The sequence below is a fragment of the Enterococcus sp. BWR-S5 genome, assembly GCF_016745255.1.
GTDB lineage: Bacteria > Bacillota > Bacilli > Lactobacillales > Enterococcaceae > Enterococcus_L.
Map to the genome: position 1 here is coordinate 1 of NZ_JADOEQ010000015.1, position 57671 is coordinate 57671.

General features: G+C 41.5%; 52 protein-coding genes (1 of these 52 running past the window's edge). 40 read left to right on the plus strand and 12 right to left on the minus strand.

Annotation, left to right across the window (positions count from 1 at the left end; genetic code table 11):
- Positions 1–46: 46 nt before the first annotated feature.
- From IW510_RS15980 to IW510_RS16020, 9 genes are all read left to right on the plus strand, one after another.
- Positions 47–823 (plus strand): WxL domain-containing protein, encoded by a 777-nt coding sequence (locus IW510_RS15980; RefSeq protein WP_202061359.1) that lies wholly within the window; start codon positions 47–49, stop codon positions 821–823.
- 105 nt (positions 824–928) lie between these two features.
- Positions 929–2026 carry a DUF916 and DUF3324 domain-containing protein gene (locus IW510_RS15985; protein ID WP_330932666.1) on the plus strand — a complete coding sequence of 366 codons (1098 nt, stop codon included), beginning with the start codon at positions 929–931 and terminating at the stop codon, positions 2024–2026.
- Positions 2027–2065: 39 nt separating this feature from the next.
- A complete protein-coding gene (locus IW510_RS15990) occupies positions 2066–2731 on the plus strand; it encodes a hypothetical protein (RefSeq protein ID WP_202061361.1) in 666 nt (221 codons plus the stop codon).
- An 11-nt stretch (positions 2732–2742) separates the two neighbouring features.
- On the plus strand, positions 2743–3504 hold the full coding sequence (gene lepB, locus IW510_RS15995) for a signal peptidase I (protein WP_202061363.1): 762 nt from the start codon (positions 2743–2745) through the stop codon (positions 3502–3504).
- A 17-nt stretch (positions 3505–3521) separates the two neighbouring features.
- Positions 3522–4172 carry a signal peptidase I gene (gene lepB / locus IW510_RS16000; RefSeq protein ID WP_202061365.1) on the plus strand — a complete coding sequence of 217 codons (651 nt, stop codon included), beginning with the start codon at positions 3522–3524 and terminating at the stop codon, positions 4170–4172.
- 34 nt (positions 4173–4206) lie between these two features.
- Positions 4207–7188 (plus strand): YfhO family protein, encoded by a 2982-nt coding sequence (locus tag IW510_RS16005; protein ID WP_202061367.1) that lies wholly within the window; start codon positions 4207–4209, stop codon positions 7186–7188.
- A 266-nt stretch (positions 7189–7454) separates the two neighbouring features.
- Positions 7455–7874: a MarR family winged helix-turn-helix transcriptional regulator gene (locus tag IW510_RS16010; RefSeq protein WP_202061370.1), complete on the plus strand. Its 420-nt coding sequence runs from the start codon at positions 7455–7457 to the stop codon at positions 7872–7874.
- 79 nt (positions 7875–7953) lie between these two features.
- Positions 7954–8592 (plus strand): SDR family oxidoreductase, encoded by a 639-nt coding sequence (locus IW510_RS16015; RefSeq protein ID WP_202061372.1) that lies wholly within the window; start codon positions 7954–7956, stop codon positions 8590–8592.
- 18 nt (positions 8593–8610) lie between these two features.
- On the plus strand, positions 8611–9714 hold the full coding sequence (locus IW510_RS16020) for an NADH-dependent flavin oxidoreductase (protein WP_202061374.1): 1104 nt from the start codon (positions 8611–8613) through the stop codon (positions 9712–9714).
- A 102-nt stretch (positions 9715–9816) separates the two neighbouring features.
- Here IW510_RS16020 and IW510_RS16025 read toward each other — a convergent pair whose 3' ends face one another.
- Both IW510_RS16025 and IW510_RS16030 read right to left on the minus strand, forming a co-directional pair.
- Positions 9817–11286 carry an alanine/glycine:cation symporter family protein gene (locus tag IW510_RS16025; protein ID WP_202061376.1) on the minus strand — a complete coding sequence of 490 codons (1470 nt, stop codon included), beginning with the start codon at positions 11284–11286 and terminating at the stop codon, positions 9817–9819.
- Positions 11287–11478: 192 nt separating this feature from the next.
- Positions 11479–11793, minus strand: coding sequence for a hypothetical protein (locus IW510_RS16030; RefSeq protein ID WP_202061378.1), 315 nt, complete (start codon positions 11791–11793; stop codon positions 11479–11481).
- A gap of 250 nt (positions 11794–12043) precedes the next feature.
- Here IW510_RS16030 and IW510_RS16035 point away from each other — a divergent pair, with 250 nt between their 5' ends.
- Positions 12044–12679 (plus strand): endonuclease III domain-containing protein, encoded by a 636-nt coding sequence (locus IW510_RS16035; protein ID WP_202061379.1) that lies wholly within the window; start codon positions 12044–12046, stop codon positions 12677–12679.
- A 50-nt stretch (positions 12680–12729) separates the two neighbouring features.
- Here IW510_RS16035 and IW510_RS16040 read toward each other — a convergent pair whose 3' ends face one another.
- The 4 genes from IW510_RS16040 to IW510_RS16055 form a co-directional block, all read right to left on the minus strand.
- Positions 12730–15381, minus strand: a complete 2652-nt coding sequence (locus tag IW510_RS16040; protein ID WP_202061382.1) for a calcium-translocating P-type ATPase, PMCA-type — start codon at positions 15379–15381, stop codon at positions 12730–12732.
- Positions 15382–15649: 268 nt separating this feature from the next.
- On the minus strand, positions 15650–16231 hold the full coding sequence (locus tag IW510_RS16045; protein ID WP_202061383.1) for a TerD family protein: 582 nt from the start codon (positions 16229–16231) through the stop codon (positions 15650–15652).
- Between the two features lie 129 nt (positions 16232–16360).
- Positions 16361–16942 carry a TerD family protein gene (locus IW510_RS16050; protein WP_202061384.1) on the minus strand — a complete coding sequence of 194 codons (582 nt, stop codon included), beginning with the start codon at positions 16940–16942 and terminating at the stop codon, positions 16361–16363.
- Positions 16943–16970: 28 nt separating this feature from the next.
- Positions 16971–17570, minus strand: a complete 600-nt coding sequence (locus IW510_RS16055; RefSeq protein WP_202061385.1) for a TerD family protein — start codon at positions 17568–17570, stop codon at positions 16971–16973.
- A gap of 344 nt (positions 17571–17914) precedes the next feature.
- Between IW510_RS16055 and IW510_RS16060 the strand changes: the two genes are divergently transcribed.
- The 6 genes from IW510_RS16060 (at position 17915) to IW510_RS16085 (ending at position 25576) form a co-directional block, all read left to right on the plus strand.
- Positions 17915–19543 (plus strand): YceG family protein, encoded by a 1629-nt coding sequence (locus tag IW510_RS16060; protein ID WP_202061387.1) that lies wholly within the window; start codon positions 17915–17917, stop codon positions 19541–19543.
- Between the two features lie 109 nt (positions 19544–19652).
- A complete protein-coding gene (locus IW510_RS16065) occupies positions 19653–20843 on the plus strand; it encodes a toxic anion resistance protein (protein ID WP_236674779.1) in 1191 nt (396 codons plus the stop codon).
- A 203-nt stretch (positions 20844–21046) separates the two neighbouring features.
- Positions 21047–22279 carry an HpcH/HpaI aldolase/citrate lyase family protein gene (locus IW510_RS16070; protein ID WP_202061390.1) on the plus strand — a complete coding sequence of 411 codons (1233 nt, stop codon included), beginning with the start codon at positions 21047–21049 and terminating at the stop codon, positions 22277–22279.
- Positions 22276–23655 (plus strand): phosphoribosyltransferase family protein, encoded by a 1380-nt coding sequence (locus tag IW510_RS16075; protein ID WP_202061392.1) that lies wholly within the window; start codon positions 22276–22278, stop codon positions 23653–23655. The genes IW510_RS16070 and IW510_RS16075 overlap by 4 nt, the downstream gene beginning before the upstream one ends.
- On the plus strand, positions 23655–24812 hold the full coding sequence (locus IW510_RS16080) for a cysteine protease StiP family protein (protein WP_202061394.1): 1158 nt from the start codon (positions 23655–23657) through the stop codon (positions 24810–24812). The genes IW510_RS16075 and IW510_RS16080 overlap by 1 nt, the downstream gene beginning before the upstream one ends.
- A complete protein-coding gene (locus IW510_RS16085; RefSeq protein ID WP_202061395.1) occupies positions 24809–25576 on the plus strand; it encodes a hypothetical protein in 768 nt (255 codons plus the stop codon). The genes IW510_RS16080 and IW510_RS16085 overlap by 4 nt, the downstream gene beginning before the upstream one ends.
- A gap of 80 nt (positions 25577–25656) precedes the next feature.
- Here IW510_RS16085 and IW510_RS16090 read toward each other — a convergent pair whose 3' ends face one another.
- On the minus strand, positions 25657–26412 hold the full coding sequence (locus IW510_RS16090; protein ID WP_202061396.1) for a YusW family protein: 756 nt from the start codon (positions 26410–26412) through the stop codon (positions 25657–25659).
- 319 nt (positions 26413–26731) lie between these two features.
- On the opposite strand from IW510_RS16090, the gene IW510_RS16095 reads away from it, so the two are divergent.
- The 3 genes from IW510_RS16095 (at position 26732) to IW510_RS16105 (ending at position 28984) form a co-directional block, all read left to right on the plus strand.
- On the plus strand, positions 26732–27598 hold the full coding sequence (locus IW510_RS16095) for a helix-turn-helix transcriptional regulator (RefSeq protein WP_202061397.1): 867 nt from the start codon (positions 26732–26734) through the stop codon (positions 27596–27598).
- A 26-nt stretch (positions 27599–27624) separates the two neighbouring features.
- Positions 27625–28212 (plus strand): hypothetical protein, encoded by a 588-nt coding sequence (locus IW510_RS16100; protein WP_202061398.1) that lies wholly within the window; start codon positions 27625–27627, stop codon positions 28210–28212.
- 148 nt (positions 28213–28360) lie between these two features.
- On the plus strand, positions 28361–28984 hold the full coding sequence (locus IW510_RS16105; RefSeq protein WP_202061399.1) for a hypothetical protein: 624 nt from the start codon (positions 28361–28363) through the stop codon (positions 28982–28984).
- A gap of 54 nt (positions 28985–29038) precedes the next feature.
- On the opposite strand, the gene IW510_RS16110 is transcribed toward IW510_RS16105, so the two are convergent.
- Positions 29039–30199 (minus strand): ROK family transcriptional regulator, encoded by a 1161-nt coding sequence (locus IW510_RS16110; RefSeq protein WP_202061400.1) that lies wholly within the window; start codon positions 30197–30199, stop codon positions 29039–29041.
- A 137-nt stretch (positions 30200–30336) separates the two neighbouring features.
- On the opposite strand from IW510_RS16110, the gene xylA reads away from it, so the two are divergent.
- The 9 genes from xylA (at position 30337) to IW510_RS16155 (ending at position 41661) form a co-directional block, all read left to right on the plus strand.
- Complete coding sequence (gene xylA / locus IW510_RS16115; protein ID WP_202061401.1) at positions 30337–31644, plus strand: xylose isomerase; 1308 nt, start codon at positions 30337–30339, stop codon at positions 31642–31644.
- An 18-nt stretch (positions 31645–31662) separates the two neighbouring features.
- The gene (locus tag IW510_RS16120) at positions 31663–32943 is read left to right on the plus strand and encodes an ABC transporter substrate-binding protein (RefSeq protein ID WP_236674780.1); all 1281 of its coding nucleotides are present in this window, start codon (positions 31663–31665) and stop codon (positions 32941–32943) included.
- Between the two features lie 171 nt (positions 32944–33114).
- On the plus strand, positions 33115–33978 hold the full coding sequence (locus IW510_RS16125) for a carbohydrate ABC transporter permease (protein WP_202061403.1): 864 nt from the start codon (positions 33115–33117) through the stop codon (positions 33976–33978).
- Positions 33975–34799 carry a carbohydrate ABC transporter permease gene (locus tag IW510_RS16130; protein WP_202061404.1) on the plus strand — a complete coding sequence of 275 codons (825 nt, stop codon included), beginning with the start codon at positions 33975–33977 and terminating at the stop codon, positions 34797–34799. The genes IW510_RS16125 and IW510_RS16130 overlap by 4 nt, the downstream gene beginning before the upstream one ends.
- 9 nt (positions 34800–34808) lie before the next feature.
- Positions 34809–37094, plus strand: coding sequence for an alpha-xylosidase (gene yicI / locus IW510_RS16135; RefSeq protein WP_202061413.1), 2286 nt, complete (start codon positions 34809–34811; stop codon positions 37092–37094).
- Positions 37095–37110: 16 nt separating this feature from the next.
- Positions 37111–38547: a glycoside hydrolase family 1 protein gene (locus tag IW510_RS16140; protein ID WP_202061415.1), complete on the plus strand. Its 1437-nt coding sequence runs from the start codon at positions 37111–37113 to the stop codon at positions 38545–38547.
- A gap of 246 nt (positions 38548–38793) precedes the next feature.
- Positions 38794–40296 carry a xylulokinase gene (gene xylB, locus IW510_RS16145; protein WP_202061417.1) on the plus strand — a complete coding sequence of 501 codons (1503 nt, stop codon included), beginning with the start codon at positions 38794–38796 and terminating at the stop codon, positions 40294–40296.
- A gap of 10 nt (positions 40297–40306) precedes the next feature.
- Positions 40307–41179 carry an ROK family protein gene (locus IW510_RS16150; protein ID WP_202061419.1) on the plus strand — a complete coding sequence of 291 codons (873 nt, stop codon included), beginning with the start codon at positions 40307–40309 and terminating at the stop codon, positions 41177–41179.
- Between the two features lie 71 nt (positions 41180–41250).
- On the plus strand, positions 41251–41661 hold the full coding sequence (locus IW510_RS16155; RefSeq protein ID WP_202061421.1) for a VOC family protein: 411 nt from the start codon (positions 41251–41253) through the stop codon (positions 41659–41661).
- Positions 41662–41796: 135 nt separating this feature from the next.
- Here IW510_RS16155 and IW510_RS16160 read toward each other — a convergent pair whose 3' ends face one another.
- Both IW510_RS16160 and IW510_RS16165 read right to left on the minus strand, forming a co-directional pair.
- The gene (locus tag IW510_RS16160) at positions 41797–42906 is read right to left on the minus strand and encodes an ABC transporter ATP-binding protein (protein ID WP_202061423.1); all 1110 of its coding nucleotides are present in this window, start codon (positions 42904–42906) and stop codon (positions 41797–41799) included.
- A gap of 254 nt (positions 42907–43160) precedes the next feature.
- Positions 43161–44015, minus strand: a complete 855-nt coding sequence (locus tag IW510_RS16165; RefSeq protein WP_202061425.1) for a helix-turn-helix domain-containing protein — start codon at positions 44013–44015, stop codon at positions 43161–43163.
- Positions 44016–44317: 302 nt separating this feature from the next.
- Here IW510_RS16165 and IW510_RS16170 point away from each other — a divergent pair, with 302 nt between their 5' ends.
- The 10 genes from IW510_RS16170 to ahpF all read left to right on the plus strand — a co-directional run bounded on the left by IW510_RS16170 (position 44318) and on the right by ahpF (position 54617).
- Positions 44318–44992, plus strand: coding sequence for a response regulator transcription factor (locus IW510_RS16170; protein WP_202061427.1), 675 nt, complete (start codon positions 44318–44320; stop codon positions 44990–44992).
- Positions 44980–46140 carry a sensor histidine kinase gene (locus IW510_RS16175; protein ID WP_202061429.1) on the plus strand — a complete coding sequence of 387 codons (1161 nt, stop codon included), beginning with the start codon at positions 44980–44982 and terminating at the stop codon, positions 46138–46140. Before IW510_RS16170 ends, IW510_RS16175 begins: the two co-directional genes overlap by 13 nt.
- Before the next feature lie 60 nt (positions 46141–46200).
- Positions 46201–47085 (plus strand): ABC transporter ATP-binding protein, encoded by an 885-nt coding sequence (locus IW510_RS16180; RefSeq protein ID WP_202061431.1) that lies wholly within the window; start codon positions 46201–46203, stop codon positions 47083–47085.
- Positions 47085–48311 carry an ABC transporter permease gene (locus IW510_RS16185; protein WP_202061433.1) on the plus strand — a complete coding sequence of 409 codons (1227 nt, stop codon included), beginning with the start codon at positions 47085–47087 and terminating at the stop codon, positions 48309–48311. The genes IW510_RS16180 and IW510_RS16185 overlap by 1 nt, the downstream gene beginning before the upstream one ends.
- Positions 48295–48936: a hypothetical protein gene (locus IW510_RS16190; protein WP_202061435.1), complete on the plus strand. Its 642-nt coding sequence runs from the start codon at positions 48295–48297 to the stop codon at positions 48934–48936. Before IW510_RS16185 ends, IW510_RS16190 begins: the two co-directional genes overlap by 17 nt.
- A gap of 608 nt (positions 48937–49544) precedes the next feature.
- Positions 49545–50669, plus strand: a complete 1125-nt coding sequence (locus IW510_RS16195) for a tyrosine-type recombinase/integrase (protein WP_202061437.1) — start codon at positions 49545–49547, stop codon at positions 50667–50669.
- A gap of 177 nt (positions 50670–50846) precedes the next feature.
- Entirely contained in the window at positions 50847–51308 is a 462-nt protein-coding gene (locus IW510_RS16200; protein WP_202061439.1) for an RpiB/LacA/LacB family sugar-phosphate isomerase, read from the plus strand.
- A gap of 267 nt (positions 51309–51575) precedes the next feature.
- A complete protein-coding gene (locus tag IW510_RS16205; protein ID WP_202061441.1) occupies positions 51576–52031 on the plus strand; it encodes a hypothetical protein in 456 nt (151 codons plus the stop codon).
- 375 nt (positions 52032–52406) lie between these two features.
- Positions 52407–52967: an alkyl hydroperoxide reductase subunit C gene (gene ahpC / locus IW510_RS16210; protein ID WP_202061443.1), complete on the plus strand. Its 561-nt coding sequence runs from the start codon at positions 52407–52409 to the stop codon at positions 52965–52967.
- Positions 52968–53084: 117 nt separating this feature from the next.
- Positions 53085–54617, plus strand: coding sequence for an alkyl hydroperoxide reductase subunit F (gene ahpF / locus IW510_RS16215; protein WP_202061445.1), 1533 nt, complete (start codon positions 53085–53087; stop codon positions 54615–54617).
- A gap of 57 nt (positions 54618–54674) precedes the next feature.
- On the opposite strand, the gene IW510_RS16220 is transcribed toward ahpF, so the two are convergent.
- Complete coding sequence (locus tag IW510_RS16220) at positions 54675–55583, minus strand: AraC family transcriptional regulator (protein ID WP_202061447.1); 909 nt, start codon at positions 55581–55583, stop codon at positions 54675–54677.
- 238 nt (positions 55584–55821) lie between these two features.
- Positions 55822–56217 (minus strand): DUF4809 family protein, encoded by a 396-nt coding sequence (locus IW510_RS16225; protein WP_202061449.1) that lies wholly within the window; start codon positions 56215–56217, stop codon positions 55822–55824.
- A 257-nt stretch (positions 56218–56474) separates the two neighbouring features.
- Between IW510_RS16225 and IW510_RS16230 the strand changes: the two genes are divergently transcribed.
- Together IW510_RS16230 and IW510_RS16235 are read left to right on the plus strand one after the other, a co-directional pair.
- Entirely contained in the window at positions 56475–56837 is a 363-nt protein-coding gene (locus tag IW510_RS16230) for a hypothetical protein (RefSeq protein ID WP_202061451.1), read from the plus strand.
- Between the two features lie 412 nt (positions 56838–57249).
- Positions 57250–57671, plus strand: the 5' portion of a protein-coding gene (locus IW510_RS16235) for a hypothetical protein (protein ID WP_202061452.1). 67 nt of this gene lie beyond the right edge of the window; only the first 422 of its 489 coding nucleotides appear in the window; the start codon lies at positions 57250–57252; its stop codon lies off the right edge, out of view.

Consider the following 57671-nt stretch of genomic DNA (forward strand, 5'->3'; position numbering starts at 1 on the left):
CATAAATGCAACAACCACACACACATATCTTAGGAGGAAAACACAAATGAAAAACACACACAAATTAAGCGCTGCTTTATTAGTAGCAGTAGCCGGAGCAGCAATCGTCGTACCAAGCGCAACGAAAGCAGAACAAAGCGACTGGAAAACAGAAGGCGTTGTTGAATTCGAAAAAGATACATCTTTACCAACGGTAAAAGAGCCAGACGGAACAACAGTAATTCCTGAAATCTCAGTAAACCCAGGTGCGACAAATGAATTGGCCATCGTTGCGGCGACGCCATTAGATTTTGAAAAGCATGCGATTCTTTCAGACGGAAGTTCAGAGCCATATAACGTAAAACCTTACGGTTCATCTGTAGGTACGTATGAGCATTTCGTAGACTTCAAGGATGTTCGTTCAACAACAACACGTCAATACCACATCTTTGGTAAGTTATCAAAACAGTTCACACACAATGATCCATCTGCTACAGGTAATGCTACATTAGCTGGTGCAACAATCACTTACTCTAACCTGCGTATTGCTGGTGATGGAAGAGATACAACAACAGACTTGAACATGCCTGAAGATTCAGGATTTGTAAAAGGTAAATCAATTACATTGGCAGAAGGACAACAAGAATTGTTCTACAGCATGACTAATGCAGCTAGAGGATATGGACAATACAAGATTGCTTTCGGTAACCGTGCGAATGGTGAAGATGAAATCAGAAAATCTGTACAATTGGCTGTACCAGGAGATGTTGTGAAATTCAAAGGACAATACACTGCAGAAATCACTTGGACAATTGCAGACACTCCAACTCCAACAAATCCATAAGCAACAGAATGATTTAGAAACATAAATCAGTAAATAGAAGAGAGCCGGTCGGCGGTTGCCCCGTCAGTCGGCTCTTCTATTTCATTAAAGAAAGGAACTGTCAGCGTGAAAAAAATACAACAAGTAGTACTAGGCCTACTATACATAATCATGACAGCTCTGCTGGTCTTTCCGGGAGCAGCAGCAGCCGAGGAAACAGAAACACCGGAAGTTACGGAAGTGGGGGGCTTTACGTATGAGGTCATTTTACCGGAGAATCAACTGGACAAAGAGGTCGGCTACTTTGATTTACAGCTGGCAGCTGGTCGAAAACAGACGATTCAGATTAAACTGACCAATCCAACCAACATAGAAACAACACTGAGTGTGGAGCTGAGTGGCGCGAAAACAAACAGTAATGGGGTTATTGAATACACCTCCAATGAGATTGAAAATGATGCTTCCCTGAAATATGATTTTATGGATGTGGTTAAAGGTCCGGAGGAAGTCGTCTTGGCACCGGGAGAAGAACGGATGCTGGATCTTGAAGTGACGATGCCGGAGGCATCTTTTGATGGGATTATTACCGGTGGTATTCAGCTGCGGAATATTACCAATGAAGAAGAGCTGGATAAGCAAAAAGAAGGCACCGTGATTAATAAGTTTGCCTATCTTATCGGGGTCGTTCTCCAACAAACAGACACCGAAGTGACCCATGATTTAGCCTTAAACAAGGTCTATGCCGGATTAAATAATTACCGCAACACGATTTTTGTGAACTTTTCCAATATCCAACCGGCGTTTGTTGCTGAGATGACTGTAGATGCCCAAATCACGAAAAAGGGTTCAAAGGATGTCTTGTACGATACGAAGAAGGCTTCGATGAAGATGGCACCCAACAGTCTGATTGATTTTCCGGTATCCATGCAGGGCGACCGGATGGTCGCAGGGGATTACACGGCCTACATTACAGTTACAACGGAAGTTGATACATGGACCTGGGAACAGGATTTTACCATCACCAATGAGGAAGCAGAGAAGTACAACGAAGAGGATGTTGGTATGATTCAAGAAACCGGCATTGACTGGAAGCTAATTGCCGCGATTGTTGCCGGCGTGTTTGTGCTGGTTCTGATAATCTATCTGGTGATTCGGCAGGTGAAAAAGAAAAAAAGTACGAAGAAACGTAAGAAAACTAAAACAAAAAAGAAAAAACGCAACTAGACAAACCAAGAAAAGAAAACGAATAATGGGGGAACAAACGTGAGTATATTGGATTGGTTATTTATAGGGTTGTTATCCGCCGCAATCCTTTGTGGGCTGTTTGTTCTAATCCTGTTCATTCAAAGCTTTCTGACGGGAAGAAAACGTGCAGGACTGCAAAAAAAGCGCATCAAGAACAAGAAGAAGCGGAAAAAACTGCAGCGTAGGGTACAAAAGATGAAAAAGAAGCAATGGCGTCAGTTTCGTTCGGCGCTTCTATTGTTGGTACTGGGTGGTGCATTTGGCGGAGGTGCCTTTTACTCCCGCTATTATCAAGCCCATCGCTTAGGGGAACAGGATTCCAATGCGATTGTTCAGGGGTATCATTTGGTGGCAACGATTGAGGAGGAGCTGGGCAGTGAAGAGTCTTTGGCAAATCCTGAAAAAGCAGCTGCACGTCTGCGGGATTTAACCGGACGTTTGTCCAGTTATGGGACACGTATCCCCAGCCAACGGTTGTCAGAAGAAGGACAGCGATTGTTAAGCCGACAATATTCCTATATGTCTGAGCTTGGTGTTAATCTCTTTACCCAAGCAGAGACATTGATGACTGACGAAGAGGCACGGCTAGAAGTGGAAGCGGATCTTGAAAAAGTTCGTATCCATCAAACAAAGGTACTTAAGCATTTCAGCATCAACGAAGACTCACTGAAAAAGACAAACTGAGGATCGATGAAATGAAGGATGAGAAGCGAAAGAAACGCAAGACCAGCCCCTCTTCCAAAAGAGACGGGCAAAAACGGACAGGCAGGAAGCCGACGACAGACCGTCGGTCTTCTCCGTCTGATACAGCCCTAAAAAAAACAGGCAACACCAAGGCTTCCACACACCGACGGAAGAAAAAGCAGCGACAATCAAGCGGCAGGAAAACCGGCCGAAAGCGACCAACGGGGGTCAAAAGAGGCAGACGACTGGTCGGCGAGCTTCTTTTGAGCCTATTTTTAGCTATGGGGCTGATTTATGTCATCTCCCTGTTTACCTTTACCTTTTATTCGGTGGACAGCTATATGATGGCACCGGCGGTAAATGCCGGAGATACAGTCTTTGTCAATAAGCTGAAAGAGATTCGGCGCTTTGATTTTGTGCTGTTTCGCAGTCCAACCGATGGCGAGCTGTCGGTTCGTCGAGTGATTGGGGTACCCGGTGATCGGCTCTATTATCAAGCAGATGTGCTGTATCTGAACGAGCAGGAACAGGTGGAGCGCTTTTTGAACACGGCGTTGAAGGAAGCCCGGCAAAACGACCAACAGTTCACTGAAGACTTTCGCTTAAGTCAGGTGATTGGTCAGGACGCGGTACCCAAGGACAGTTATTTTGTGTTGGGGGATAATCGAACCTTTGCCGTAGACAGCCGCAGCTATGGCGTGATTCATAAAAAGGATATCATTGGGGTGGTTCGGATGAAGGTCCTGCCGCTGCATGAAATGACGTATCTATAAGAAGGAAGACACGACGAATGAACCAAACCACAGAGAGAAAACCAAAAAAAGTACCCACCAGCGGTGTTCGCCCCAAGAAGCGAAACCGTCGGTTAAAACAAGAAATCAGACAACGAAAGCAACAGGAGCAGCAGCGACGGGAACTACGTCGGGGCTATGTGGTGTTAGGGCTGTTAGCCGTTCTTGTGCTGCTATTCTTTTTGAACTTTCGAACCCGTCAGGTGGACGGGGTTTCGATGGTACCGACCTTGGCAGACAACGACCGGCTGCTGGTCCGACGGACCGAGACCTTTGCCCGTTATGAGCTGATTACCTTTGAACCGGCAGACAAGGCAGGGGAGTCCTATGTAAAACGCATTATCGGACTGCCGGGGGATCGCCTGCATTTGGACGGCAATCGCCTGTATTTGTATGAGACAAGCAGGTCCTCGACGTCATTTTCCGCAGAGCAGTTGCCGGATGGCGCCTTAACAGTGCTGCTCAGTCCGGAGGCGGTTCAATCAATTGGTACGCAAACAGAAATACCGGCCAATCAGTATTTTGTCTTAGGCGATAATCGAGGCAATTCTCGTGACAGTCGGGAGATGGGGCTTATCACGTCCGACCAGATTGAAGGGGTCGTGGTATTCCGCTATTTTCCCCTGACGAGCATCGGACGCGTCAGCTGAGGCCACTGAAAAAACGGAAGAAATGAGGAAAGCAATGAAACCAACACAATGGAAAGGTGTCCGTTATCTGGCGAAAAACCGCTGGATACTGGGCCTTAGTTTTTTTCTGCCGATACTGATTTTGGCAGGGGTATATTTGATGATTGGGATTTATCCCGGGAGTAACCGAACCATCATGGCCAGTGATTCATTTCACCAGCTGTCGAACTTTTTAGCCAGCTACAATACCATGATGAAGGGCTCGGAGAGTATCTTCTACAGCTGGTATGTGTCGTTTGGCTTGAATTATTGGGCGTTTATTTCCTATTATTTGGGGGGCATTTTTACGCCATTGGTGTACCTGTTTGACAACAGTCAAATTCCCGATGCTCTTTATTTTTTGACCTTATTGAAATTCGGTTGTTCCGGACTGGCCTTTTCGGTATTCAGTCTGGGCACCTTCAAACTGCCCCGCTGGGGCTATCCAGCGCTGAGTATTTCCTATGCTTTGATGAGCTTTGCCTTGGCGTTTTCTGAAATGATTATGTGGCTGGATGCCTTTGTCTATCTGCCGCTGGTCATCTTGGGGATTCATCGGGTGCTGGAGCAACGGAAACCGCTGGTGCTGTTTGTCAGCTATCTTCTGTTATTTGTCACCAACTTTTACATGGCCTTTATTGTCGGCTTCTTCTCCTTTCTGTATTTCCTGACGCGTCTGGTGATTGACAGTAGCGACTGGAAACGCAAGACAGTGGATTATCTGGGGACCTCCTTGTTGGCAGGGGGCGCTTCGATGCCGGTGATTCTGCCCACCATTCTGGATTTGAGAAACAACGGGGAAGCCCTGAGTGCGATTACGTTTTTGAAAACAGAAGACACCGGGGTGTTGGATCTGTTTGTGAAAAACTTTGTGGGGGTCTATGATACAACTCAGTTTGGCTCCACGCCGTTTGTCTTTATCGGGCTGTGGTCTCTGATTCTCTGTGTGTATTATTACACGGTCAAAGAGATTCCCTTGAAGGAGAAGCTGTCGTACAGCGCCTTGGGCGCCTTTGTGATTTTCAGCTTTTACTTTGAGCCGCTGAACCTGTTTTGGCAGGGGCTTCATGCGCCGAATATGTTCCTGTTCCGCTACAGCTATGTGTTGTCGTTTCTAGTGATTCTGTTGGCGGGCTATGGCTGGGAGCACCTGTCAAAGGCCTCCTTTGATCGGATGAGCAATCTGGTATTGGGCTTGGTGTTCCTCTTTGTCGGTGTACGGGTGTATGTCTCCTTTGGCGATACCTACCGCTACATTACCGTCTTTTCCTTTATCATGACCCTGGTCTTTCTATTTTTGTACCTGTTGTTCCTACGGGTCTTTTTGAAAAAGAAAACACTGGGTAAGCTGTGGGTGGTACTGTTTCTCTGTCTGATTAGTGCCGAAGCCGGCGTGAACACCTACGTGATTTTCCAAGGCATCAAAAAGGAATGGGTGTATCCGGCACGGAATCGTTACCTGTACCACTATGACGATATCAGTGGGCTGGTGGCACAGACCAAAGAAGACAATGATTCCTTCTACCGCATGGAAACCATGCACATGTTAACGAAGAACGACAGCTTGAATTATGGGTATAGCGGAGTGGGGATGTTCTCCTCCATTCGAAACCGAAATTCCCTGTCTTACCTGCATGAGCTGGGGTATCGTTCCTGGGGAACGAATCTGCAGAATGATTACCGCAACAACACTATCTTGATGGATATGATTTCAGGGATTAAGTACAATCTCTCACAGGAAAAAATCAATAAATACGGCTTTAAGAAAATCAACGATTCTGGTGAATATGCCCTGTATGAAAATCAGTATGCGATGCCCCTTGGGGTGATGACGGACCGTGATTTGTATGTGGATGGAGCAGGCAAGAATCAGACCTCCTTATTCAATCTACTAGCTAATCAGAAGAAGAACTACTATACCTTTATTGATCCGGAGCTGGTGGACACGGAGCATGTGACCATCGAAGACGCCGATCAGATGGTGACCTATGTCAAAACGGATAAAAAGGAAAAGGAGCCGATGCGTTTGACGTGGAAAGCGACGATTCCAAAGAACAAGCAGGCCTATTTCAGCCTGTATCCGTTGAACTATGATGACCTGAAGAGTGCCGAGGTGATTTTAACGGTCAACGGAGTAAAACAGCAGACGCGGATTAACATGACCGGTCAATACTACAACCTGGGCTATTATGAAGAAGAGACCGAGGTCGAGTACACGATTGAGCTGTCGGATACCGTTCGGGCCCAGTTCCTAACCCCGGATATCGCCTTATTAGACATTGAAGAATACACGGAAGCGGCAGAAGCGATTCTGGACAAAGGAGTGGACTTCGAGGTAAGCGGGCGGAAGGCAAAGGCCACTGTGACGGTCACCAAAGACGATCCGATTTTGTTTACGACGATTCCTTATGACAAGGGCTGGAAGGTCTATGTGGATGGAAAGGAAGCGGGGATTACGCCATTTAGAGACGCATTTCTTTCGGTTCAGTTGGAAGAGGGAACTCATGAAGTGGAGTTTGTGTTCTTGCCGCAAGGTCTGCTTTTAGGCAGTGGTATCTCCGGTGTAAGCTTGCTTATTTTTGGCGGGTATCTCTTTGTCTTGAAGAGACGTAAGAATAATCCGTTCTATCAAACGCCGAGCGATAGCAGCGGCACAGATCCAAAATTACCGAAGCCAACACCTGTGAGTACAGTGGAGGAAGAAACTGCTTCTGCGGATAGCACACCAATCAGTGAAGAAACAAAAACAGAATCACCTACAACTGCAACGGAATCGTCAACATTGTCTTCTGAGACGACGTTGACGGAAGAAACCGTTGGAGGGATTGAGGAAGAGACTATCCATGCCCTTCAGGAAGAAGAATCATTACTGTCCAGCTTTTCCTTTGGAGAAGGTGAGGGCTTTGGTTTTGCACTTCATACGGAGACCGAATTGAAAGAAGAGTATGTGCTGGACGATTTTCCGCAAAAAAATTCCGAGACTGAAAAAAACAGTTAGTGGCATTGATTGCTCTATATAGCAGATAGTAATAGTTGAAAAAGAATGCTTCACTATAAAAGAAAAGTAAGTAGAACATGTAATCATATATCAAAGCTCGATTACCATTGATTTTAATGGCAATCGGGCTTTGACTATAGCTTGTTATGAGATAGACTTTAAACTAAGAAGCGAGACGCTGAGATTGACGATTTTACATTTCTTAGCTATTATTTTAGCAGGAGCTTAGAGTTGAGACCTAGTTAGACTTGGAAAGAGGTGATAGGATGGAAAAGCAACAGAATGTCAGCTTAGCGAACTGGTTGGATCTATCGCAGATGATTGCTGTGGTGGACAGTGAAATGGAAAGACAGTTAAAGGAAAACGTAAATTTGGCATTGAATGAGTTCTATGTTCTGCACTTTTTGTCTATTGAGGAATCAAAAAAAATGAGGCTGCAGCATCTGGAAGAAAGAGTCGGTTTAAGTCAAAGCGCCCTGTCTCGATTGATTAGTCGTATGGAAGATAAGCGGTGTGGCGTGATTAATCGCCATGTTTGTACAGATGATAAACGAGGTATTTATATTAGTATTACAGACAAAGGCTTGAAGAAGCTGGTAGAAGCTGAGAAAGTGGCTGACGGCGTGCTGAAACAGGCGGTGCAACAGTATCCTTTGTTAACAGATTTTTATAGAACAAAGACATAAAAGTCGAATGATTTGTAAAAATCTTTTTCATAGGATAATATATGCATGTGCATACATTTTGATGTGGAGGGAAATTTCTATGAAAATATTTGTTGCCGGAGCAACGGGTAGAGTTGGTCGAGAGCTTGTCGCCAATCTTCAAAAACAAGGTCATTTTGTTTACGCAGGAGCAAGGAAAACGGATCAAATTATCGAAAATGAACATGTCACAGCTGTTTTTATGGATTTACACACTTCAGTTGATGCCTTAGCAGATAGTCTAGCGGACGCAGAAGCAGTTATATTTGTTGCCGGCTCGAGAGGAAAGGACTTGCTGCAAACGGATTTGAATGGTGCGGTCAAGTTGATACAGGCAGCAGAAAAGAAAGGGATTAGGCGCTATGTTCAATTAAGCTCAGCCTATTCCTTGGAACCGGAACGGTGGCAGGATGGCTCAATGTCAAGCTTGCTTGATTATACAATTGCGAAGCATTACGCGGATGCTTGGCTGATTAATAACTCAAACCTTGACTACACGATTTTACAGCCGGGAGCGTTGAAGGAAACTGAAGGTTCTGGAAGAATAACGATAGGTTCAGGAGAAGCAGGCGAAAACTCGATTCTCAATGTAGCAGAAACACTCGCACAAATTGTAACAGAACCAAAGACTATCAAAAAAGTGATTCCTATGCATGATGGAGAAACACCGATTAAGGAAGCATTACAGACACTCAACTAATATAAATGGGGGAAAACTATGAAGAAAATGGATGAAGCAGTTACTTTTAGACGAGGTTTGACATTGAAAAATCGTATCGTTATGGCTCCGATGACAACGAAGATGAGTTTTTATGATGGCGTTGTGACACAGGATGAGTTGAACTATTACAGTCTCAGAACTGGAGAGGTTGGCGCAATAATTACTGCGGCAGCGAATGTTCAAGAGGTTGGGAAGGGCTGGGAAGGTGAACTGAGTGCAGCTTCTGATGAGATGATTCCCAGCTTAAGTCGTTTGGCTTCAGCTATCAAACGAAATGGCACAAAAGCAATTTTACAAATCTTTCATGGTGGCAGAATGACGAATTCTAAGATTCTTCGTGGCGAACAGCCTGTAGCACCAAGTGCGATTGCAGCTGAACGTGAAGGGGCAGAAACGCCGCGTGAATTGATGGAAGCAGAGATTCCTTTACTGATTGAGGATTATCGTCAGGCAACCGTTCGCGCCATCAAAGCGGGCTTTGACGGTGTGGAACTTCACGGAGCGAATACCTATCTGATTCAGCAATTCTTTTCACCACATTCTAATAGACGTTCTGATCAATGGGGCGGGTCTGTAGAGAAGCGAGCTCATTTTATTGAGCTGCTTGTTGACCGTGTGACTGGAGCTGTTGATGAATATGCAGAGAAAGGGTTTATTGTAGGATATCGTTTTTCTCCTGAGGAATACGAAGAGCCGGGAATCAAAATGGCTGATACGATGTATTTGGTCGATTTACTTGCCAATAAACCTCTGGATTATCTGCATATCTCGTTGAATGACTATCAGAGAGTTTCTGTTTCTAAGGCGTTTCAAGAAAAATCTATGCTTGCCTATGTTCATGAGAAAATTGCTGGACGTGTTCCCTTGATTGGTGTTGGCGATGTACGGACAGGGAAGCAGGCAGAGGAAGTATTGGAAGAGGCTGAGCTTGTTGCAGTTGGTCGAGCGTTACTGATTGATCCTCATTGGACAAAGAAGGTTTTGTCTGGGAAAGAAGATACAATCCGTACTGTGCTTCCTTTTGAAGACCGTGACGAGCTGCTTATTCAAAACGGTGTATGGGGATTTTTACAAGGCATGATGCCGGAACGTTTGGTTTAAATAAAAAACAGCAAAGAGTAGGGCTAACTGTCGTACCCTCAAAAGTTAGATTTTTCAGTCTAACTTTTTGAGGACGGTTCACACCATCTTTGCTGTTTTTTGCTATTCTTCTAATCCCAGCTCGGAAGTGAGGGGAATATCTTCTTCGATTTCTGTGACCGGCGATGTCGAGCCATCTGCTTGTAGTCGATTCAAAAATCCTTTTGTTTCTCGGAAAACAACCGGACTGAGAGCAATCAGAGCAATCAGGTTAGGGAAAGCCATCAATCCATTAAAGATATCAGCAAGTGTCCAAACGGCCGTGATTGTCATGTAAGGGCCAATAAAGATTGCCAAAATATGGACAACTCTAAAGATTTTGGCACCTAACAAACTGCCGTTTGTCAGGTAGCTCAGGCAGCGTTCAGAATAATAATTCCAACCGATGATTGTTGTGAAAGCGAAAAAGGACAGGCACATCATCAATAGGAAAGAGCAAATTGCATTTGAAAAAGGCAGCGCTTCTGAAAAGGCATAAATGGTTACCGCTGCTCCGTCCAGTCCGGTTTCCCACGCCCCGGTCAAAATAATAGCAAGTCCTGTCATTGTGCAGACAATGATTGTATCAATAAAGGTTCCTGTCATAGAGACCAAGCCTTGACGAACGGGTTCGTTGGTTTTTGCGGCAGCTGCAGCAATTGGCGCGCTCCCCAGACCAGATTCATTAGAGAAGATTCCACGAGCTACCCCTTTTTGTAATGCAACTATCATAGCTCCCAAGGCACCACCACTTACTGCACGTAAACCAAAAGCACCTTCGAAGATTTGAGCGAAAGCATCTGGAATTTTTGAATAGTTCAAAATGACCATTAGTAAACACAAGGACACATAGACCACAATCATTGCAGGAACGATGATTTCAGCTACTTGGGCGATTCGTTTCACGCCGCCAATTAATACGATGGCTGTTGCCAAGGTAACCACAGCGCCCGCAATAACAACAGACCATGAGTATTCTTGTCCGAATAATGCCACTGTACTTGTGTTGTTCGGGTCGAAAAAGGATTGAGCCGCACTAGTAATCCCATTAATCTGGGTGAAAGTACCGATACCTAACAATCCAGCTAGAAGACCAAATAGAGCAAACATTTTCCCAAGCCAACGCCACTTTATCCCCATCCCATTTTCTATGTAGTAAAAAGGTCCGCCTAGCGCACTGCCATTTTTATCAAACACACGAAACTTCAGTGCCAGCAATCCTTCAGCAAATTTGGTCGCCATTCCTAAAAGCGCTGCAACCTCCATCCAAAATAGGGCTCCAGGTCCTCCAGCAACTATAGCTGTCGCTACACCCACGATATTCCCGGTACCGATAGTAGCAGACAATGCGGTACATAAAGCGGCAAAGCTGGAGATATCTCCTTCGCCTTCTTCCTCATTGTTGACCATATATTTCAACGCTAACGGTAGTTTTCGAAGCTGAATACCTCGCAACCCAATTGTTAAAAAAATACCAACGCCCATAATTAGGACAATCATAGGAATTCCCCAGATAAAATCATTGATTCGGCTTAACATGTCCCCTAAATCCATAACAGCACTCCATTCATTTTTTTATTGCTAAGTGTATCACAAACTTTTAACGGGAATCAATACGTAAAATGAGAAAATGATGAAAAACTTCATTGAATTGTCATTAATTGGCTTTTTAAAGAAAAATCGCTTACTTCTACAAATAAAAAAATCCGTTGAAAAGACGAATAGGTCTTTTCAACAGATCAATTCTCAGTTGATGACGTTATAAAAGCGCTGAACGAGGCGTTCAAGCTCATTATTCAGCTCGACAGGATGCTCTTCGTAAGTTAAGCGTAAGGTTGGTGAAACAGCCATATCCAACAATTTAAGAGGTCGGAGCTCATCTTCAAACCGTTCGAGTGTGATTTGTGGATGAATTGTAGTGTCTCCGCAAGGTCCTGCTTCCAGAAAGGCCAGCTCAAATTGATTATTTCCAATATCTCGCAGTCGATAGTAACCATCCTTGAAGAATTTTTTGTCTCCGTTGAAATGCTTTTGGAATGTTTCCAGGTCGTTTCTATTCAAGTGTCGTCCCTCCGAATGTTCTTCTGTAGTGATAATGCCATTAGTATAGCATAGTTACTGAGAGCCGGTGGAATGGGCTAAAAAATTTTTATTATTCACATACAAGTGAAGGAAGCAAAAATTGAAGCCGGCAGATAAGTTTTGTTATACTGAATGGGAAGCAGGCTGCAACAAATAAAAGGAACTGGGCTTTGGGAGCAGTAGGAGTTAGTTTTTTCATAATAGAAGAGTACGGAAGAGGAGGCTGGGTATGATACCGGCAATGGAAGTATATGAGCAGTTAAAGAAAAATATGCCGGAGCGTCTTTGGTGGCCGGCAGAATCAAAATGGGAAATCATTATTGGTTCCATACTTGTTCAAAACACCAATTGGACGAATGTCGAGTACTCTCTGCATCATTTGAGAGAGAGGACACAATTTAAGCCTGAGAAAATCGCTGATTTACCTTTGGATGAGTTACAGGAGCTGATTCGTCCAAGTGGTTTCTTTATAAATAAAGGGAAGGCGATTCAAGGAATCTTTTCATGGCTGCAGGAATTTAATTTTGATTTATTCGCAATTGAAAATCATTATGGAGATGAGCTAAGGAAGCAACTACTTGGTTTGCGAGGCGTAGGTGATGAAACTGCTGATGTTTTGCTAGTCTATGTCTTTGATGGTGTTGAATTCATTGCAGATCGATATGCGCAGCGATTATTTAGTCGCTTGGGTATTGAAGATGTTGACAGCTATAAGAAGTTGAAAAAACGTGTATATCTTCCAGAGGACTTTAGTACAGCAGAGGCAAAGGAATTTCACGGCTTAATCGTGGATTTCGGGAAAGATTTTTTGAAGAACGATGAGACGTGGTCAGCCGGCTTTTTAGCAGATTTCACATTTAACTAAAAATAGAAAACCGTCGAGTCAGCTTCTCTGCTGACTCGACGGTTTTTAACTTATTTGTTTATTGCTTTTGAGATAACTTTTCTCAGCATATCAATTGGAATCGCTGCGACAGACAAGCCAAGAACAATTGCCCATTCAGTTACGTTCAATGGTGTTGTACGCAAGATTGCGCCGCCGACAAAGGTCATCAGAATTTGTACAACAATAATCAGTCCCATGATACGGATGAACATTTTATTTCTGTTCAGGTTATCAAAGATGTTCAGTTTCTCTGTTCTCACATTGAATCCGTTGAATACAGCATACAGGATAAAGAATGAGAAGAATCCTGTGTAAAGAGCGATATCGCCGGTTCCGCTTGTGAAGTATTGAGAAAGGAAGGTTCCTTTTAGCATCCATAGACCGATAGCGGTAATCACAATACCTTCAAAGAGAAAGGCAGAGAACATTGGACGTGTCACAATGCTTTCATCACGACGTTTTGGTTTTTCTTTCATGTAACGTTTCAAGGTTGGTTCAGCACCAAAGGCCAAAGCAGCCAGTGTATCCATTACCAAGTTTACCCAAAGCATTTGCGTAATGGTCAATGGATGATCGATACCAACAAATGGCGCGATAAAACTGATTAGCAATGCACCAACGTTCAGTGTCAACTGGAAGACGATAAACTTCTGAATAGAACGGTAAATCGTCCGACCAAATAGGATGGATTGAGCAATTGATTTGAAGTTGTCATCCAAGATAACGATATCTCCAGCTTCTTTTGCAACTTCTGTCCCGCTACCCATCGCAAAACCAACATCGGCACGTTTCAAGGCAGGGCTGTCATTTACACCATCACCAGTCATCCCAACAACTAAGCCGATTTCCTGTGATAAGCGAACCAGACGTGATTTGTCTGTAGGCAAGGCACGAGCGATAACACGGATATTAGGAAGAATAGACTTCACTTCTTCATCCGGCAGTTCGTTGAGCTCTTGAGAAGTCAGAACGACATCGTCTGGAGCAGTTAGAATTTTCGCATCTTTTGCAATAGCAACGGCTGTTTCTTTACGGTCACCAGTAATCATAACAACTTGCACACCAGCTTGGTGCACTTCTTCGATCGCTTCGATGGCTTCCGGACGAACATCGTCACGAATTGCTAAAATACCAACTAAGGTATAGTCAGAAGGCAACGTTTCTTCTGTGACCGTTTCATCAGTTGTAGCAAGAATCAATACCCGGATTAATCTTGTTGCCAGATCGTTGATTTCCTCTTCAAGCTCAGTCAGTTTTGTAAACGGCTGTTTGTTGCCGTCTGTATCATAGTAAGTGGAACAATTCGGTAAAATCATTTCAGGAGCACCTTTAATTAGAGTGGTATTCCAATCGCCGGCCACCTGTGTTGCTGAAAACTTTCTAGCAGAAGAGAAAGGAATTACAGAAACATGCTCTAATGTTCCATGCAAGTTTTCATTTTTCTCTGCAAAAGCAAGGACTGCTTTTTCTGTTGGGTTCCCCCCGATAATCAGCACGTTTCCGTTACTGTCTTCAGAAATTACAGCATTTGTATTATTTACGATAGCAGTACCGATAATCTTTTGAAGCTTTTCAGGTACATCACCTAATGTGTCAAAGCTGTCATTGGCACCGTTGATATAAGAAACAACATCCAATTTACCTTTTGTGATTGTACCGGTTTTATCGGAAAACAGCATGTTCAAGCTTCCGCTTGTTTCAATCCCTTCCAGTTTACGAACAAGGATATTGCTGCGCAGCATTTTCTTCATATTTTGTGAAAGCACCATAGCAATCATCATCGGCAAACCTTCCGGCACGGCAACAACGATAATAATTACCGCTAAAATGAAGGCTTCTACGACATCGTTTCCGACTACTCCAAGATTTGTGAAATATTCTGAAATCAGTGCACCGTCGAAGTTGTTTTGTACCAAGATACGGTTAATCATAAATGCGACAAAGATTAACACACCGCCAGTATAACCGGCTTTTGAAATCATGTCAGCCAAGCCAGCCAATTTCAGCTTCAATGGAGATTCACGGTCTTCAATAGAAAGCTCAGAAGCCATTTGTCCAAAGAAGGAAGCATCGCCGACCTTCGTTACTTTCATCACTGCTTCACCAGAGGTAATTACCGCACCTCTGAACAATGCGTGCTGGTCGAATGTATCACCATCTTCATACGTACCGCCCTTAGGAAGTGGTGTTTTTGTTGCTTCATCAGATTCTCCGTTTAGCGAAGCCTGATCCACTTTCAAAATACCCTCTAGCAAAATACCATCTGCTGGAATCTTATCCCCGGTTTGGAGGATGATTTCGTCGCCTTGAACGATATCGTCGATTTTGATTTCGACAACATGTCCATCGCGATAAACTTTGACAACGATTTTTGAGGCATCTTCCTGTAGTTTCTGGAAGGCATTTTCATTGGAGTATTCACTCCATGTTCCAATCAGTGTTGCCAATAGTACAGCGATAGCGATCCCTAACGCTTCATACCATTCAGCGTAGCCAAGAAATGCAAAAATTAAATTAAGAACGAGTGCAACAATCAAGATTTTGATGATTGGGTCATCAAAGTTTCCTTTTAATTTGTCAAAAAATGATTCGGATTGTTTTTCTGTCAGCGCATTGGTCCCGTGTTCCCGTTTGGACTGCTCGACCTGTTCGGCGGTTAAGCCAGTAAATGTCTTATTCACTTATCAATAATCTCCTTCATATTTTTGAGGAAAGAAGTCAGGTAACTGCCTACTTTCTTCATTTAGGTGGTCCGATATTCCTTCTTATTTTTGAGGCAACAGCGCAGGTAGCTACCACAGTTATCTGGTTAGTTTTCCTCGTTAAATCAGACAGCTAATTCTTTATAAGGAAGTTAACTGTTCTTTTGTCTTTAGTTACTATTTTAGAATAACCAAATGGCTGGGATGACCATGCCCCAGCCATGAGTCTTGCTTCCGTAATGAGAAACTATTGTACATCCAAGCCGTAAGCTTGTACTAAAGCTGCGAGGCCACCTTGATAGCCGCTGCCGATAGCGTTGAACTTCCATTCGCCGTTATGGCGGTATAGTTCACAGAAAACAACTGCTGTTTCAACAGAGAAGTCTTCTCCTAAGTCAAAGTTCAGGATTTCTTCGCCGTTTTCTTCATTTAAAATGTGGACAAAGGCGTTTGATACCTGTCCGAAGTTTTGGTTTCTTGCAACGGCATCATCGATAGTTACAGTAATTGCAATTCGTTCAACTGCCGGAGAAACAGCAGCCAGATCGATTTTGATTTGTTCATCATCGCCATCACCTTCGCCGGTACGATTGTCCCCGGTGTGAAGAACAGAGCCATCTTCAGATTGAAGATTATTATAGAAGATAAAGCTCTTTTCGTTAAGGCATCTGCCGTTTGCGTCTAACAGGAATGCAGAGGCATCCAAGTCAAATGCTGCACCACTGTCAAATTGGTTTGTATCCCAACCAAGACCTACAATTGTTTTTGTCAGCCCCGGATTTGTTTTCGTCAAGTCAACTTTCTGACCTTTTGATAAATTAATTGCCATATGTCGTCGTGCTCCTTTTCGCTTATTTTAAGATGAAAGAGCTGTATGCTCTTTATGTTTATGATGATTCGATATCCACTACTCTAAGGTGATTCTTCAACCAAGAGTAGTGGATATCTGTGATGTTCATTATCCGATATTTACACCGAAATCTCTGCCAAGTGCAGCTAATCCGCCTTGGTAGCCGCTACCAATTGCTGTGAATTTCCATTCGCCGTTATGACGATACAGTTCACCGACAACAATCGCTGTTTCGATGGAGAAGTCTTCTCCTAAATCATAACGAATTAACTCTTCCTCTGAATCTGCATTGATGATTCGAATGAAAGCATTAGATACCTGACCAAAGTTTTGGTTGCGTTCTTCAGCGCTATCAATTGTTACAGTAAAACGAATTTTTTCAATTGAAGGGTTTACGCTGCCAAGAACGATTTCGATAGATTCATCGTCGCCTTCACCTTCACCGGTACGATTGTCACCCATATGCTGAACCGCACCATCTTGGCTAGTTGGCTGATTGTAAAAGATGAAATCAGCATCACTGGTTACTTTTTCGTTTCCGCCAAGTAAAAATACTTCAGCATCTAAGTCAAAATCACTTTGACCATCATACCTGTTTGTGTCCCAACCCAAACCGACACGAACTTTTGTCAATCCGGGATTTGTTTTTGTTAAGTCAACTTTTTGACCCTTTGCCAATGAAACTGCCATAAGAAAAAACCTCCAGAATTTTTATAGTTTATTTATATCGTTGAAGCATGTCTGATAAATTAGCCACATCCATACCGCTGCCGACTGCTGCAAATTTCCATTCGCTGCCGTGACGGTATAATTCTCCGGCTACCAAACCAGTCATACCCTGATAGTTATCTGTTAAATTGTAACGAGCAATTTCCATACCAGAATCATCCATGATGCGGATGAATGCATTGCGAATCATACCAAAATCCTGATTACGCTTATGTGCTTGATAGATGTTAACAACAAAGACCATTTTATTGTATTTTGGACTAACTCTGTTCAAGCTTACTTTGATTACTTCGTCATCGCCATCACCGGCACCTGTCAGGTTATCGCCTTGGTGAATGATTGCCCCATCTGTGCTTTTCAATTGTCCGAAGTAGACGACATCTTTTTTGTCTACAAAACGATCATTTTGCAATAAAATCACAGAAGCGTCACAGTCTATTGCAGCTGGTTTCGCGCTGAATAAACCACCTAAAAAACCGCCTCCGGAAGGAGCTGCTTCATCCCACCCAAGCCCAACGGTGATATTATTCAATGCCGGATTAGACTTGGTCAAATCAATTTTTTGACCTTTTGATAAGTTAATTGCCATTGGTTTGTATCTCCTTTTTCATTAAAATGTATATGAAGTCTGCCAAATAGAAGAAAAGAAAAAGAATCACCATCTCTTTTATAGACGATGGTCATTTTTATTAACTATGTCATTCGTCAGCGTTCATATAGTGAAAATCAACCCATTGTTCAATCTAAATCGACTCATTTTATTGCAATAATTTGTGTTGATTAGTTGGTATGGATTGGATATACTTTGATTATATCACAGAAGACTTTCTGCGTGACTGGTAGAAGAAAAAATATCCAAAAATCATGCTTAAGTTGTAGTGTTTCATGACAAGATAAAGTATAAAATGTTTAAGTAGAAATGGAGTGGGTGGTGTGTTGGAATTACATCCGATTCCGCAGAATCTTAATGAGATTGATTGGCAAGCAGAATTTATCACGCCTATCTCACTGCGAACAGGATTTCAAAAGACAGAGGAAACACTGGCGTATCCTCAGGTAGCAGGAGTCGTTTTAGGGGTTCCGCTGGATGAATTTAGTTACAACGAGTGGCTTTACGATGTTGTTTATAATGATACATACAATATTCATTTATTGGCCGGAAATTTGGAAAAGCAGATTGATAATCAGATATTTCAAGGAATCCAAAAGCTGTTTAATACACATAATGAACAAAAAGGACTGTCACCAAATCGGTTTGTGGCATTTATGCAGGGAAATAACCTGCTGCCCTTGCGGGAACATCCGGAGCATTATCGCTATCTGACATTGAAGTTCATTGATTTGATTAATATCTTTGCGGAAAATCATGGGGATTTACTGCATAAGGATTTTCGTCGAGTGATTGTAGACTGTATCAAGTGGGGCTTTAACTATATTGATCAATGGCTGCAAGAGACCGATTTGGAAAACGATGTACCAAGAGTAATCTGGTATGGGAGCATGACTAAAAGTGAGCAGTATTTTCTGATTTTGCTGTATCTTTTGGGCTTTGACGTGCTTATTTTCAATAGTGAGAAAATCAATGACTTTACAGGGGTGAAAGGAATTGATCTTTCAGTCTATGAATATCCCAATGAAATGGACATAGAGCCGTTTCCAACAGAAAAGCCAATGAGAAAATCAACGACGGCACGGAAGGCAGCGATGGAGCTCAGCAATATTATGAACTCGGATGGCACACTTTTATTAAAGCCTTTCCAACTGAGAGAATATTTGCCGGAAAGTATCACATTGCAAACAACCTATGATGAGATACATATCATTGGCAAGGAAAAAGCCTTTGTCAGACCAAATTTTCAGGTTGGCAAAGGGTTTGTAAAAATCCCTGTCATTTTTGCCAAGGTGCTTGGTGTATCAACGGATCGTAAGAAATACTGGGATGATTTTTATAAGGTACAGAAAAGCACTGAATTAGTAGAAGTGATGCGAGAGTTTCCGATTAAGCAGGAAATTAAAGGCAATCAGCAATTCCATTATCAGTTTGCTTTGAAGAGCGATGGTACGCTATCGCCGGAGAAGCTGATGGAGTCTAACTGGTGGCAGCATAAAGCTGTTTCTAATGGCATGCAGCTGGCTTTAGCCAGTGCTATCAGCAGGTATGTGCGAAAAGCGCATTTTCTCCCTCATGGAAGTGAGACACGAGAAGATGTACAGATGTATTTGTTTTCACAGGCAATGAATGTTCCGCCGTTTATTACAAAAATGCTGCAGCAATACGATTATGCGCAGGATGTTCCCAAAATCATGATTTACAATAATGGAATGACGGGAACTTTGACGAGAGCAGATGCAGCACTTTTGCTGTTGCTGAATGAGTTGGGCTTTGATATCGTTTTGTATAATCCGACGGGGCAGAATGACATAGAGCTGTACGTTGACAGCAGTCAATTTGACAGTCATTGGCTGGAAGAGGTCAGCTTTGAAGAAACCTTCCAGACTAGCGGTATGGCTGCCAAAGGAAACAGTGCGATAAAGTCGATTTTCAACAGATTTAAAAAGTAGTATGTGGTTGAAAGTTCTTGGGGTACAAAGTATATGTAGAAAATGATATACAATTTCTGTCAATATAGAAAAGGAGCACCGCAGCTCTTAGCGCGTGAGCGATGTATAGATGGGGCTAACGGACCAACTAGGAAAGGAAATTGATTGTAGAACGAATACAACAATTTCTGTCAATATAGAAAAGGAGCTTGAAAATATGGATAATCAAATGGAAACAGGACTTGAGGAATTGCAGGTAGTAAATGTAGAAAAGCGCTTGTCACAGGCTGAGCTGCAAAAAGAACAGCTGAAATCTGAGCCTGAGGTAATCAATATCAGTAAAAATGTTGATTTAAGAGATCAACTCTCTATTTTGGAATTTGGTAAAGAGCCGGCAGAGCAGATTTCGCAGTTTTCTTCACGTATCTTAAACAACATGACTGTAGCAGAAACACAAAAATCAACAGTTATGTTGGACAAGCTTGGAAAAATCATGGATAAATTTGAACCGGAAGATTTTGCAGAAGAGAAAAAAGGTCTGTTGAATAAAATTTTCGGTAAAGGAAAAGATATTGTCAGTCAGATTATGGCGAAGTACCAAACAATGGGTGGCGAGATCGAAGTTGTTTATACTGAAATCAAGAAATATGAAGTGAAGATGAAGCAAAATGTAGCGATGCTGAATCAGTTAGCGGATGAGAATATTCGTTATTACCTTGAATTAGAAAAATACATCGCTGCCGGCGAAGTCATTGCAGATGATTTAAGAAACAACAAAATCACAGCATTACAGGAACGCGTAAATAGTGGGGATCAAATGGCTGGTATTGAGCTGAGCAAAATGACTGCTGCGTTGGAAATGGTTGAACAACGTGTGTACGACTTAGAAATGGCGAAGCAAGTCTCACTGCAAACGGGTCCGCAAATCGATATGCTGCAAAAAGGGAATGTTCGTCTAATTGGTAAGATTAATTCTGCCTTTGTTATCACGATTCCTGTATTCAAGAGTGCGCTGATTCAAGCAGTAGCTGCGAAGCAACAGAAAATGACTGCTGAAGCAATGAGTGAACTGGATAACAGAACCAATGAAATGCTGATGAAAAATGCACAGAACATTTCTCAAAATAGTATAGAAATTGCGAAGCTGTCTGGTTCTCCAAGTATCAAGCTTGAGACAATGGAACAGACCTGGAGTACAATCATGCAGGGCATGGAAGAAACAAGACAAATTGAAGCAGAAAACATAGCGGAAAGAGAAGCAGGGAAAAAACGTCTTCTTGAGCTGCAAAGTGAGTATGAAGCGAAGAAGAATAATATGTAAGTTACAGCTACCGATGAATGAACTATTTTTAATCGTCCAGTAGAACTGCAGAAGCAGGAGGCAGCGCCTCCTGTTTTTTATACATAATAATTCCCTATTTGCATCTTTTATAGGCGTGCATTACCAATGATTTAAATGAGAAAAACACAAAATTTTTACAGTGGTCTAGTTGGTTTGAATAAAAGGAAGAAAAGAGGTTTGACATGAAACATTTTAATTTTTTGTCACAAGAAGATGAGGCAGCGATTTTTTATCAACTGCCTCAAACAATCAAAACAAGCTATGAAGGAACACATCGCTTTTCGGCAGATGAGCGATTATTGATAGGGAATGCCCTAGGCGCAGCCCTGTATATGCCGGCAACAAGGGAAAATATTGCACAGTTGGTCATCGATGCTCGCTACTCGGCGACAGCCTACATCTTATGCTTGGAAGATAGTATTGGCGATGTGACATTGGAAACAGCTGAAAAGAATCTAATCAATCAGCTGAAAGAAATCCAAAAGCATTTGGCGCACTGCTCAGAAACAGAGCGGGAGGAATTGCCGATGCTGTTTATTCGTGTCCGAAATCCTGAGCATTTGGCTTCTTTCGGTGAACAGCTTGGCGATTTGGCAAAAGTAATTTCTGGTTTTGCATTGCCTAAAGCAGATAATCAAAATATGGTCGCATATTTGACAAACGTTATTGAGCTGTCAGAAAAGAACGATACTTGGCTATGGGCAATGCCTATTTTGGAGTCAAGAGCTTTGATGATTAAGCGCACCAGAGAAGAGGAAATGACGAAGATTTATGATATTCTGACACAGCCGAAATTCGAAGAGCGAATTCTGAATATTCGTCTTGGGGCAACAGATATGTGTGGCTTGTTTGGTTTGCGAAGAACGATTGACTCAACGATTTATGATGTTTCTGTTATGAGAGATTTTATGACGGATGTCCTGAACTATTTTTCTATTGATCGCCGCTTTGTCATAAGCGGCTGTGTCTGGGAATTTTTTGGGAAGCGACCAAGAATATTGAAGCCGTTGTTGAGAGAAACGCCGTTTAAAGCAAAGCTGGGGGAAGATGGTCAGTTGATTCGAAAAGAGCTGATTACTGAAGCGAATGATGGCCTAATTAGAGAGGTTTTGTTTGATAAAGTGAACGGCATCAATGGAAAAACCTGTATCCACCCGACGCACATTGTGCCAATCAACAGCCAGCTCGTAGTGCCGAAGGAAGAGTATCAGGATGTTAAGCGGATTTTAGCCAGTGCTGATGGTCAGATTGGCGTGTTTAAAAGTGATGGCGGTAATAAGATGAACGAGGTTAAGCCTCATCTTTTATGGGCAAAACAAATTATTCGACGAGCAGAAATTTACGGTGTATTCAATGAGAAAAAAGAATTTGTTGATTTACTGATTGCAGAATATTTAAGTGAGGAACAAAAATGACACAGATACGTGAATACCCTGTTGCCAAAGGGCTGAAAGTGAAAATAACGATTGAAGAAAATCCTTTTCAGATAGAACCGGATCGTCTGTTCAAAATGGCAGCCAGAATCAATAAAAAGCGCAGTTTCCTATTTGTTAGTCCGGTATTAGGCAAGCATTTACCTGTGAATCCGTCAGTCTCATTGTTGATTGGTCGGGCACTGGCATTGATTTACAGTGGTCAAATTGATGGCTATCAAAAGGAAATCAGAGAAGTTCTGAACGAACAGGACGCACAAAAAGAGTTTAACATTGAGCAATTGAAGGATGCGGTTGTAAAGCTGGATCGCCCGATAACAGTGATTGGTTTTTGTGAGACGGCAACGGCATTAGGTCAGGCGTTCTTCGAGAGCTTTGCATCACCTGCCAGATACATCCATACGACAAGGGAAGAGCTGGCCGATAGACAGTCGATTCTTTCTTTCGAGGAAGAGCATAGCCATGCGACCGCCCATCGTGTGTATGCAGCAGATGCCGATTTTTTCAATGATGACACGGAAGTGATTTTAGTTGATGATGAAGTCACTACCGGAAAAACCAACTTGAATATCATTCGAGATATCATTCGTATGTACCCGCAGAAAAAGCAATTTACAATCGTTTCAATTCTTGATTGGCGCAATGAAGAAAATCAGCAAGCCTTTCGCAAGCTAGAACAGGAGCTAGATATCCAAATCAACGAGGTGTCTTTACTAAAGGGGACTGTAGAGGAATTTGGAAAAGTAGAGGAATTGAAAGAGGACTCTTTTATTACTGATAGAGAGCCGTCTGCTTTGATGTTGCAACAGCCGTTTAAAAAGATGCTGCCGAAGCTGGCTTGTTCTTTGCCCGCGGTGATGAAGAATGAAAAGGTTGAACGACCTGCGTATTTAACTGCTACTGGTCGATTCGGTCTGACTGAAACGCAGTATGAAGAAGAGCGATTAGCACAAATTGGCGCTCAGCTGAAAAGCTTGCGACAAGGCGGACCGACGCTTGTTCTTGGTACAGGTGAATTTATGTATGTACCGATGCGTATCGCAAGTCTGATGGGGGAGGATGTTCTTTTTCATACGACAACAAGAAGCCCAATTTTGAGTAGAAGCCAAACGGGGTATCCGATTTTTAATAAAAGAGCATTTCCAAGTCCGGAGCAATCGGGTGTGACAAACTATGTCTATGGTATTCCAAAAGAAGACGGGTATCGAGATATTTTTGTCGTGTTTGAGCGGATTGCTGATAGAGAGGGACTGCACGAGTTGAATCGTACCTTAAAAACAATTCAAGACGCAAACATTTATTTTGTCGATCTTACATCAAGAGCCGTCTATCGGTCTGTCATTGGAAGGAGTAAATAATGAAACCATTTATTAAAGGCAGTTATTCAGATGAGGATGTGATTTTTCTTCTTCAAGATATCAGCAATTATGTCGATGAGATTGCTACACCGGAAAGAGAAGTACTCATTCAAAGCGGTGTTCATTATTCAGAAATGCTGCCGGTCGAGTATCAACCAACAGAAGAGTACATTGCTTTGTTTAAAGAAACCTTGAAGGATTCTGCTGTCCGTATTGCAGCTTCCGTGGCAATCGTTGCGGAACAAATCGTAGTAGAAAAAAGCAAGAACCATCAAGATGATGTGGAAGAGACCCTAAAGGATCTGGTTTTAGTTAGCTTGGCAAGAGCGGGTACACCGATTGGAGTATTAATTAAAAGATACTTGAAGCTTGTATATCAAGTTGATGTTCCTCATTATTCCATTTCGATTATTCGAGGACGTGGAATCGATGAGGTCGCTTTAGATTATATCTACCAACAATCAGCCTCTGCCGATATTCAGTTTATTGATGGCTGGACCGGCAAAGGCGCTATCACCAAAGAATTGACGGAAGCCTGTGCGCTTTATAATGAAAAAAGAAGCTGGAAGTATCCTGTATCTCCAGTGCTTGCTGTATTGGCAGATACAGGGTATTGTACGACGCTTTATGGAACACGGGAAGACTTTTTGATTCCAAGTGCCTGCTTGAACTCAACAGTATCCGGTTTAGTCAGCCGAACGGTATTGAATGAACGTTTTATCAAGCCAGGTGAGGTTCATGGAGCAAAGTATTATAAGGAATTTGAACCGTTGGATCTTTCAAATGTATATATTGACACGATTATGTCTGCCTATGAAGAGCACAGACAGCAGATTACGCAAGAGGTCAAAGAGGCTTTAGCAGCTTGGAATCCGGATGAGGTACCGAGCTGGGCCGGTATGGCAGCTATTGAAAGAATCAAAGAAGATTTTAACTATGACAGCATTCATTTTATCAAGCCGGGTGTGGGAGAAACAACGCGGGTTTTGTTGCGTCGTGTGCCGGAGAAGCTGTTGATTAATCCGGAGAAAACCAACGACTTACGCCATATTCTGATGCTGGCAAAGGAGCTTCATGTACCAATTGAGGAGTATACCAACATGCCTTATTCCTGCTGTGGATTGATTCGTCAAAAAGTAGGAGAAAAAGAAATATGAAGACTGCTCTTTTTACAGATTTGGATGGAACGATTCTGTTTTCAAAAAGAACACTACCTGAAACGTTATCTGAAGAAGATTGCTTTAAAGCGGAATCATACGGCAACGGCGGTTATGGGCTCGTGGAAAATGACTTGCTTGTATTTTTTGAAGAATGGCAGAAGGATAATTACTTGATTCCGATAACGACTCGTTCAACAGAACAATTTGAACGGCTAAATGAGGTCTGGAAAAGGCTTCCTGTTCCGTTTGCTTTGACCAGCAATGGTGGGAACCTCTATCGTGATGGCGTATTGGATGAAGACTGGAATAAAGAAGTCAGAATCGAATTGGCGGAAGAGCTGGCACATCGTGAGGCTGTCTTGGCGATTCTCAAAGTGATTCTTCCAGAGGAAAGCGTTCGGAAAATCAAGGATATTGATGGGTTATACTATTGTGTCCTTGTTACTGAACGAGGCTGGGCACCTGAATTTATTCAGGAAGTGAACGCTGCTGTAGCTGTCTATGATTGGATTGGCTATTTTCAGCATAAAAAGCTTTATTTTCTGCCAAAGAACCTATCAAAGGAACAGGCGATGAAGCGTTTGACAGCAGAGCTTAACATTGATGGAGCTATTAAGGGAATGGGAGATACAGAGATGGACTTGGAGCTGCTGCTGCAATCTGATGCACATCTTTTCTTTGGGAAGTTAGATACACCAGTTGAAGGACTGATTCAGCAGGGGTATTCGCTAAAAGGAATTAAAAAATTACTGGGAATATAACTGAAAAAGGATGAAAGCCAGAAGGAGACTCATGGCTTTCATCCTTTTTAGTGTTCTTGTTCATCAGCGATGGAACGTGTTTATTTGTTTTTGAATTCTACTTTTGTATTATTTGAAAATTCAGCTTCAAATTCGAATTCTTTATAGTTATCCGATAGGTTTAGTTCCTTTAATACAACTTGGGTAATCTGAGCGTTATCCATCGTCTTAAAGTCAATTTTTTCAAGTAGAGCTTCAATTGTTGTTTGAGCCTTCGTACCGCTCATCTCTGTATTTGTCAGCTCATTTTCATATTCTGCTTTTACTTTTCCGTTTGATTTTACCTCATAAGAAAGTTCAATATCCCCTTTTTTGTACTCGATTGAGATATCCAATTCTTTAAGCGTTCCTTGTGTTTCAGCGGGAGTCGAAGGCTCAGGTGTTTGATTGTTGTTGTCATATCCCTGAACACCAAAAGCAGCACCTTCAGAATGTTGTTTCAAAATAATAATTTTCAGGTAAAGAGCACTATTCTTGTTCAGCTTCTTCAATATGCCTTCCGCTTTTGACTGATTGCGGGTAAAGTCCAGAGTAATCGACTTTGCTTCTTTCTCAGTGTAGCCGGCCGCTGTCCAAGTGCTGTCTGTTGTCAGTTTTTTATAAAAGGAAGAGACTGTTTTACTGGTTAATGATTCACCTGTGAATGCTTCCATTTCTTCAACTGAAAATAGTGTAACTGATTTATATTCAGAAGATTCCACAGTGATTGCCGCCTGTGCGGTTGCTGCGGGAATGATTGCTGCTGAAAGGCTCAGAGCCGTTAGTAAGACTGCTGTACCCAGTGTTAGTTTTTTCATGTTTTTGCCTCCATGTTGATTTCTGTTTGTTGAATTGTTTTTATTTGTGCTGATAAAGATAAACACAACGTGTTCTTTATGTAAATTGTACGCTATAATAGATATTCTTAACTATCCCTATTTTGACTGGATAAGGTCAAAAATTGACTTTTTGTTTATCAGTAAAATTTTAAAAAATTTCTTTTTTATAAAATAAAAACAGACATTTTTTCTGGATAGAAATGGATAAGAACTAAAATCAGGTCAAAAATCGCCCTGTTTTTACTATTGCTTATAGTAGATACTAGTTAGAAGTATATGAAGAAAGGAAGCAGAAATTATGATGAAGCTGAAGCATTTCAATCCGATACCTGAAAAGGATGTACGTGTGCCAATCCATCTCTTTACATTAAAAAAGAACCATGTTCATCAAGTGATTGCCAAGCATTGGCATGAAGGGGCAGAGCTCATCTATTGCCATAAAGGGGAGAACAACATCTGGATTGAAGGTCAAACCTACCGCATCGGCCAAGGTGATTGCCTATTTATTAATCCTTATACATTACACGAGACGATTCAAGTAGGTGACTCTGAATTATATATTTTGCAAATACCACGGTCATTTTTAGAGGAATGCAGAATTTGTTTGGACTATGAAATACATTTTAATAGTCTTTTAGACGACGACAAAGATTACAGCTTTATTCAGAAAATTTTACCCGAAATGCAGGCTGCTCAGTTATCTGAAGATGTATTTTCCTATCTGAAAATCAATGGTCTGTTTAGTGAGCTGATGTATCGCTTGCTACATGAGTTTGCGTCTCCTATCACCCATCAAGACTATGATTTTATTAAGAAGGAGCAGCATGTTCTTTTTGAAATTCTTGTCTATATTCGTGAAAACTTTAGCGGATATTTAAGCCAACAGGAAACTGCCGAGCATTTTGGCTATAACGCACAATACTTCGCCCGATTCTTTAAAGCTCAAACAGGAAGTACTTTCTTGGAGTATGTCAACAGTCTTCAAGTAGAGGCGGCTCAAAAGCTGTTATTGACCACGGACTTAAAAATCATAGATATAAGTGAGCAATGCGGTTTCAGATCAGTAAAGGCGCTCAACCGTTCCTTCTCTCGATGTTTCGGTATGACACCGGGAAAATATCGAAGGTTGGAAGCTGACGGAACAGATGAGCAGTTGAGGAACTAGGGATTGTATGGAAGGTGATATCAATAATGAAAAAATACTTATGCTTAATATTATGTTTGTTTTTATTGAATGGTTGTTCTGTCAAAAATTCTCCTACAGAAGAAAGTAAAGAGACAGGAAGTACGGAGAGTGATTTGATGAAAAATGAACAATCTATTCCACCAGTATCAGATTTTTATGAATTAGGGAGTTTACCTAAAGCGAAGAAAGAACAGTCATTGGATAATATCGTCAAAATTTATTTTGCTGAAAGAAACAATCTGGAAAATAAGAATAAAATTGCTATAGACCTTGGCAATAAAGGTCTGTACTTAGAACCAGAATTTGAAATAATTGGACATGACTCGTTGGATTATGAACTAAGCAATGAAGAAATTGAAGAGATTAAAGAAATTCTCTCTAGAAATAAAGTAGATACATGGGAAGTGGAATATACAGAAGAGTATGATAAAGAGGTTGGAGAAGCAGCTTACAATTGGTTATTGAGAGTACAATATACTAATGGAGAAATTTATAATAAACAAGGAAAAGGAAATGATAAGCAAAAAATTGAACCAGAGAACTATCAAGCTTTTGTAAATGAATTGACATCATTTGTTGAAGAGAGAAAATAATGATTTTAGATAAGTAGATGACCATAGAATTAGGCGAAGTTGTAAATTGAGATTACATTCACTTTATTCAGTTGTTTTAGTTCTATCTAGTTACCCGATAAAAGAATTCAGAGCGTACACTTGATTCAAAGTATGGGAGAGTGATATTTTGAAAAAAAATTTACTGTTAGGAATAATATTCTTAATTTTATTAGCGTTACCAATAGGGTGTTCTCACAGTAAAAAAAACGTGGAAAAAGAAGTGGAGGGTGGAGAAATGAACAAAAATAGTGATACTCTACCTGTTACAGATTTCGAGAAACTGAGAAGACATAAACTAACCATGTCTAAAAAAGAACAACCGATAGAGAATATTGCTAAAATTTATTTTTATGAAATACATAATTTGGAGTGGAAAAATCAAGTTGCTATTGATATAGGAAATAAAAGTGGGTACTCAAATCCTAAAGCTACAACTATAGGTCTAGCCCCTACGGACTTTGACCTTCAAGAGAACGATTTGAAGGTCATTAAACAAATTTTAAAAGATAGCCAAGTTGAAAGCTGGGAAGAAAGCTATATGTTCGGTGATAAAGAAATGCTTGATGAGATGGGTGGAGAAGGATACAATTGGCAACTTTGTATTCAGTACTTAGATGGAACAAGCTTTTATAAAGAGGGAAAAGGAACGGAGAAAGAAGAGATACAACCAGAAGGCTATCATGACTTTGTCGATGGTCTAACGGAGTTTCTTGCTTCTAAAAGTCTTTCTGAGTATGAGAAAATCGAATAATTACTAAAAGGAACCATTCTCAATCAGAGATGGTTCCTTTTTTTATACATAACATCATTTTTCATAAATTGAATGTAGCTTCAGTTGTCGGATATTTAAGAAATTCTGGCAGCATAGGGCAATTCCGCCATATAGCGTTGCTTCATTTCCTAAAGGACTGTTCCGCACAGAAATATTTTGGGCAAATCGGCTGGAGAGATGTTCTTGAATGAATGTCAGAAGCGCCGGAATTCTGCGATAGACCGAGCTGTTGATAATGACAACTTCTGGATCATAGAGTGTAACAATGTTATTAATGCCTACGCTTAATAGAAAGGCGTTATTTTTTAATTCTTCTTGGATTGCTGAGTCGTCTTTCAGTGATTCGATGACCGAGCTGTCCACGAAGTCTAAGCCTTTTTTCTCTGCAACGGCTTGATACAGCACCGTATTGGACGCATATTGCTCCAAGCAGCCATCATTTCCACAGGGACAAGCTTTGCCGTCCGGATAAAGAATCGAATGACCAATTTCTCCCGCTGTTCCGTGCTTTCCCTTTTGAACCGTACCGGCATCGACGATTCCCGCCCCAATCCCGCTGTGAATGCTTAAACTGACCAAGCTCTCTGAGTCTTTTGAAAAAGTGTACTCACCAAGTGCAGCAAGATTTGCCTCGTTTTCAAGGAAAATAGGGAAGTCGAATAGCTGTGACAGCTCGGTATATAAATCGATAGTATCCAAATCATAATAAGGAGTAAAAACGATTTTGTGATTATGTACGACCCCATGAATACCTACCGTCATACCGATGATTGTGCTGCAAAGCTCGGGATGCTCTTCGTGAATCGCTTCAATAGTTTCCTTTAGTAGAGGCACAGCGGTCTCGGCAGATACCGTCAACCGTTTTTTTTCTACATAAAGAACTGTCTCGCCATTTAGATAAGATAAGGTTCCTTTCAAGTAGTTAACCCCTAAATCGAAGGATAGGGTGACTGCTGCTTTGGGATTGAACTGAAGCATAATCGGTTTTCGCCCACCTTGAGTACCAGCCGTACCGATGCCTGTTTCAAAAATTAGGCCATCATCAAGAAGACCTTTGGTAATAGAAGAGACAGATGCCTTATTCAACCCGGTTAAAGAAGAAAGCTCTGCTCGGGAAATATTTTTATGGTCAATGATTCCTTTCAAGACCTGTGCTTCGTTGTGTTCACGAATTTTATATTTATTTGTAATCATATCATTTCACCTCTCTAATTATATTAAATTTTTTGAAAGCGCTTGACAACTTCTTTTTAATGCCTTAATATTCTTCTTGTAAGTTAGTTTAACTTACTAACTAACTATAATCAAGTCATTTTTAGGAGGAAACTAAAATGAGTTACTTTCCACAGGTAGAAAAAGTTCGTTATGAGGGCGCTGAAACAAAAAATATGTTTGCTTTCCGTCATTACAATCCGGAAGAGATGGTCATGGGGAAGACAATGAAGGAGCACTTACGCTTTGCGGTGGCTTATTGGCATACGATGACTCAGGATGGCTCAGATCCATTTGGAAACCCAACGAATCAACGAGATTGGGAAGCTGGAACACCAATGGAAACAGCGAAAAACAGAGTAGAAGCATTTTTTGAAATTTTAACAAAATTAGATGTTGAATATTTTTGTTTCCATGATGTGGACATTGCACCGGAAGGCGACTCATTGGAGGAATTCTTTAAGAATATCGATGAAATTACTGATTTAATTAAGGAGAAAATGGACCAGACTGGAATCAAGCTATTGTGGAATACAGCAAATATGTTTTCACATCCGCGTTTTGTGAATGGTGCAGCTTCTTCTAATAATGCAGAGGTATTCGCCTATTCTGCAGCCCAAGTCAAAAAAGGACTGGATATCAGTAAAAAGCTAGGCGGTGAAAATTATGTATTCTGGGGTGGTCGTGAGGGCTATGAATCGCTGTTGAATACAGATATGAAGTTTGAACAGGACAACATTGCCAGATTATTCAAGATGGCTGTTGCCTATGCAGAAAAAATTGGTCATAAGATTCAGTTCTTAATTGAGCCGAAACCGAAAGAGCCGACTAAACATCAGTATGATTTTGATGCAGCAACAACCATGGCATTTATTCAAAAATATGATTTGGAAAATGATTTCAAGCTGAATCTGGAAGCGAACCATGCGACATTGGCTGGTCATACATTTGAGCATGAATTGAATGTTGCCCGCTGCTACGATGCGTTAGGGTCAATCGATGCGAATCAGGGAGATATGCTTTTGGGCTGGGATACAGATGAGTTTCCAACTAATATTTATGATACAGCATTGGCAATGTACGAAATCCTTGAAAATGGCGGAATAGCGCCAGGCGGAATCAACTTCGATTCAAAGGTTCGTCGTTCTTCATTTGAAATGGAGGATTTACTGCTGGCACATATCGCCGGAATGGATACATTTGCCAGAGGATTGAAAGCGGCTGCAAAACTGAAAGAGGATCGCTTCTTTGATGCCTTGAAGGAAGAACGATACAGCTCTTATACAGAAGGAATCGGCAGTAAGATTGTTACAGATAAAGAAAATTTGGAATCTCTAACAGATTATGCACTTGAACACGATGAGATTGTTATGACGTCTAGCCACTTGGAGTATGTGAAGTCACGTTTCAACGACTACTTAGTATAAACGAAGGAGAGAATGAAAATGAAACGAGGAAGAATGCTATTTTCAACAGTTGTTTTGGCGGCAGCAGGATTGATGTTAGGTGCTTGTGGTTCGGGTGGTTCCGGCTCCAATGCGGATACTACCGTAGATGTATTTAATATTAAGGTGGAAACGAAGGATCAGTTGGAGGATTTGGCAAAGAAATATGAAGAGAGCCATGAAGGGGTCAAAATCAACGTGACAACAGTTGGTGGCGGACAGGATGCAAATGCGGCATTACAATCGAAGTTTTCTTCAGGTGACGAGCCAAGCGTTTTCCTTTTAGGTGGTTTAGCCGATGTAGACAAATGGGGCGATAGTCTGGCTGATTTGACGGATACAGAGCTTGCCTCAAAAGCACTTGAGGGTACGCTGGACGGCGCAATTTCTGATGGGAAAGTTTATGGTTTGCCGATGAACATTGAGGGCTATGGCTTCCTAATCAACAAAGAGCTATTTGAAAAAGCCGGTGTAGATGTAGATAGTATTCAATCGTACAGTGATTTTGAAAAAGCTGTGAAAACATTGGACAGCAAAAAAGATGAGCTGGACATGAAAGCAGTATTCGGCTTTAGTGCGAAGGAATTCTGGGTTGTGAGTCAGTACAGTTCACATTTCACCTCTCCGGAGTTTGATAATGATTTGCAGAAGGTCTATGATGCAACGACAATCGACTTCACTTACGGCGATCAATTCAAGGCGTATACAGATTTAATTAATAAGTACAATGTTCAGCCAATTTTATCTCTGGACTACAGTACATCTGTTGAAGAAGATTTTGCCAATGACCAAGTAGCAATCATTCATCAAGGGAACTGGATCATTCCAACCTTGAACAGCTTAGACCCTGAATTTGTTGAAAATAAATTAGGCATTCTTCCTCTTTATGTCACCTCTGAAACAGATGGTAAAATTGCCGCCGGTGCACCATGGTACTGGGGAGTCAATAAAAACAAAGATGAAGATGTGGTTGAAGCAAGTAAAGATTTCTTAGAGTGGATGTATACCGATGAGGATGCGATGAAGGTGGTTACGGATGAAATGGAATTTATTCCGGCGTACACAAACTTCTCGGCAGATAGCTTGCAAGACTCAACATCTCAAACAATCTTTGACTATGTTTCGGAAGGAAACACCGTTCCATGGGTACACAATCAGTATCCGGACGGGTATTCACAAACACAATTTTACCCTGAATTCCAAAAATATTTAAATGGGGATATCTCTTGGGATGACCTGATGAAAATTGGAAAAGAAGAGTGGGAAAAGGACAGAAAATAAGATTTAAGTGAAACATGATTTTTGATTGGACAGCAAAGAGCAGTGAAACGTTCCATGTCTGAGTGTAAGCTGCTAAACGGAAAAGAGCAGGAATCAGGATGAACAGACTGCTCTTTATCCGCTGTACCGTCAAAAAAGGGAAATGGTGATAATCGAGAGGGGGACATATCAATGAATAACCGATCAAAAAGCTTTTGGCTTTTTCTGGCACCAAGTTTACTGGGGATGATTGTTGTACTATTTATTCCATTACTTACAGGTGCGTATTACTCACTGACAGACTGGAATGGTATTAAGGTTGATCAGTTTTTAGGTTTGGAAAATTATCTTCGGGCGTTTCAAGATGAACGCTTTTTAAACAGTATTTGGTTCACGACAAAATTCTCTGTGGTAGCTATCATTCTTGTTAATATTATTGGGTTGGGGCTGGCGCTCCTAGTCACTCAGAAAGCAGACAAGTTGAACAATGTTTTTCGAACAGTCTTTTTCATGCCGAACCTGATTGGCGGAATCATTCTGGGGTTCATTTGGCAGTTTATCTTCATCAAAGCCTTTGCGGCGATTGGTGATGCAACGGGCATTGAGTTTTTCAAGGGCTGGCTTTCAACAACAGGTACAGGGTTTTGGGGACTGATTATTCTTTTTGTCTGGCAGATGAGCGGATATATCATGATTATTTATATCTCCTTTATCAATAACATTCCGGATGAAATGATTGAGGCTGCTGAAATCGATGGAGCAACTGCATGGCAAACCTTCTGGAAAATCAAGTTTCCAATGCTGGCGCCGGCATTTACGGTCAGCCTATTCTTAACCCTATCCAATGCATTTAAAATCTATGATCAGAATTTGGCGTTGACAGCGGGCGGTCCGTTTGACTCTACGCAAATGGTCGCGATGAATATTGTTAACGAAGCGTTTGCAGTTCGTAATATGGGGTATGCACAGGCGAAGGCAGTAATTTTCCTTGTGATTATCGCCGTTATTTCAGTTGTTCAGATCAGCATTACCAGAAAACGGGAGGTCGACCTATGAACAAGCAGAAGAAAAGAAAAGCGCTGGGAATCAAAATCGTCGGACTTTTATTGGTATTGGTCTGGTTGTATCCGTTTTATTTGATTGTCATCAACTCATTCAAAACGAAATCAGAGATTTTTAAGAACACGTTGAACGTTCCTGAACAATTTACCTTAGAGAATTATCCAGTCGCTTTTGAGAAGCTGGACTTTTTCAAGAGTGCCATGAACTCCGTACTTATCACAGCGGTATCATTGTTTGTTATCGTGATTTGTACCTCCATGGCAGCATATGCTCTTTCAAGAAATAAGAGCAAGCTTAGTGATCGGTTGTACTTTGTCATTGCGATTGGTTTGTTGATTCCGTTTCAGGCAATCATGATTCCACTAGTTTCTTCCTTCGGTAAGGCAAATATGCTGAATCGACCGGGCTTAGTTATTATGTATCTGGGACTGGCAAGCAGTATGGCCATCTTTTTATACTTTGGTGCACTGCGGGGAATTCCCCAGTCCTTGGATGAGGCAGCGACTATTGACGGCGCCTCAAGATTCCAAATCTACTGGCACATTATCCTGCCGTTGCTGAAGCCGACAACTGTGACAGTCATTGTACTGAATTCGATTTGGTTCTGGAATGACTATTTACTGCCATCTCTGGTTATTAATAAAGAGGGCATGTACACCATTCCACTGAAAATGTTCTACTTCTTCGGACAGTACTCTAAACAGTGGCATCTGGCATTGGCAGCATTGTTTATTGCGATTATTCCAATCATTATTCTTTATGTGTTCTTGCAGAAATATATCATCAAAGGCATTTCAGACGGTGCCGTAAAATAGGAGGTCAACATGAGATTTACAGATGGATATTGGATGACAAAAGAAGGCTACACGATTCAATCACCTAAAGAAGTATTTGCCAGTCAGGAAAACAAGGACAGTGTCGTGCTCTACGCGCCGTACAAAGCTGTCCAACAGCGTGGGGATACGCTGAATATGGGAATGAATACAATCACTCTGACAAGCCCGCAGGAGGATATGATTTCTGTAAAAATCGTTCATCACGAAAAGAACAATCCTGGTCCGAGCTTTCAACTGGAAATGAGTGACAGCACACCAATTATCAAAAAAACTGCTGAAAAAGTTTCACTCCAATCAGGCGCATTGCGGGCGGAAGCCGTTCTTGATGATAAATTTCAGTTGCGCTTTCTTGGCGACGACAAGCTATTAACAGAATCGAAATTCGGTGCTCAGGGAGAAATCACTCATACCAGCGGCGCTCATTATATGAGAGAACAGCTTTCTTTAGGTATCGACGAGTTGATTTACGGCTTGGGTGAACGCTTTACACCGTTCATTAAAAATGGTCAAACGGTGGATATCTGGAATGAAGATGGCGGGACTGGCAGTGAGCAGGCGTATAAGAATATTCCGTTTTATATGAGTAGCAACGGTTATGGCATTTTTGTCAACCATCCTGAGCGTGTTTCATTTGAAATCGCTTCTGAAAATGTATCGAGAGTACAGTTCAGCGTTGAAGGGGAAGCGTTGGAATACATCATTATTTATGGGCCAACACCGAAAGAAATTTTGGAGAAATACACGAATTTAACAGGTAAACCATCGTTGCCGCCGGCTTGGTCATTTGGTCTATGGTTATCTACTTCCTTTACAACGGATTACAGTGAAAAAACAGTGATGAGCTTTATCGACGGTATGCTGGAGCGTGATATTCCACTAGAGGTTTTCCACTTTGACTGTTTCTGGATGAAGGCTTTTGAATGGTGCAGTTTTAAATGGGATGATGACTTATTCCCTGATCCGAAAGGCATGATTCAGCGTATCCACGATAAAGGGATTAAGGTCTGTGTTTGGATTAATCCGTATATTGGGCAAAAATCGCCATTGTTTGAGGAAGCGAAAGAGAAGGGGTACTTCTTGAAGCAGGCCGATGGTAATGTTTGGCAATGGGACATGTGGCAAGCCGGACAAGGCATTGTCGACTTTACGAACCCGGAAGCAGTGAAATGGTATCAAGGCCATCTCTCTGATCTTTTAGATATGGGAGTAGACAGCTTCAAAACAGACTTTGGTGAACGGATTCCAACTGATGCGGTGTATTTTGATGGTTCTGATCCTCAAAAGGCGCATAATTATTACAGTTATTTATACAATGAAGCAGTCTTTTCACTATTAGAAGAAAAGAAAGGGAAAAATGAAGCTGTTTTGTTTGCTCGTTCCGGAACAGTTGGTTCGCAAAAATTCCCTGTTCATTGGGGCGGTGACAATCTTTCTGAATATGTATCGATGACCGAAACACTGCGTGGCGGATTGTCCTTCCTACTCTCCGGTTTTGGCTTCTGGAGCCATGATATTGGTGGATTTGAAGAGAATGCTTCTGCTGATATTTATAAGCGTTGGACGCAGTTTGGGTTGCTTTCTACGCACAGTCGCTATCACGGGAATATCCAGTATCGAGTACCTTGGTTGTACGATGAAGAAGCAGTCGATGTGACTCGAACATTTACGCAATTGAAGCTGCGGTTGATGCCATACCTTTATCAACAGGCAGTCTATACTGCGAAGAGTGGTGTGCCGATGATGCGTCCGCTATTTATGGAATATACGCAGGATCGAAATGCTTACTATGTAGATAAGCAATACTTCCTTGGGGATTCATTAATGGTTGCACCTGTCTTTACAGAAACCGGTGAGGTTGATTATTACCTGCCGGAGGGGCGTTGGACACAGCTGTTGACGGATGAATACCGTCAAGTATCGGAAAATGGACAGTGGTTAAATGAAACTCATGACTATTTACATTTGCCTGTCTGGGTAAAAGAGAATACAATTTTAGTGACAGGTCATAATACACAGCTGAGTGTCGTCTACGATTATGCTGATTCAGCGGCGATTCATTGCTACCAATTATCTGAAGGGACACACCATCAGGAAATCGTAAGCAGCAGTGGTGATATCGTAGGTAGCTTCAGTGTAGAACGCCAAGGCAGCAAGCTGCAAGTACATGCGAAGGGCTTAACTGGTAAGACAATGCTTTATTTCCATGAGGGCGAGCAAGTACAGGAAGCAGAACTGACAGCGGAAAAAATGACCATTGACCTGATCTCAAAATAAATTGGAGGACAAGCAAGTGGAGCATAAACAACTGGATCAATTTCCAAAAGATTTTTTATGGGGCTCAGCATCAGCAGCGTATCAAGTAGAGGGCGGCTGGAATGAGGATGGCAAAGGGGTATCAGTCTGGGACGAATTTGTTCGAATTCCGGGGAAAACCTTTAAGGGAACCAACGGTGATACAGCGGTCGATCACTACCATCGCTATAAAGAAGATGTGGCTTTGATGAAGGAGCAGGGCTTGAAAGCCTATCGCTTCTCCGTTGCTTGGACACGGATTTTTCCAAATGGACGTGGGGAAGTCAATCAGGATGGGTTGCAATTTTATATCGATTTAGTAGACGAGTTGTTAAGAAATGAGATTGAACCTGTTCTAACACTTTACCATTGGGATTTGCCACAGGCATTACAGGACGAATATCAAGGCTGGGAATCCAGAAAAATTGTGGATGATTTTACCAATTATGCGGCGGTGCTATTTGAAGCCTTTAAGGGAAAGGTCAAGTATTGGGTCAGCTTAAACGAGCAAAATATTTTTGTTACTCATGGCTATCTGATGGCAAGCCATCCACCGGCAGTGCAGGACCCAAAAAGAATGTATCAAGCCAATCATTATGCAAATTTGGCGAATGCAGCGGTTATTAAGAAGTTTCATGAAATGAATATTCCGGGGATGATTGGTCCCAGCTTTGCTTACGGACCAAACTATTCCTTTAATAGTGATCCGAAAAATGTTCTGGCTGCAGAAGATGCAGAGGATTTGAATGCTCATCTTTGGCTGGACGTGTATGTCTTTGGTGAATATCCAATCGCAGCGCTTAAATATCTGAACGAACAAGGGCTGGCGCCGGAGATTGAAGCGGGCGACATCGAGCTGTTAAAAGCTGGTAAGCCTGATTTTATCGGTATTAACTATTATCAAACGAATACAGTAGCCTTTAACCCACTGGACGGTGTCGGCTTAGGAAAAATGAATACAACGGGAGAAAAAGGTTCGACAGAGGAATCTGGCACACCGGGTGTCTTCAAGCGTGTAGAAAATCCATTTGTTGAGCGGACAAATTGGGATTGGGAAATCGATCCGGAAGGGTTGCGTGTTGGCTTGAGACGTTTGACCAGCCGTTACCGTATGCCGATTCTTATTACTGAAAATGGGTTAGGCGAATACGATCAGCTGACGGAAGAAAAAGAAATCCATGATACGTATCGGATTGATTACTTGAAACAGCATATCCATGCAATTCAGGAAGCAATTACAGATGGCGTGACCGTCTTAGGGTATTGTACATGGTCCTATACAGACTTGCTTAGCTGGTTGAATGGCTACCAAAAGCGTTATGGGTTTGTTTATGTGGATCAGGACGAGACACAAAACGGTTCTCTGGCACGCTACAAGAAAGACAGCTTCTATTGGTATCAGGAAGTCATCCGCACAAACGGAGAAAAACGATAAGAGTTGAAAAATGTGTGTGGTAACAAACTTTTTCAAGAGTAAGTTTCATCCGCTTTGTCGCATTAGATTATGATAATCAAACAAGCCGAACCATACGAAAACAGTTTTCTGCCTTTTCCGTATGGTTCGACCTGTTTTAGTGAGCTCTTTTTCTCGCTGTGTGAGGCCGTTGTATTTTTTGTTGGCGTTTTCTTCGGGTGTCCGGTTGTTTCATACTAGAAAAACAAAAAAGATAGGAGTGGAAAAATGAGTTATGTAATTGGAATTGATCTTGGAACGGGATCGGTGAAAGGTCTTGTTTTAGATAAAAGCGGAACAGTCATTGAACAGGCGACAGAAAATTATCCATTGCTTCATCCACAAAAGGGCTATAGTGAGCAGCGACCAAGTGATTGGATTGATGGGACGAAAAAGGTACTATCAACCTTAATTGATAAAATACCCAAGCTCAAGACGGAGCTTGAAGGAATCAGTATTTCCGGTCAAATGCATAGTCTGGTCTTATTAGATGATGTGGGGCAGCCATTGCGTAATGCGATTTTATGGAATGATGTGCGAACGACAGCGCAATGTCAGGAAATCACTGAAGCATTAGGCGATAAGTTGTTGAAAAAAACGAAAAACCTAGCATTGGAAGGCTTTACTTTACCTAAGTTACTGTGGGTCAAGGAGCATGAGCCGGAGATTTGGGACAAGGCTGCTCGTTTCTTACTACCAAAGGATTATTTGGCCTATTGGCTAACAGGCAATCAGCAAATGGAGCTGTCAGATGCTGCCGGCACCTTGCTATTGAATGTGACAGAAGAAAAATGGGATATGGAGATTGCAGAAACATTCGGTATCTCAGAGGAGTTACTGCCTCCGTTGGTCCAGTCGATGGAGCATGTAGGAGATATCCAAGCTGGTATCTGTGAAGAATTAGGTCTGGAAACGGCAGCCAAAATTTTTGCCGGAGGAGCAGATAACGCCTGTGCGGCACTCGGCGCCGGAATTATTGAAGAGGATCGGGCAATGTGCAGCATAGGGACCTCAGGAGTCTTTTTATCCTATGAAGGACAGGCTGAACGACAATACAAAGGAAAGCTGCATTATTTCAATCATGTGATAAAGGATAGCTATTATTCGATGGGCGTGACCTTAGCCGCCGGTCAAAGTCTGACATGGTATAAGGAGACCTTTGCCGCAGACGAAACCTTCGATCAGCTAATTGTTGAGGCAGAAACCAGTAAAACAGGTAGTAATGGGTTGCTGTTTACACCATATATCATGGGGGAACGAACGCCTCATGTTGACAGCCAGATTCGCGGCAGCTTCATCGGGATGGATGCTGGACAAACGAAAGCTGATTTTACCAGAGCAGTGTTGGAAGGCATCACATTTTCTTTGAAGGACAGTCAGGTCTTGATGCAGGAAATTGCCGGCAAGAAATTTAAAGAAGTAATCTCAGTTGGTGGAGGAGCCAAGAGTGCACTTTGGCTGCAAATTCAGGCCGATATTTTCAATACGAAAATTCGCACACTGAAAACAGAACAAGGGCCGGGACTTGGTGCAGCGATGATTGCGGCTATGGGTCTTCAGTGGTTTGACTCAGTAGAGCAATGTGTGGCGGCCTTTGTCGATTATGAAAAAGAGTATTCGCCAATACCGGAAAACGTGAAGACCTATGAGAAAATTTATGGCATCTACAAACAAGTCTATGGGCAAACGAAAGAGCTTTGCCATCAGCTTTTAGCTGTTAGTAAAGGGTAGGTGGTCTTCTATGGGGATTTTAGCCTTTGATATTGGCGGAAGTGCAGTAAAGTATGGCTTTTGGGAAAAGAAACGATTGCTTGGTCAGTGCGCAGTCCCGCTTCCCAAAGATTGGAAGAACATGAAGAAAGCGTTGAAAGACGTGTATGAAGAGTTCCGCGAATCGTACGATATAACCGGTGTAGCGCTGAGTGCTCCGGGCTTGGTGAACGAAGCAATTGGACAAATTCAAGGCGTTAGTGCGGTTCCGTATATTCATCATTTCCCCATTCAGCAGGAGCTTTCTGAGCTGTTCGGTGTTCCGGTTACAATGGAGAACGATGCAAACTGTGCGGCATTGGCAGAGGTCTGGCAAGGTGCGGCAAAGGAGTCGGAAAATTGTCTGTTTTTTGTGATTGGAACAGGTGTTGGCGGTTCGGTCATCATCAACCGCAAACTGTTCAAAGGAAGCAATCTATTTGGCGGCGAGTTCGGCTACATGTTTCTAAATGACTCTGCCTCTTTAAGCGACTTAGGCAGCTCTGTAAAAGCTGTTAAAAAGTATAACCGTCTGACAAATAAAGCGATTCAGGGCAAAGAGCTGTTTGAGTTGGCTGAAGCCGGTGATCCGCTGGCGGAAGAAATTGCCGGACAATTCTATCGAGCTGCAGCAACGGGAATTTATAATCTGTTAGTTTGCTTTGACCCTGGACTAGTGATATTGGGCGGAGGCGTCTCTGCTAATCCAGTAGTTGTTACGAGAATCAAAAAACAGCTAAGCCGGATTTTATTGGAGAGAAGCGTAACGGATATGAACTACAGCATTGAAGCGTGTGTTTTTGGAAATGATGCGAATTTAATTGGGGCTGTCTACCACCATATTACATCAAAGGAAGACCGTTGAAGCGAGTAATTGGAATGGATGAGGCGGAGCTGATACTATAAGAGTATCTTATTAAGAAGGAGCTGTCACGAATGACAAAATCAAAGATTATTCCTTTTCTAACGTTTCCGTCAACAGCTGAAGAAGCGATGACATTCTATGAGGCGAGTTTTCCAAATTCGAAGATTACGCGATTAGTGCGCTATGATGAGAATGTCCCTAATGCATCAGCGGAAATGGTTGGTAAGGTTTTGAATGGGAGTCTGGAGCTTCAAGGGCAGGAGCTGTATTTCATGGATATGGAGCCTGAAAATGCACCGGCTTTTAGTTGGGCAACCTCTCTTTATATGAATTGCGAGGCAGAGGCAGAATTCGATACAATTTTTAACAATCTTTCTAAAGAAGGCATAGTGATGATGGGACCAGAGCCTGTTCTTAATTTTCGCAAAGTCACTTGGGTTACAGATAAGTATGGAGTAACCTGGCAGCTTGTATGGGAATAAGGGAATCCCATGAATAAAGAGAGAAATGGTAAGTGACCTGAACACCAGGTTGCTTGCCGTTTTTTTGTATTCAACGAAATTTTTTTACAAAAAAAGACCTCCCGCCGAAGCGAGAAGGTCTAGGGGACCCGTTGATTAAGGTAATGTAACAACTAACTCTGAATCTTTGTCAAAGAAGTGACTCTTATTCAGGTTGAAGGCCAAGTTAATTGTTTCGCCTGGTGTGTGCAGCTCACGAGCATCTACTTTAGAAACGAATTCGTGATCGCCAACCTTTGTATAAAGCATTGTTTCTGCTCCAAGTAGTTCAGATACAACAATTTCTGCGCGAACAACTGTTTCAGGTGCTGCTTCAAGAGCAATAGGCTCGCTGTGAATATCTTCAGGGCGAATACCAAAGACAAGTTCTTTGCCTTCATAGCCTTTTTGCACAAGCATTTTATTTTGACCTTCTGGAAGTCTTAGGTTCAAGTCTTTTCCATCGGTAATCACACCATGATTCAAGGTTACATTGAAGAAGTTCATTGCCGGAGAGCCGATAAAGCCTGCAACAAAGATATTTTTCGGTGTGTCGTATACTTCTTTTGGAGAACCGATTTGTTGAACGATTCCATCCTTCATGATAACGATTCTATCTGCCATCGTCATCGCTTCTGTTTGGTCATGGGTAACGTAAATCGTTGTTGTTTCCAAACGACGGTGAAGTTTTGCGATTTCAGCACGCATTGCTACACGTAGTTTGGCATCCAAGTTAGATAAAGGCTCATCCATCAGGAAGACTTTCGCATCACGTACAATGGCACGACCTAAGGCAACCCGTTGACGCTGACCACCGGAAAGCGCAGCTGGTTTACGGTTTAAGTATTCTGTCAGACCAAGGATGTCCGCAGCATTTTCTACACGTTTCTTGATTTCTGCCTTGTCATATTTACGAAGCTTCAAACCAAAGGCCATATTGTCAAATACTGTCATATGCGGATATAATGCGTAGTTCTGGAATACCATTGCGATATCACGGTCTTTAGGAGCAACATCGTTCATTACTTTGTCGCCGATGAGCAGTTCACCTTCTGAAATGTCTTCCAAGCCGGCAATCATACGTAAGGTTGTTGATTTACCACATCCGGATGGACCTACGAATACGATAAACTCGCGATCAGCGATATCTAAATTAAAATCTGTTACTGAATATCTTTCAGCATTTTCATATTTTTTATGGACGTTTTTTAAAGCGATTTCTACCATGAGTGTCTTCCTCTTTTCTCTTGTTTTGATAAATTTAGTATATCTGAAAGCGGTATCTTTCAACAATGGTATTCTGCCCAAGAAATACTTTGAATTTTCGTCACATTGCCGAAATGAGGATGAGGCTCGATATGTTTCGTGACTATACGCTGATTTCAAGATGTTTATGATGCTGAAAGTAGCATAAATAAAAAGCTGAACAGCCCCTTATCGAGGAAGCGCTGTTCAGCTTTGTTGTTTCTATGTTAAGCACTCTAATTCGTCAGTAACAGGTAACAAAGGATTAAATCCTCTGTATTTTTTAGCTGCATCCCAGTCTGCTCTTGAAATTTTTCCAAGCGGTATTGCAGGGTGTTGCGGTGCATGAATAACTCTTTGGCGGTGGAGCTGAGGTTTCCTTGATTTGTCCAAAGAGCTTGGATGATTTCCTTCATTTCATCATCGATTCGCCATTCTTCTTTCATGGAACGTGTTAAGCTGCTTTTTGCCAATGCTTCTTTCGTGAAGTAATGAAGTGCGACATCGGCGATACCAAAAACAGTCGTCCGTTTAAGACGCTTAACTTCTTCTTTAAAAATATCCTGTTCCTCTTCAAAAAGTGCGGGAAATGCATCAGAGCTTTCGTGAAAACCGCCAACAAATACTCGGCTGACTGTTTCAAAGTCATCATCAAGGGCTAAAAAGATACCTGCCAGCTCTTCTTTACTCAAAGAATGCTTTGCCTGCTTCTCTACGAGAATCGCTTGCTCCGGCGTAAGGAAAAAGAAATCTGCTGTCTCAGGGAAAATACCGACAATGTTTTCCTGCCAAACATCCTCTAAAAAGTTTTTCGGTGTCTGCAGCATTAGCTGGATGACACGAAAACGCCCCTTTTCCTCCAGAGCTTTCTGTTGAAATAGGACTTGATACCATAGATGCTCTCCGGCAACTATAGGTGCTGCCTCATCCGTCAAAATTGTCAATAAAGCGATTTCTTTTTTTGACAGCTCAGCTTTGGAAATCCAAAGAAACCCATCATGGTCGGGGATACTCAAATACTTGTGATCTGTCGCAGGATAACTGTGAAGCTCAGCTTCGGGATAAATGGCACGTAGAGTTGTTTTATTCATAATCAGACCCCTTATTTATTGGTAGGTAACGCTATTTATCTAAATAAAACTAGTTTTTCAAGCAAATCAATAAATTCTTATTGGATAAAAACAGTCTATCATAGACCGAAAAAAAAGGTAAGTTTTCTCCTAGTCATTTGTCCTGTTCCATTTCGGTGTTTAGCGAGAGACAGGTCGGCTTAGACAGACAGTAATCACACAGCATTCTTTGTTTTATGACTGAATATTGAGCAGAAATTATAGTGAAAATATAGAGAAACGAACGGTATAATGAAAAGGATGGTGAAAAGGAAGTGAGCGATATGAAGAAAAAGCTTTTGATTATTGATGATGAGAAAGATTTACTTGAAACATTAAAAACATATTTTGAGCTGTCTGGTTATTATGTATTTACCGCGGAGAATGGCGCAAAAGGACTGCAGCTTCTGGATAAGAAACCGGATCTGATTCTTTTGGATGTCACGATGCCTGAGATGGATGGTCTCAGCTTTTGCAAGGAAGTCAGAGAAGTCGTGCATGTACCGATTATTTTCCTGTCGGCCAAAATCGATCAAGCCAGTCGGATGGAAGGGCTTATCGCAGGTGGCGACGACTATTTGCTGAAGCCTTTTAGTCTGGAAGAACTGGCGCTGCGAATCGAGGTTCATCTTCGCAGGGAGAGTCGTTCGAAAGAGGACGAGTCGATTGCTTATTTTGGTGAGCTGGGCTTTTTTTATCAACGAATGGAGCTGCGTTATCAAGGGCAGCTTGTTCCATTGACAAAAACAGAATTTGAAATAGCTGCCTATCTGTCTTTGAGAAAGGGACAGGTCTATAGCAAGGAGCAAATTTATGATTATCTGTGGGGCTTTGATAAGGAGGGAAACAGTGAAATTATCACTGAGCATGTTAGAAGGATACGGGCAAAGATAAAACATGTACATAAAAGGGAAGTTATCCAAACTGTATGGGGGATGGGGTATAAATGGATTGGTTAGATGAACAGCTGCAACGTGTTCGTTTGAGAAATAGAAGCTTACAGGCGACGCTCCTGCTCTACCTTTTATTTGGTCTGCTGTTTGCCATTTTGGCCTATATGTTCACTGTCAGCTTTTGTGTGGGCTGGGAGCGGTTGATACTGAACGAACATCAGTCATTAGAACATTTTACAGATGTGTTTTTCCGTCCGTATACACAGACTGTTCAACAAGAAGCCGCCTGGTCCATTACTATACTTCAGGGAATTAGGCGCTGGAACTTTATTTTCTATCTAATACTTGCTATTGCTTGGAGCAGTATACGGTTTTATCAGGAAAAAATTCGTCAGCCATTGTTGATAATGGAAGAGACGATTAGAGGGATTCAAAAGAAGGATTTGTCTATTTCCTGCCATTATAAAAGTGGAGATGAGCTGGAACAGCTCTGTTCAGGTGTTGAGGAGCTGAGAAAACAACTAGTTGAGGATCAACGGCAGATTGTGCAATTCCAAAGGGAACAGCGTCAGGTCAATGCCGCCTTTGCCCATGACATTCGAACACCGCTGGCAGTAATTCAAAGTAATGTTGCGCTCATTCGGCTGTTTCAGACTTCAGGGAAAATGACGGAAGAAGGGCTCTATGATTCGCTAAATAAAATCGACAGGCATATCGAGAGATTACAGAGCTTTACATTTACCATGCAGGAGATTCAAAAAATTGATGAAATTGATTTGGTTAGAGAGTATCAGGAAACAAGCCGATTAATACAGGCAATCAAAGACATTGGACAAGCAGTTATTGATAAAGAATTTCAGGTGGAAATAGCAGAAACAGTTCCTGAAAAACTATCTTTTGACCTTCAGATTATTTCTCAAGTGATAGAAAACTTACTGCTGAATGCCAATCGTTTTGCTGAGAAGCGAGTAGCCGTGACATTGCAGGTGGAGGCGGAATTTTTACTGTTATTTGTACATGATGATGGCAAAGGCTTCTCAAAAGAAGAAATCACTAAAGCAGCGTTACCCTATTATTCCCGTGATAAAAAGGACCATTTTGGGATGGGATTGACTATTTGTCAGACCTTGACTCAAAAGCATGGCGGTGTACTGAAGCTCTCGAATGCCGTGAATGGCGGAGCTGTTACCTCTGCAACATTTAATATTATGTAGAGAAATTATAGATATTTCTTTTTTATGATGGTTGTAGAGGCGAATAAAGGAAGTGAAAGAATGAGTATTAGTATGAAACAGGTCAATCAATATTATGGAAAGAAGCAGGTGCTGCAGGATGTTAATCTTACGATTGAAACAGGGATGTACGGGCTTCTTGGTAGAAATGGAGCTGGTAAATCAACGTTGATGAAGACATTGGCAACTCTTCTCCCATGCAATGAAGGAGAGATTTTGCTGGAAGGTATATCGATTCAGCAGCGTAAAGAGATTCGATCCATTATTGGCTACTTGCCGCAGGAGTTTTCGATGTACGGCAATATGAGTGCCTATGATGTATTGGATTATCTGGGTATATTATCAGATATGAAACCAGCTATACGGAAGGAACGAATCAGAACGGTGCTGGAGCAGGTCAATTTGACTGTTCATCGGAAAACGAAGGTCAAGGCGATGTCCGGCGGTATGAAGCGGCGTTTGGGGATTGCTCAAGCGTTACTCCATGAGCCCAAGATTCTGATTGTTGACGAGCCAACTGCCGGATTGGATCCGGAGGAGCGCCTTCGTTTTAGAAATCTGTTGGCGGAGATTGCGGACCAAAGAATCGTCTTACTATCCACTCATATTGCGGGAGACATTGAAGCGGTTGCTGAAAATCTGGCAATTCTTGATCAGGGAAGAATCATTTATTCCGGAACGGTTTCAGAGCTGCTGGCGGTGGCAGAGGGGCATATTTTTACCGTTCGTATTCCGAGAACGGAGCTGCATACCGTGAAGCAGACGGTACAAGTCATTACACTGAGTCAGGAAGGTTCACATCTTGATGTACGCTTTATTGGAAAGCAACACGAAAAAATTATGGAGCATCCGTTACTACTGGAGGCAGCGCCAACGTTAGAGGATGCCTATCTTTATATCCTGCAGGAACAGGCAGGTGGGAAATGATGAGGGTACATTTATTTGGGAAGGAAGCAAAGCTGACAGCAACTAGCTTAACTTATTGGCTGGTTGTCGGCATTATTGGATTTTTTATCATGACTCAAGTCGGGATGGATTTGACCGTGATTAGAAAACCTGATAAGACAGATGAAACTTATGGTATGGTGCAAACGAAGGACAAAAAACGAATTCAAGTGCAGACTTACGGTACGTTGTATTCTGAGTATCATTCTGATGGATATGGTACCTATCCTTTTGGTTTTTATAAGGGAGTAAAGCTGGATGAACAAGAGCAGCAACATGTACGCCAAATTCTTGAGCGAGCCTCAGGTCAATCCATGTCAGCACTTGAAGCAGATTACAGTGAGCAGCTGCTGTCGAAAATGGATGCTTCCGGCAATGACTATCTTGAAGAATCCAACTATGAATTTCCATTAAAGGATACGGCTTCTTATCAGCAGTTTGAACAAGATATGATGTCTGTGGCAGAGTTGTTGGGAAAGGGCTCTTCCTATGGAAAAGAAGACTATCTAGCTGCAGCGACAGAGCCGAAAACCTATGAGCAGGCGATGGAGGAGTATCAGGGAATCGTGGATAAAGACCGAGTGACAGGGGCATATGCCCGCATGGTCTGTGATTATTTTGGTATCATTTTGGGAATTGTGCCAGTGTTCTTAGGTGCGACAGTCATGTTAAGAGATAAACGAGGGCAGGCAGAACAAGTGATTCATTCCAAAGCGGTATCTTCAATGCGCCTGCTGGGAAGTCGCTACCTCAGCACGGTTTTGCTGCTTCTCATTCCGACGCTTGTCATCAGCTTAATGCCGGGGATACAGGCAATGGTGATTGCCGATAAGCTGAATGTTGCGGGAGATTTGCTTTTGTTTTTCCAATATATTATTGGCTGGCTGCTGCCAACGATTCTATTTGTTCTTGGCCTAAGCTTTTTCGTTACAGAGCTGTTCGGCGGAATAGCAGCAATTGTTGTACAGATTATATTCTGGCTGGTATCGATTTTTTCAAGCAGCAGTAATCTAATTGGTGGAGGCGGACTGAGTCTGATTCCTCGCTTTAACAAGGTGGGCGAGCGAGTGCTGTTTGAACAGTTTTTTGAAAAGCTGGTCTGGAATCGTCTGTTTTTTGCGGGAATCGGAATACTCCTGTTTCTTTTAGCCGTTGTCATCTACGATTATAAAAGGAATGGAGGACGCTTGCTTGGAAAAAGCCGGTAAGGTAATAAAAAATTTTGTTTGGTGCCACTATTATCCTTATCTTATTGGAGGCGGGTTATTTCTAGTTGTTCTTCCGCTTTTTGTCGGGCTTGAGAATTTGGATATAGGACAAAGTGCAAAGGTTTTGGAATATTGGTTTTCACTGCTGGGCTTGTTGCTGCTGTTCCCATTATATCTACCGGATAATGATGCAGCGGCATTGGCAATTATTCAGTCGAAGCGAACTTCTTATCGTTGGATTGTTTGTATTCGTTTGGCTTTAGAGGTGACTTTTAGTCTGCTTTTTCTGGGAAGCTTACTGTTTTTGATGAAGCACAATAATAGCAGCTTCCCAAGCCTGTACTTTCTTGTAAGAGGAATGGCAACGACGTTGTTTTTAGGCGGATTATCTGCGGTAACCTTTGCAGTTGTCAGGCATCCGGTACCAAGTATGATGGTTCCCTTTTTTTACTATCTTCTTAATATGATGAGTAAGAAGGAGTATTTTGGCTATTTTGATTTGTTCTCGATTGCTCAGGAAAATTGGCTGCACTGTCTGGTGATATTGGGAACAGGTAGTTTGTTACTGTTCATCAGCATACTATTGACGGGGAGCATGACACAAAACAGCATTCAGTTGCGGTAAACCCGCTATTCATGCTTTATGGAAAATAAGAAGTACTATAATAAGAGGTTGGCTAATCGTTCTTAGGATGATTAGCCAACCTCTTATTTTTTGAAGACATGAAAGGGTATGATTAATATTTTTTTTTTTTATGTTTTTAATAGGGAATGTTTTTTGATTCCTTGTAAAAAAATCTGTATAAATATAAAATGTACATAAATTGATTATGAGTAATATTTGTAATTAGGGCGCTGTTTTCTATCCGAATAGAAGTATGTATAGCTAATTTCTGCCTCAGTTTATGAAAGTGGCAAGTTGGAATAATGGAGCAAGCTCAAATAGTGTGAGTTATATATCGATAATATATTTTATACATTTATTTTTCTATAATTGCAACTAACGAAGCTGTTCGATTTGCAGGATTGTATGATTGTCTGGATAATACAATCGAAACAGTAGGGAAATAGTCTTGGATATGTACGGTAAAGCATGAGACTCACCTGTGCGAGTGAAGAAATAATTATGGCATGCCCATTTCTTTTATAGGATTTATATATTTTTTACAGTGTTAAAAGCACAAGGTGTAATGGTGGGCTGAAAATCTATTAAGTTGTAAGGAGAGAGCGTCTGTGGCACGAAGAGGAGAAAATATTTACAAACGTAAGGATGGTCGTTGGGAAGGCAGGTATATCAAGTCGAGAGATAAAATGGGGAGGATAGTCTTTGGCTATGTTTACGCCAAGAAATATGCGGATTTACGAAAAAAACTTTCTTTGAAAAAGGCGGAATATGCCAGTGGATTTGATGAACAAAATATTTATAAGGGAACAGTCTCTGAGTGGATGGACTACTGGTTGGATTATTTAATGGCGAAAAAAATTAAGGCCTCTACTTATGCCAATTATCGTGGTCGGCTAAAAAAACATATCAACCCTTATTTTGAGGAGACACTTTTGAAAAACCTTACGACAATGAAGGTAGAAGAATTTGTCCATCATTTAATTTCGCTTGGCTTATCGGCAAAGACGACACATTGTATCATCAATATTTTGAAATCAGGGATTCGTAAGGCTGTAACAGAAGGCTTTTTGGGCAAAGATCCCTGTATGGGAGTTATTCTTCCACGCTTGAAAAAAACATCTGTTTCTGCGTTGACAAGAATTGAACAGGAACGTTTGGAGCGCGCTGCTTGGAGCGAGGCAGAATGTTCACCGGTCATTCTTTCCTTGTATACCGGAATGCGAATTGGAGAAATCAGTGCCTTGCGTTGGCAGGATATTGATTTTTCGGCAAACATTATTTCTGTTGAACATACGTTACAACGGATTATGGTATCTGAGGGTGGGGAAAAGCGAACCAAGGTCATCATCAGTCAACCGAAAACAGGGACATCACAACGGGCAATTCCACTTGCAAAAAATCTGAAAAGCTATCTATTGGAAAAGAGAAAGCTGTCAACCTCAGAATTTGTTATTTCCTGCGGAGCGAGCTATGCGGAACCCAGACTGATTAATTATCGATTTAAAAAGCTGCTGAAGACTGCGAAGGTAGAATCTGTCAATTTTCACGCCTTGAGGCATACCTTTGCGACCCGATGTGTGGAAGAGGGGGTAGACATTACAACCCTCAGCAAGCTGTTGGGACATACCTCTATAAAGCTGACGCTGGATACCTATACGGATTCTATGTGGGAAAATCGCCAGAAGGCTGTTTCGTTGCTTGATCGAAGAATCAAAAAGACAAGTGCCGCTTGAGACAATAAGAGCAGCTATCAGAAAGCTACGCATTTTTTATCAATATTCATGGATGATTAAACCCAAACTGTCAGACTTGCGAAAAAGAAGTTTGGGATGAAAAGCTCTGGGAAACCGTAGAAGTATCTCGTATTCTATAGTTAAGGATATAAATCGGAATTTCTGGAGGAAAGGTCTATGAGAATCGGAATAGGAAATGCACCCAGTGGTTATTATTTAAAGAAAACGATTAGCTATTATTTAAAAGAACAAATGTATGATTTCATTGATTTGGGAACTAGAAGCGGCTTTGAGGCTGTTGACTACGCAGTTTGTGTGGCACATATCTGTGAGATGATTCAAAGAAAAGAGCTGGATGTGGGAATATTGGTTGGCGGCACGGGGATTGGTATGTGTATTCAGGCCAATAAGCATCAGGAGGTTCGTGCGGCTTTGGTACAGGATGTCTTTTCCGCAAGAGTAGCGAAGGAAGAATATGATGCCAATGTTCTTTGCTTGGGAGAGCAGGTATGCGGCGAGGGCACGGCTCGCATGATTATTGAAACCTGGTTGAATGCGGAATTTCAGAAAAATCAACAGGTAAAGCTGCAGCGAATGAATCAAATGGAAAAACCTGTAGTCACACACTTTTTCAGTTAGTAAATGATTGTGGCAGAGATGTGCTGTCAGCTTTTTTCTTGCCGGATTCGGCTCAAGTCTATTCAAAAAAAAGAATGAAGAAAAGTATAGGCGGACAGAACTTTAAGAAGAGGTTCTGCCCGTTTTTCGCCTCGTTTGATCCTTATTTCATGCTATGATAAAGACATCGAGACTGTTGTTTGTCCAGTCAATCGATTGTAAATCACAAGGATACTGCCGGAATGTTATATAGGGAAGTTGAGTATTGGCAGAAAGAGGAGGAAGTAAATGATTACGCCAGCTTATCCGAATCAACGAAAGAACGAAACAATCTTAATAGAATTACAGAAGCAGCTGATTGAATATCCCCACTATATCTATTTTGAGAAAGGAAAAATTTTCTCTAAAGAACAGCCTAAAATAACAAATCCGGAAGAGTATTATAAAGCGTTTAAACAGTCTAGCAATACTGTTCTCTTTTGGAGCTCGAAGACCCCACTCCATTCTACAAAAGCAATCTACGAAGTGAAAAATCGGACAATTTTGTTTGAAAAAGTGATTGATACGGCACAGGATGATGCTGAATGGATTGGTAGAAACCTATGTCTGGCAGCGTTAGGTATAAAGCTTGTATTGAAGGAAGAGGTTGATTGGGTTCAATTACCGCGAATATTTATGCCGATGTCCCACCCAAAAATAGTTATTGAAGGAGATTTTGTCCGAATCAAGATAAAAGATTTATAAGTTCAAAAAAATTTTTTGAATGATTTAGCCATGTTTTTTTCGGAAAAACAACCGTTACATACTGAACAAAATGATAAAAACTCTTATACTTTACCTTAGAGGATAATGTCAGGAAAGGTAGACAGAGAGATGTGGTAATTGAGAATAGGAATTGCTTAGTGAGAAAGATAATCATTTCACAAACTCTTTATATATAAGGTTTTTTGTTTTCTAATTAGAATGATTACAATTTTTTAACAATTATAATTTCCCCTTGACTTTCTTTTGAACAACAGTGATAATTTTAATTGTAATTTCATTTTCCTTTTGTTGGAAAACGAGATGCCACTAAAAATGTTACTAAAATATTATTATATTATCGGGAGGAATTGTATTATGTCATTAATCGGAAAAGAAGTAGAAGAGTTTGCAGCAAAAGCTTACCACAACGGAGAGTTCATCGACGTATCATCAGAAGATTTCAAAGGAAAATGGAACATTGTCTGTTTCTATCCAGCCGACTTCACATTCGTATGCCCGACAGAATTGGAAGATTTGCAAGAACAATATGCGACTTTGAAAGACTTAGGTGTAGAGGTTTACTCTGTTTCTACAGATACGCACTTCACACATAAAGCATGGCATGACCATTCTGATGCAATCGGCAAAATCGAATATATCATGATTGGCGACCCAAGTCATAAAATTTCTCAAATCTTTGACGTATTGGACGAAGAAGGTTTGGCACAACGCGGAACATTCATCATTGATCCGGATGGAATTGTACAGACTGTAGAAATCAATGCGGATGGAATCGGTCGTGACGCCAGCGTTCTAATCGATAAAATCAGAGCGGGTCAATATGTACGCAAAAATCCAGGTGAAGTTTGTCCTGCGAAATGGAAAGAAACTGGTGAAACATTGAAGCCTAGCCTTGATCTTGTAGGTAAAATCTAAGCTGAGCAGTTATAGAGAATAACAACTAAGGCAGCTGCTGAAATGAGAAAATCAACGTCAGCGGCTGCTTTTTAATCAGACATATACTAGTTTTTATCAAAGAAAAGGAGCACACACATGGCATTAGATACAGAAATCAAAGAACAGTTAGCTCAATACCTTGAGCTGTTAGAAAATAATATTGTGTTGAAAGCAAGCGTAGGCGAAGATGAGAATTCTAAAAAGGTATTAGACCTTGTAGAAGAAATCACTTCAATGTCTCCAAAGATTTCAATGGAGAAGGTAACGCTGGAAAAAACACCGAGCTTTGCTGTTGACCGTCCGGAAGGGACTAGCGGTGTTGTTTTTGCCGGTCTGCCATTAGGACATGAGTTTACTTCATTGGTGTTGGCTTTACTACAAGTGAGTGGCCGTGCACCTAAGGTAGATGAGAAGGTAATCAAGCAGATTCAAAGTATCGACAAAGAACTGCATTTTGAAACATATGTCAGCTTGACTTGTCACAACTGTCCCGATGTTGTTCAAGCGTTGAACATTATGAGCGTAGTGAATCCAAAAATCTCACACACGATGATTGAAGGCGGTATGTTCAAAGAAGAAGTAGAAGCAAAAGGAATTATGGCTGTGCCAACAGTGATGTTGAATGGCGAGGAATTCTCAAGCGGTCGTATGACAATCGAGCAGATTCTTGAAAAAGCTGCCGGTCCGGCAGATGCTTCTGAGTTTGAAGACAAAGAGCCTTATGATGTATTGGTTATTGGTGGTGGGCCTGCTGGTGCCAGTGCGGCAATTTATGCAGCACGTAAGGGAATCCGCACAGGTTTGGTTGCTGAAACCTTTGGCGGACAGGTTCTGGAAACATTAGGTATTGAAAATGTTATCGGAACACCATACACTGAAGGACCTAAGCTGATGGCGCAGGTAGAGGCTCATGTGAACGAGTATCCTGTTGATGTGATGAAATCACAACGTACAGCGAAGCTTGAGAAAAAAGAGCTAGTTGAAGTAACACTTGAAAACGGAGCTGTTCTGAAAAGTAAAACGGCTATTTTGGCTACTGGTGCACGCTGGCGTAATGTAGGCGTTCCCGGAGAGCAAGAATTCAAGAATAAGGGTGTTGCCTATTGCCCACATTGTGATGGACCTTTGTTTGAAGGCAAAGACGTTGCCGTTATCGGTGGCGGAAACTCTGGAATTGAAGCTGCAATTGACCTTGCAGGAATCGTTAAGCACGTAACGGTATTGGAATTCATGCCTGAACTGAAAGCGGACCAAGTATTGCAGGAACGTTTGTATTCATTACCGAACGTTACCGTGAAGAAAAATGTTCAGACAAAAGAAATCACTGGTACAGATAAAGTTAACGGCATCACTTATGTGGATCGTGAAACAGGTGAAGAAGTTCATGCAGATGTTCAAGGTGTCTTCATTCTGATTGGTTTGGTACCAAATACCGATTGGGTAGGTGATACCCTTGAGCGAACAAAGATGGGTGAAATCATCGTTGACAAGCATGGTGCAACAAATGTCCCTGGTGTATTTGCAGCGGGTGACTGTACTGACAGTGCCTATAAACAAATCATTATTTCTATGGGATCAGGTGCAACAGCAGCATTAGGCGCATTTGACTATATGATTCGTCACACGTAACAAAAATAAGTAAAAGAGGAACCGACTGCTCTGTCTGAGTAGTCGGTTCCTCTTTTGTTATGCTTTTTTCTCTGCCGGCAGCCAAAATTCCATATAGGAGCCATCCGGCGAACTGTCATAATAGATTTCGGGGGAATAGGTATCCATCGTTAAGTCATGCTTTTCCAACCAGAGTCCACTATATTTGAGCGCCTTATTCAATGCCACTGTAACAAGCTCTTGAAAATTTTCCGCCTCAAAGCCGCAGACGATATATTCTCTCGCGGGAAGTAACCATTTAGAGAAGCGGTTGTCGTCTGTTTCAGTTTCAACCTCAGCACCTGCAAAATAGGTGAAGCTTCCTTTCGGAGCATCGCCAAGGTAAGCGACACCGATTTCTCTACTATTTTTGCTTCTCAGAATGGCGTGTTTATTTTCGTGAAATTTCTTCCAAACCTCTCCGGGAATATCGACACCTGTTGCTTCTCCATTTGGCATCTGACCTTCAATAGGCACATATCCTTCAAAGCCTAAGAAGGGAATCGGTGTATCCAATTTCTTTTTGTTAAACTCAAGGACTAATCCATCACTAATCAATGGGACACCTTCATCCACCATGACATAGTTGAGTAAGAGATCCGGTTTATCAAATTGGTTTAACATTACCGGATTTTCACGGAACGTTTCCGGTGTCATCCCATAGGCTTCTTTGAATGCTCTGGTAAAGGTTTCATGGCTGTTGAATCCATTCTCTATTGCGATATCTAAAATCCGCAGGTTTTTATTTGGTAAAAGCTCTGTGGCATGTGCAAGTCGTCGAAACTTGATGTATTCTCGGATAGGCTTTTTGACCAATCGTGAAAAGAGTCTCTGATAGTAAAATGGAGACAGCTTTGCCAAAGCAGCGAGCTCGTCAATCGCAATATCTTCTTCGAGATGTTCTTCAATAAAATCTACTGTAACTTGAACTGCTTCCCATGCGTGCATTGTCAGCACCTCCTTGAAATCAGCATAGCATAGGTCGGCAATAATGATTTGACGCAGTCTGCTCTTTTAACAGGTAGCTGTTTCAGGAGCTGCCCAAGTTTGTTCCGCTTTTCTATTGTCTAGCTACACAAACAGCTCCTCTCAACAATAAGTCAAAAAGTGTCTTGTGGTAAAGAACACCACATACCATTTTTGTCTTATTGTTCGGGAGCTGCCCAAGTTTGTTTCGCTTTTCTAATTACTCATACTCAAATTCTATTGCTTCCAGCTTGAAGATATTGGTCAGCAATTCGTTGACTTTTTCGGTTAATTCTTTTGTATCTTCTATTCGGTCTGTTGTTTGCATTTCTGTATCGGGACTCTTATAGGTCAGCTGATTGTATTCTTCGAATAGCTTTACTTCATAGCCTGATTTTGTAAATGACAGGTAGTCATCCAGCATATCCATTTTCATTTCTTGCTTGTATCCGTTCTTTAGCACAAGTGTCATAACTAAGGAAGAAACGGTTAATTCTTCCAACGGAATCTCACGCTCATCTATTGTCAAGGTGTAAGAAACACACTTTATAACACCACAAGCGTTACAGCCTCCTTCAGTCAAATCTACTACACTGCTGATTATTGCTTTTGTCATCGTTCATCCGTCCTTTTCTGTTTACCAAACGCAGTTGCGTTCAAGTAAAACTCAATTACTACCTCTGATTATAATAAAAAAAGTGTCTGTGAACCAGATGATTTTGTATGAGAGATTGAAAAAGAATTGAATAATCATTGGGAGTTAGTTGGGAGCTTTGCGGGAATCCTATCATAGGTTTTCATATTATAATCAGTATATAGAAGTACAGCGCTGATAGTTCTAGTAGTTAGTAAAATAAGAAAGTAGGAATTGAAATGAAAGTTACAATGGTAGGTCAAAAAAATAATGTTTCAGAAGGCTTCGTTTCGGACTTTACGCCATGTCCTAATCCGGATTTATTGAAGCTTCAGCTTCGTATTACAATAAAATCAGGCGGCTACACTTCTCCAATATTCTATACTTTTTTAGCTGATGTAGCGCATAATAATAATATGGCGACAATGACAAAGGAAGTCTATGGGTTAGGTGACAAACATCATGAGAAATTAGGCGACTTGATTTTAAGGTATCGATTTAACGGTTCGGATTTTATCCTACAAACATTAAAAACGACCGTTCCTGAGCAAAATATCGGTCAGATTGATTTACTGGGCGTTACGGCTTATACGATTTCTTAGTTTGTAAAATAGTGTGTTATTTGAAAGAGGGTGGGAACAAACCATGGTTTGTTTCCATCCTCTTTTTATTCTATTCAAAAACTGAATGAACAGAGCTTGAAGCATCCTTGTACAACGTTTCGGTGCTTTACTGAGATAGTTGAGAGGATTGCAGTCACTACATCTGCGTGGTTCAATTGAAGAAGATACTAGACTATAACAGAGTGAGTTTAAAAAATCTTACGAAGTTGACAAAAATATCTTCCGGTACAGTATAATTTAAAATGAAAGAAGAAAACGATATGGTTCTGCATTTGATAAGTGAATGAAGTTTGCTGCAATTCCAGCAATCAGTAATAGCCAAAAATAAGGCGGTCATTGTAGGCCCATATTAAGCAGTACCAAAACGATTAAAAGGGGTGGAAAAGAACTATTGAAAAACGAAAAATTTATTGCAGTGGTTGTAAGAGCGGATGTATATAGCGGAGTCTCAGAGGCTGCGTATGAGTTGGAAGACTTGAATGTGTTAGGGAGCAAGTATCCAGATTTTCCTTTCAGCTTGTTTTTCACCTTTGATGTGACATCAAATGAATATGGGAATAAAACGCAATCGAGAATAGATAGAAGAATGAGAGAGGTTTTTAGAAACCAAACGGCTTTGATGATAACCATCGTATTAGAAAGAGAAAAGTTTCCCAAAGAGACACTTAGTAAGGGAAGCTATGATCGCTCGAAACTAACACCGCCGGAAAACATAGCTCATGCCAGAAAAATCATGGAAAAGGAACTAATAGAAATACTTCCAATAGCTTTAAAAAAACAAGAAAAAAACTTTCCTCTTCTTGCAGAATACAG

What these genes read in the sequence shown, in the direction of transcription:
- IW510_RS15980 (WP_202061359.1), top strand. Translation starts at nt 47, where the DNA reads ATGAAAAACACACACAAATTAAGCGCTGCTTTATTAGTAGCAGTAGCC.
- lepB (WP_202061363.1), top strand. Translation starts at nt 2,743, where the DNA reads ATGAAGGATGAGAAGCGAAAGAAACGCAAGACCAGCCCCTCTTCCAAA.
- lepB (WP_202061365.1), top strand. Translation starts at nt 3,522, where the DNA reads ATGAACCAAACCACAGAGAGAAAACCAAAAAAAGTACCCACCAGCGGT.
- IW510_RS16005 (WP_202061367.1), top strand. Translation starts at nt 4,207, where the DNA reads ATGAAACCAACACAATGGAAAGGTGTCCGTTATCTGGCGAAAAACCGC.
- IW510_RS16010 (WP_202061370.1), top strand. Translation starts at nt 7,455, where the DNA reads ATGGAAAAGCAACAGAATGTCAGCTTAGCGAACTGGTTGGATCTATCG.
- IW510_RS16015 (WP_202061372.1), top strand. Translation starts at nt 7,954, where the DNA reads ATGAAAATATTTGTTGCCGGAGCAACGGGTAGAGTTGGTCGAGAGCTT.
- IW510_RS16020 (WP_202061374.1), top strand. Translation starts at nt 8,611, where the DNA reads ATGAAGAAAATGGATGAAGCAGTTACTTTTAGACGAGGTTTGACATTG.
- IW510_RS16025 (WP_202061376.1), bottom strand. Translation starts at nt 11,286, where the DNA reads ATGGATTTAGGGGACATGTTAAGCCGAATCAATGATTTTATCTGGGGA.
- IW510_RS16035 (WP_202061379.1), top strand. Translation starts at nt 12,044, where the DNA reads ATGATACCGGCAATGGAAGTATATGAGCAGTTAAAGAAAAATATGCCG.
- IW510_RS16045 (WP_202061383.1), bottom strand. Translation starts at nt 16,231, where the DNA reads ATGGCAATTAATTTATCAAAAGGTCAGAAAGTTGACTTGACGAAAACA.
- IW510_RS16050 (WP_202061384.1), bottom strand. Translation starts at nt 16,942, where the DNA reads ATGGCAGTTTCATTGGCAAAGGGTCAAAAAGTTGACTTAACAAAAACA.
- IW510_RS16055 (WP_202061385.1), bottom strand. Translation starts at nt 17,570, where the DNA reads ATGGCAATTAACTTATCAAAAGGTCAAAAAATTGATTTGACCAAGTCT.
- IW510_RS16065 (WP_236674779.1), top strand. Translation starts at nt 19,653, where the DNA reads ATGGGGCTAACGGACCAACTAGGAAAGGAAATTGATTGTAGAACGAAT.
- IW510_RS16070 (WP_202061390.1), top strand. Translation starts at nt 21,047, where the DNA reads ATGAAACATTTTAATTTTTTGTCACAAGAAGATGAGGCAGCGATTTTT.
- IW510_RS16075 (WP_202061392.1), top strand. Translation starts at nt 22,276, where the DNA reads ATGACACAGATACGTGAATACCCTGTTGCCAAAGGGCTGAAAGTGAAA.
- IW510_RS16080 (WP_202061394.1), top strand. Translation starts at nt 23,655, where the DNA reads ATGAAACCATTTATTAAAGGCAGTTATTCAGATGAGGATGTGATTTTT.
- IW510_RS16085 (WP_202061395.1), top strand. Translation starts at nt 24,809, where the DNA reads ATGAAGACTGCTCTTTTTACAGATTTGGATGGAACGATTCTGTTTTCA.
- IW510_RS16090 (WP_202061396.1), bottom strand. Translation starts at nt 26,412, where the DNA reads ATGAAAAAACTAACACTGGGTACAGCAGTCTTACTAACGGCTCTGAGC.
- IW510_RS16095 (WP_202061397.1), top strand. Translation starts at nt 26,732, where the DNA reads ATGATGAAGCTGAAGCATTTCAATCCGATACCTGAAAAGGATGTACGT.
- IW510_RS16100 (WP_202061398.1), top strand. Translation starts at nt 27,625, where the DNA reads ATGAAAAAATACTTATGCTTAATATTATGTTTGTTTTTATTGAATGGT.
- IW510_RS16110 (WP_202061400.1), bottom strand. Translation starts at nt 30,199, where the DNA reads ATGATTACAAATAAATATAAAATTCGTGAACACAACGAAGCACAGGTC.
- xylA (WP_202061401.1), top strand. Translation starts at nt 30,337, where the DNA reads ATGAGTTACTTTCCACAGGTAGAAAAAGTTCGTTATGAGGGCGCTGAA.
- IW510_RS16120 (WP_236674780.1), top strand. Translation starts at nt 31,663, where the DNA reads ATGAAACGAGGAAGAATGCTATTTTCAACAGTTGTTTTGGCGGCAGCA.
- IW510_RS16125 (WP_202061403.1), top strand. Translation starts at nt 33,115, where the DNA reads ATGAATAACCGATCAAAAAGCTTTTGGCTTTTTCTGGCACCAAGTTTA.
- IW510_RS16130 (WP_202061404.1), top strand. Translation starts at nt 33,975, where the DNA reads ATGAACAAGCAGAAGAAAAGAAAAGCGCTGGGAATCAAAATCGTCGGA.
- yicI (WP_202061413.1), top strand. Translation starts at nt 34,809, where the DNA reads ATGAGATTTACAGATGGATATTGGATGACAAAAGAAGGCTACACGATT.
- xylB (WP_202061417.1), top strand. Translation starts at nt 38,794, where the DNA reads ATGAGTTATGTAATTGGAATTGATCTTGGAACGGGATCGGTGAAAGGT.
- IW510_RS16150 (WP_202061419.1), top strand. Translation starts at nt 40,307, where the DNA reads ATGGGGATTTTAGCCTTTGATATTGGCGGAAGTGCAGTAAAGTATGGC.
- IW510_RS16155 (WP_202061421.1), top strand. Translation starts at nt 41,251, where the DNA reads ATGACAAAATCAAAGATTATTCCTTTTCTAACGTTTCCGTCAACAGCT.
- IW510_RS16160 (WP_202061423.1), bottom strand. Translation starts at nt 42,906, where the DNA reads ATGGTAGAAATCGCTTTAAAAAACGTCCATAAAAAATATGAAAATGCT.
- IW510_RS16165 (WP_202061425.1), bottom strand. Translation starts at nt 44,015, where the DNA reads ATGAATAAAACAACTCTACGTGCCATTTATCCCGAAGCTGAGCTTCAC.
- IW510_RS16170 (WP_202061427.1), top strand. Translation starts at nt 44,318, where the DNA reads ATGAAGAAAAAGCTTTTGATTATTGATGATGAGAAAGATTTACTTGAA.
- IW510_RS16175 (WP_202061429.1), top strand. Translation starts at nt 44,980, where the DNA reads ATGGATTGGTTAGATGAACAGCTGCAACGTGTTCGTTTGAGAAATAGA.
- IW510_RS16180 (WP_202061431.1), top strand. Translation starts at nt 46,201, where the DNA reads ATGAGTATTAGTATGAAACAGGTCAATCAATATTATGGAAAGAAGCAG.
- IW510_RS16185 (WP_202061433.1), top strand. Translation starts at nt 47,085, where the DNA reads ATGAGGGTACATTTATTTGGGAAGGAAGCAAAGCTGACAGCAACTAGC.
- IW510_RS16200 (WP_202061439.1), top strand. Translation starts at nt 50,847, where the DNA reads ATGAGAATCGGAATAGGAAATGCACCCAGTGGTTATTATTTAAAGAAA.
- IW510_RS16205 (WP_202061441.1), top strand. Translation starts at nt 51,576, where the DNA reads ATGATTACGCCAGCTTATCCGAATCAACGAAAGAACGAAACAATCTTA.
- ahpC (WP_202061443.1), top strand. Translation starts at nt 52,407, where the DNA reads ATGTCATTAATCGGAAAAGAAGTAGAAGAGTTTGCAGCAAAAGCTTAC.
- ahpF (WP_202061445.1), top strand. Translation starts at nt 53,085, where the DNA reads ATGGCATTAGATACAGAAATCAAAGAACAGTTAGCTCAATACCTTGAG.
- IW510_RS16220 (WP_202061447.1), bottom strand. Translation starts at nt 55,583, where the DNA reads ATGCACGCATGGGAAGCAGTTCAAGTTACAGTAGATTTTATTGAAGAA.
- IW510_RS16225 (WP_202061449.1), bottom strand. Translation starts at nt 56,217, where the DNA reads ATGACAAAAGCAATAATCAGCAGTGTAGTAGATTTGACTGAAGGAGGC.
- IW510_RS16230 (WP_202061451.1), top strand. Translation starts at nt 56,475, where the DNA reads ATGAAAGTTACAATGGTAGGTCAAAAAAATAATGTTTCAGAAGGCTTC.